The organism is Plantibacter flavus (genome assembly GCF_051487245.1).
In the GTDB taxonomy this organism is placed as follows: domain Bacteria; phylum Actinomycetota; class Actinomycetes; order Actinomycetales; family Microbacteriaceae; genus Plantibacter; species Plantibacter flavus_B.
The window spans coordinates 283,947-340,565 of record NZ_JAHVDH010000005.1; the positions used below are offsets into that span (position 1 = coordinate 283,947).

The window sequence follows — 56,619 nt, forward strand, 5'->3', positions numbered from 1 at the left end:
AATGCGGCCGCGTGAGGACACGGCGTGGCCGTTCTTCGCCGCCCACTCGCGAATGGCCGCGAGGTTCTCGGCACTGTTCCGTGTGCCGGCACTCGACGTACGACGACCGCGCTTGATCGGACGCCCGGCACCGATGTACGGCTTCAGCGACTCACGCAACGTCGCCGCGTTCTCCTGCCCGAGGTCGATCTCGTACTCGGTGCCGTCGATCGCGAAGCGGACCGTCTCGCCGGCACCCGAGGCGAGTTCTGTGCCATCGAGGTCATCGATGTACGTGGTGGTGACTTTCTGAGCCATTGCGTTCCTCCTGGGCGAATTCTGTCGCATATCCGACGACTCCACCGATGATATCCATATCCAATGGAATTGTTGGGATATCGCATCGATCCACAACCTATCCAGCACTGGATGGATAAGCCGGGAAAGGCGACTGGATGCGGATGCATAAAACCATTCGCGCGCAAATTGGCTATTCGCCCAAATTAGTGCATGACTCATTTCATTGCATCTCTCCGGCCAAGCGCGGAGAAGCCCCCGAGCCGCTTCCGGCGCTGCACACCGCGCGCTCCACGCCGGGTCTGCAGCGACGGAGCCGTCGATTCGGAGAGGAACGTGACCGACACGAATCGTCGGACGGCGACGGCGAGCGCACCGCGCGGCGCGTGGTCGCGGAGACAGCTCCCCGCGATCACAGCTGCGTCGACAGCACGTTGGTCCTCGGGGAGCAACGCAGCGGGGTCGATCCCTCCGAACCTGGAGAGCGTCGAGGCGAGCTGCGCGGACGGGACCGTTCCGACAGCCACCGACCGGAGACGGTTCACGATCACGGAGATCCGCTCCGGGTCGACCAGCTCGACGAGGTCGGCATGTCCCCGCAACAGGCGAGTGATCCCCACCGGGTCGGCTGACCCGACCTCGACGATGTGCTCGGCGGCAGCCAGCACGGCGAAGGTCGCTCCGTTGCGCCGGGGTGCGAACAGGTCGCTCGAGATCTCTTCGTCGGCCTCGATGCAGAACCCCGTGTCGACGACCACGTCGTCCGCCCACTGCCGGCAGCGCTCGAGCGTCGCGGTGACCCGTTCGGTGGAGAGCTCCGGCCAACGCGCCGAGCGGGAGATGCCGGTCAGGATCCGGAACGATCCAGAAGGAGACGGGTGCACGATCGAGATGCGTTCGAGCTGCTCATCGTCGAGCGCACCACTCCCGGCGAGCCTGCAGGCGGCTGCGAAGCCGGGCGCCTCGTCGAGTAGGCCGAGCATCGGCGCGATCGACGAACCATAGGTGTCCGCGTCCACGAGCAGCACCCGTCGTCCGACGGCTGCGAGTTCACTCGCGATCGCCGTCGCGATGGTCGTGGCCCCCGGCGCCCCGGCAGCACCCCAGACGGCGATGACCCGACCGTCGGGCGGTGGCCGCCTACCATCGGCTGTTCCCTGGACGACGAGCGGTGCGACGACGCGCTCGAGGTCCTCCGGAGTGGCCGGCAGGACCACGACGTCGAGCAGCCCGAGTGCGACCGCACGCCGGCGGTCGCCCTCCCCGTTCGCGACGGCGACGACACGGGTCCCTGCGACATCCGCCGCATCGATGAGTCGAGCGGACAGCCCCTGGGCGCCCGCCGAGACGAGCAGGACGTCGACCGGCGTACCGGCCGAGACGCGCTCATCCAGCTCGGCGTCGTCGTGACATCGCCAAGCGACCCGATGGCCGAGCTCGAGCATCGTGGCGAGCACCTCGCCCTCGGTCCTGGGGTCGAGGGCGAGCCCGACACGCAGCATCACCGCGCGCCCGGCTCGGTGGGCACGACGGAGAGCAGGTGCCCGGCGGCTTGTGCCGCGAGCACCGTCGCGACCGCCGACCGGGGGACAGCCAGCTCCAGGGCCGCCGATCCACCGCCCGAGAGGAAGCCTTCCTCTTCGCTGCTCCGCACGATCGTGGCTGCAGGCACGATCACCTCCGGCGAACCGTACCCCTCGTCGACGGGCGCCGCCGCCCACAGGTCGACCAGCGTCCCGGGCACCACATCGGTCGCGGGCCGCCTCCCGGGCTCGACCACGAGCGTCGTGATCCCGAGCTCGGCAGCGTCGCCGAGGGCGGAGAGTGGCACCAGCTCGCCGGAGCCGACGGTGCGTGTGACGACCTGATCTCCGAACGACGGCTTCGCAGCGCTCAAGTAGGCGGCGTCCGAGCCACCCAGCCGGATGTCGACCACGCGGAGCATCGACGGCTCGAGCGTCGCACCCGGGGTCAGCGTCCGGGTGGCCGCGTACACGGGAACGGTTCTGCTGGATGCCGTGACCAGCCACCACACACCGACGATCGACGCGACCACGAGCGCCAATCCGACGACGAAGCGCGGGTCGACCCAGAATCGCGAGCCGGCGGAGGTCCAACCCCGTTGACGCCCGCGCATCGCCAGGCGGTCGCCACCCTCGGTGTCGCTCCGCCCGTCGGCACCACCTGCCCGACCGCGGACGGCCCCGCCGGGCCCGGCACTCCGTTCGATTCCCCGCACTGCATCCTCCTCCTCGGGCGACCCACATGTCCCCTCGCCCCAATGGTGCCCGCAGCACGTGCAGGACCGTCGGAGTTATCCACAGGCCCGGACCTGTGGGGCTTGCGAGAGGATAATCGAGGAATGGAACTGCAGCGCGATCAGACCTCACTCGGCCGCTTCCTCACCGTTGCGGACACGGCCGACGTCCTGAACGTGTCGGCGCACGCGGTCGCCGCCCTCATCGCGAGCGGCGAGCTCCCGGCCATCAGGGTCGGACGCAGCGGTCCCTGGCGGATCGAGTTCCCGGTGCTCGAGGCGTTCATCGCGGGCCGATACGAGGAGGCCCGACGCGAGGGGCTCTGGGCGCAGGCGGAACTCACCGAGCTGAGCGAGTTCTCGGGAGCACCGCTGCTGCGCCCCGTGGCGCCTCTCGATTGAGTGGACGCACGAGGCATGCCCGTGGAAGTCGTCAGGGCGCCCGCTCGACCATCACGATCTGACTGAAGACGATGATCCTGATCTGCTCGACCGCGGTCGCCCGTCGAGCAGATCCAGGCTCGTGCACGGCGAGGTCGAGGTGGTCCCGACCGACCCGGTCGATCGTGCCCGCCCAGCGCTCGGTCAGCGTGTGCACGACGACGGACGAACGCCGTCGACACAGGTCACGGAGCACGAACGAGATCGTGAGTCGATCGAGCAGCCGGTCCTCAGACGCCCCCAACTCGTCGAGACTCCAATCCGCCTGCGCCGGAGACAGCGCAAGCGCGGCGACAGCGGACAGCGGCACGATGAGTTCGCGACCGGCGAGGCCGGACGAGGCCTGGAGCCAGTCCTTCCCGAGGCGGTGGAGCCGGAGGCGCCACGTCGTGCCGTCGACCAACTGCACGGTGATCACCGCGGCGGCGGACGACTCGCCCGCGCGCGGCACCGTCTGCAGTGCCTGGAGTCGGTCGCGGACGGTCAGCCGACCACGGCGGAGTCGCTCGGCCTCGACCCGGACGCCGGCATCGTCCGCGTCGAGCTCGTGGTCGAGCTGCCCCGCGAGATCGTCGAACAGACTGTCCCAGCGCATACGCCGACGCTAGTGCGGCTGCGGCCTGGGCGTCGGAAGTTCTCCACAGGTCGCGTTCCGACTGGACAGAAGGCATTCCACATGATTGATTTAACATTCCGCACCTGGTCGACCGACTGATGGTCGCGCCGTTCAACTCCTCGGAGGCCCCATGAGCACTGTCGCCCACCACGAACCTGGCCGATCAGCCGCGGAGAGCGCGGGATCCCCTCAGCTGAGCGCCGTGGCGCCGCTTCCCGTCCGCCGGACACGCGAGCCCCGAGCGATCATCCGGCCAGGGAGCGACGAGTTCTTCGCCCACCAGCCCGTCGGCCGTGCTGAGCTGCCGGATCCTCGGCCCCTGCTCGAAAACCTCACGAGGAGTGTCATCGAGGTCATCGCCGGCGCACGTGATCTGGCGCAGCTGGCTCGATGGATCACGGCGGACGTCCACACGGTGCTGCTCAAACGGGTCATCCTCGCCGAGCGCGCCAGACGGGTCCGTGGCGTGACCGGCACCGTCCCGGTCATCACGATCGGCACGATCACCGTGTCTGAGCCACGCGACGGAGCGGTGGAGGCCGTGGTGATGGTGCACGGACGCGCCAGATCCCGCGCCGTGGCGATCAGACTCGAAGGCCTCGACGGTCGCTGGCGCGCCACCTCCGTCAGCGTCCTGTGACACGTCCCTGCGGCCAGCCCGACACGCGCTGAGCACGACGAAGCCCGCCTGCCCGGCATTCATCCGAGCAGGCGGGCTTCGTCAGGGGTGGGCTACTTCTTCTTGCCCTGCTTGCGGCGGTCCGAACGGTTGCTCGGAGCGGCCTCAGCCGCATCCTCCGACTTCTGTCCGAACGCGCCACGTGCGGCGGGAGCCACGGGAGCTGCTTCAGCGCCAGGCCGGGAGGCCTGCTGCAGACGCTGAGCACGCTCCGTGGCGGCCTTCTCGATCTGTCCACGCTGGTTCCGGACCTCGACGCCACCCTGTTCACTCGGAGCCGAGTAGCTGAGCTTCTCGTTGTCCGGCGTCTCCTGGGTGAGCCCCTTGGCAGTGATCGCCGGTGCCTCAGCACCTGCAGCGACCTCGCCGTTCACCTCGACCTCGAGGTTGAACAGGAAGCCGACGCTCTCCTCGCGAATCTGGCCCATCATCTGCTGGAACATCGCGTACCCCTCGCGCTGGTACTCGACCAGCGGGTCACGCTGAGCCATGGCACGCAGACCGATGCCGTCCTTCAGGTAGTCCATCTCGTAGAGGTGGTCGCGCCAGCGACGATCGATCACCTGGAGCACCACGCGACGCTCGAGCTCACGCATTGCCGCCTCACCGAGCGACTCCTCGCGGTTGCTGTAGGCGAGCTTGGCGTCGGACAGGATCTCACGACGCATGAACTCGCGGTTGATGCGTCCCTTCGCCCCGGCCTCCTGCACGACCTCGTCGATCGTGAGACCGACGGGGTAGAGCGTCTTCAGCTCGGCCCAGAGCGCGTCGAAGTCCCAGTCGTCTCCGTTGCCCTCGCCGGTGTGCTCGTCGAGCACGTCGTCGACGACACTCTCGAGGAACTGCTGCGCGCGATCGTGGAGGTCGTCGCCCTCGAGGATGTGCCGTCGGTCGGAGTAGATGGCCTCGCGCTGGCGGTTCAGGACGTCGTCGTACTTGAGGACGTTCTTACGGATCTCGGCGTTGCGCGCCTCGACCTGCGACTGCGCGCTGCGGATGGCGCGGCTGACGATCTTGGATTCGATCGCGAGGTCGTCCGGGACGTTCTGCCGACCCATGAGACTCTCGGCCGCACCGGCGTTGAACAACCGCATGAGATCGTCCGTGAGCGACAGGTAGAAACGGCTCTCGCCCGGGTCTCCCTGACGACCGGAACGACCACGCAGCTGGTTGTCGATGCGTCGCGACTCGTGGCGTTCGGTACCGAGCACGTAGAGACCGCCGGCCTCGATGACCTTGTCGGCTTCGACCTTCACGCTGGCCTTGACCGCCGTGAAGACCTCGTCCCACGCGGCCTCGTACTCATCAGGCGTCTCGACCGGGCTCAGGCCCTTCGCGTTCATCTCGGCGACGGCGAGGAACTCGGCATTGCCGCCGAGCATGATGTCGGTACCACGACCGGCCATGTTCGTCGCGACGGTCACGGAGCCGAGGCGTCCGGCCTGCGCGATGATCGCGGCCTCACGAGCGTGGTTCTTCGCGTTGAGGACCTCGTGCTTCACGCCCTTCTTGGCGAGCAGACGCGACAGGTACTCGCTCTTCTCGACGCTCGTCGTTCCGACGAGGACGGGCTGGCCCTCCTCGTGGCGGACCACGATGTCCTCGACGACCTGGGCGAACTTCGCCTCCTCGTTCTTGTAGACGAGATCGGACTGGTCGATGCGCTGCATCGGCCGGTTGGTCGGGATGGGGACGACGCCGAGCTTGTAGGTCGACATGAACTCGGCCGCCTCGGTCTCCGCCGTACCCGTCATCCCGGAGAGCTTCTCGTACAGACGGAAGTAGTTCTGCAGTGTGACCGTCGCGAGCGTCTGGTTCTCGGCCTGGACGGCGACGCCCTCCTTGGCTTCGATGGCCTGGTGGATGCCCTCGTTGTACCGACGCCCGACGAGGATTCGGCCGGTGTGCTCGTCGACGATGAGCACCTCGCCGTTCATGACGACGTAGTCCTTGTCCTTCTTGAACAGCGCGCTCGCCTTGATGGCGTTGTTGAGGAAGGAGATGAGCGGAGTGTTGGCCGACTCGTAGAGGTTGTCGATGCCGAGGTAGTCCTCGACCTTCTCGATACCGGGCTCCAGCACGCCGACGGTGCGCTTCTTCTCGTCGACCTCGTAGTCCTCACCTGCCTCGAGTCGGACGGCGAGTCGGGCGAACTCCTGGAACCAGCGGTTCGCCTCGCCGGAGGCCTTGCCCGAGATGATGAGCGGCGTGCGAGCCTCGTCGATGAGGATCGAGTCGACCTCGTCGACCACGGCGAAGAAGTGACCGCGCTGGACCATGTCCTTGGCCTGCCAGGCCATGTTGTCGCGCAGGTAGTCGAAACCGAACTGGTTGTTCGTGCCGTAGGTGATGTCGGCCGCGTACTGCTCCCGACGCTGCTCGGGGGTCTGGCCCTCGACGATGACACCGGTGGTCATCCCGAGCGCGCGGAACACGCGGCCCATGATCTCGGACTGGTACGACGCGAGGTAGTCGTTGACCGTCACGACGTGGACGCCCTTGCCGGCGATCGCGTTGAGGTAGGCGGGGAGGGTCGCCACGAGGGTCTTGCCCTCACCGGTCTTCATCTCGGCGATGTTGCCGAGGTGGAGCGCCGCGCCACCCATGATCTGGACGTCGAAGTGGCGCATCCCGACCGTGCGACGCGCGGCTTCGCGAACTGCCGCGAAGGCCTCTGGCAGGAGGTCGTCGAGGCTTTCGCCACCCTCGTACCGCTCACGCAGTTCGACGGTCTCGTTCTTCAGCTCCTCGTCGCTCAGCTCGGTGAAGTCGTCCTCGAGGGCGTTGACCGCCTTCGTGTAGCTCTGCAGCTTCCGGAGGATGCGTCCTTCGCCGACGCGGAGGATCTTCTCAAGTGGTGAGGCCACGGATTGCTCTCCATTACGTGTTCCTGATCTCCCTCCCGGTCGACTGACCAGAACGGACGGGACGCACCGGAAACGGGGCAGTCCTCCCCTCATGTTAGTGGGGAGCGGCCCGAGTGAACCCTGTGTATCCGTGGCGCAACAGATGTCGCCGGAGCGCCGTCGCCGGCCGCCGGGGTGGCGTGGTTAGGCTGGTCGACAGTACGGAGGAGGCATTTCAGGGAGGTTCGATGTCGGTCAAGCACGGTCTCCTTGCGATCCTCGCTGCCGGCGACGACTACGGGTACCGGCTCCGCGGCGAATACGACCGTCGCACCGGGCAGGCCGGCGCGCTCAACGTGGGGCAGGCGTACGCGACGCTCGACCGCCTGGAGCGGGACGAACTCGTCGAGCGGGGGGCCGTCGACGACCAGGGCCATGTCTTCTACCGCATCACCGACGCCGGACAGGCTGTCCTGGACGGCTGGTGGGCGACCCCCGTGACGACGGGCGCCAGTCGCGACGAACTGCCGGGAAAGGTCTCGCTGGCCGCGTCTCTGGCGGATGTCGACACGCTCGGGGTGATCGCCGTGCAGCGCGCGTGGACGCTCGACGCGCTGCGGCAGCTCGACGCCGAGCTCGCCGCGCTGGCGCCGACACCGCAGGGGGACGTCGCGTGGATCGGTCTGCAGGCCAGGCGAACCCGGAGCATCGCGGAGCTGGAGTGGTTGGACACCACCGCCGCACGACTGGCGGTCCGCGACCCGGCGTTCCCGGCCGGAACGGACATGCCACGACGCGGCCGCCCGGCGAACCGGACGACCGCGTCGGCGACTGCTCCTGGAGCCTAGCTTTCGGCGTCCAGGCTGATGACCCCGTAGTCCCAGCCCTTGCGCCGGTACACGACGCTGGCGCGCTCGGAGGCGGAATCGATGAACAGGAAGAAGTCGTGCCCGACGAGTTCCATGCGGTCGACTGCGTCCTCGAGGCTCATCCACTCCGCCGGGAACTCCTTCGTGCGGATGACGACGGGCGTGTACACCTCGGGCTCGTCGGCCTCGTGGGTGAGCGTCGCGACGCTGCCCGTGGCCACCTGTTCGAGGAGCTCCGGGGCGGCCGGGGTGATGTCGACGCCGCTGAACCCCGCGCTGCTCGCCGCGTGGAGCGACGTACGATGCTTGCCCCGATGGACCTTCTTCCGATCCTTCGAACGTCGGATCCGTTCGAGCAGTCGCGCGATCGCCAGATCGAAGGCGACGTACTTGTCGGAGCCGGTGGACTCCGCTCTCACGAGTGGACCGGGGCCCACGAGGGTGAGTTCCACCCGGTCCTCACCCTTCCGCCCGTTGGCGTCGTGATGGCGGGACACCTTGATGTCGAGCGACTGCGCCTGCTCGACGAGGTGGGAGACCTTCTCCGCCTTCTCGGTCGCGTACTCGCGGAACCGATCGGTGATGCCGAGTCCAAGTCCGACGATGTTGATATCCACGTTCGACCTCCTCATCCGGCTGACCACCCGGTCCCGGGCGGTCCTTTCACGCCGTGTCCTGCCACCGTAGTGCCCGAGCCTGCAGATGTCATCAGAAGAGTTCCAGAACTGTTCACCGAGCCTGTCCTGCCGCGTCTGGCACCGTCATGGCATGACTCGGGCGAGCGCGACGACACCGAGGACGGCGCCCCCGGCAGCGCGGATCGCGCGGACGGACTCCCCCGCGGTCGCGCCGGTCGTCACGACGTCCTCGACGAGCAGGAACCGGCGTCCGTCGAGTGGGCGTGGTGCTCGGAGGGCACCGGCGAGGTTGGCGAACCGTTGTGCCCGACCGAAGTCTCGCTGGTCGGACGGCTCGCGACTCCAGCGGAGCGGACGAACCGGGCGCTGTCCGAGCCGTCGCACGAGCCGCTCGACCGGGTGGAACCCCCTCGTCCGCGCAGCCCGGCGGCTCGCCGGCACCGTCGCGATCTCGGGAGCGCGGCCCGCAGTGCACACGATCGCCTCGCGCAGCGCGACGTCGAGCGCCGGCTCGAGCACCGCGGCGAGCGGGCCCAGCAGTCCAACGCGTGCGTCCTCCTTGCAGGCGAGCAACACGGCCCCGAGGAGCGCGTCGTACGGCCGCGCCGCGGTCCCGGGAGTGCCGTCCGCGAGCGACCAGCGCACGAGCGCGCGAGCCGTGTCACCGTCCCGTCTCGCGAGACGGTCGAGGCACTCGGCGCAGAGCTCCCGGCTGGGCGCTCCGCAACCCGCGCAGGACACCGGGACGACCAGTGCCCAGGCGTCTCGGATGGTCTCGGTCAGGTGGTTCGCGGACGGTGGCGTGCTGTCACGATGCGTCATCGGTCCATGGTCGCCTGGAGTGTCCCTCGATCGCGCGCCTCAGCGAGGAAGGCGACGGTCCTCGAGCCTGCGTCCGCTGTGGAGGAGGGTCAGTCGGGAGAGCCGAGCTGGGTCGCGATGAACGTGACGCGCTCGCCCGCCTCCTGCCAGCTCGCGCCGCGCGGGAGGAAGAGCCGCCCGTCCGTCGTCAACGCTCGGAGCTGCGTCAGCCCGTTCCCGCCGACGAGGTTGACGACGTCCGCCAACGGCGTCACCGGCGCCGATCGCCCGCCGATCTGCTGACTCACGATCATCGCCTGCGCACCGTCGTCCAGCAGCACGCCGACCGTGATGTCGTCGACCCAGGTGACGGTGACCGCCGAGGACTGCATGACGCGCAGTTCGACCGGGTCGCCGAGCTGGAGAGGCGCATTGCGGTCGCCGCGGATGATCGCAGCCGCGACCAGCCTCGACTGTGCACCGTCCTGCAGCAGCGCGACGAGCCGCGTGCCCTCACGCGACACCTGGAGGGCGCTGATCGTCGCCGCTCCGGTCCAACTCGTGGAGACCTGGACCGTCGCTCCTGCCGCGTCGTGTGCGAGCACCGCCGTCGGCGCCGATGCGGGCACCGTCCAGGTGAAGCCGTACGGGTCCATGGTCGGTGGCAGCAGGCCCGGTCGCGTGTCGACGACACGTGAATCACCGTCCGACTGGATGACGCTGACGCCGGCTGCGGACCGGATCGCGACCTGGCTGTGGTCGGCGGCCAGCACCGCGGCATCGGCGCCGGCGGCGACGACCGCGACCGAGATCCCCGGAACCGCCTCGATCTCGTCGCCGGAGGCGAAGCCGAACTCATCTCCTCGTTGGATGAGCGCACGTGAGTCCACCCGCGGTGCAGCGATCGTCAGGGCTGCGACCGGCTGCGTCGAGTTCCCCACGACCGTGATCGCGACGTTCGACACCGCCGCGACACCGCTCACGCTCCCCGACAGCTGGACGAGGCTGCTCGTCAGCTGCAGTTGCATCCGCTGGAGTGTCACCGCGTCCGCCTGCAGGGCTGGTTTCGTGAGGTCGACCCTCGCCGTGCCGGATTCCACTGGTACGGCGTCGCTCGTCAGAGCCGTGCCCTCGGGGAACGCCGTGGCCACAGCACCCTTCAACCATTCGGCCGGGCCGTCGAGCAGGGCACCGACGATCCTCGTGGCCGTCGACGCCCGCGACGGGAACCACCGCTGATCGGGCACGAGCCTGCTGTAGCTCGGATCGAAGAAGCTCAGTGAGTAGGCCGCGAAGACGTCGGAGAACGTCGACGCCTCGAGCACGATCCCGGGCGGTGCCTCCGCGATCCTCCACTCTCCGCGAACCTGCTCGAACGTGTACGTCCAGCTGAGCGGCGAGGAGTTCGCCGTTTCACGGTACTCGCCGCGTTCGTCGACCGCGGCCACGGGACTGACCGTCAGTTGCACGCTCTCCCCCACTGCGGCGAAGGACCGTCCACCCTGGTCGATCGTCACGCCGGCATCGGGATCCCACTGGGCACGGTCATCGGGTGCCAGGAACTCGCGGGCGATCTCGTAGTTGTTCTGCGGGCTCGCCGCAGCGTCGATGAAGCCACGGAGGATCTGCTCCTGGGTCGCACCCTCGGCGGGGCCAGGGGCGATGAAGTTCACGTCGACGTCGCCGTCGCCGCCCTCGACCGTCCCGCCGTCCTGGACGGTGCCGCTGCGCGGGATCCCGACACAGGCGCTCAGCACGACGACGAGCAACACCGGGAGCACGGCGCCGACCACCCGTCGGAATGAGCCGTGCCGCGTCCGGCGCGATCCGCTCCGCTCAGCCACGATCGTCCTCCTGTCGGTCGTCCGCCGACGACCCGGTCTGGTGGGTGGGGACCGTCGGCAGCGAGCGGGTCTGCGGCACCGTCAGCTCATCGACGATCGACTCGATCGCGTCGTCCGGCGGGAGGCTGATGGGCGATCGGACGATCGTCCCTCCCGGCTCGCGCGGGATCGTGAGACGGAAGGACGAGCCACCGGACGGCTCCGACCACACCTCGAGCCAGCCGTCGTGCAGGACCGCGTCCTCGAGGGAGATCGCGAGTCCGAGCCCCGTGCCGCCGATGGTGCGCTTCCGGGAGGGGTCTGCGCGCCAGAAGCGATCGAAGACGCGCTCCGTGGCGGCAGGTGTCATGCCCAGGCCGTAGTCGCGAACTGCGATGGCGACGGAGGACTCGTTGCTGTCCACGGAGACGACGATCGGTTTGCCCTCGCCATGCTCGATGGCGTTTCCGATGAGGTTCCGCACGATGCGGCGGATCCGACGCGGGTCCATCGCAACCGCGGAGTATCCGCCGGGGGCGACGATGCGCAGGTCGGAACCGGTCGGTTCGGCAAGCGGGCGAAGCTCCTCGACGACCTCTTCCGCGAGCCGGACGAGGCTCGTCGGTTCGAGGTCGAGCTCGATGCTCCCGGCGTCGTAGCGACTGATCTCGAGGAGGTCGGCCAACAGGATCTCGAACCGTCCGACCTGATCGTGCAGCAGCTCGGCGGTCCGTTCCGTCGCAGGCGGGAAGGTGTCCCGCTGGTCGTAGAGCACGTCGCCGGCGAGACGGATCGTCGTCAGCGGGGTGCGGAGTTCGTGCGACACGTCGGAGACGAACCGCTGCTGCACGAGCGACAGGTCTGCGAGCTCCTTGATCTGCTTCTGCATGCTCGCGGCCATGCCGTTGAACGAGCGCGCCAGGGTCGCGAGTTCGTCCTCGCCCTTCTCCGGCATCCGGACGTCGAGGTTGCCGTCGGCGATCCGCTGACTGGTCTCGGCCGCCGAGCGGATCGGTGTGGCGACGAATCGGACGACGAGCCAGGCGGCACCGCCGACCAGCAGCATCAGGCCGATGCCCGCGACGAACAGTGTGCGCTGCACGAATCCGAGCGTCTGTTCAGACTCACTCAGGTCGTAGCCGAGGTAGATCTCGTACGAGCCGGCGGTCGGCATCGAGACCTCCGAGCCGACGACGATGCCCGCGGTCGAAGCGCCTTCGCTGTCGAGCAGTGTGACCGACTGCCACTGGAGGGTGTCGGGGTTCGCCCGGACCGCAGCGTGGAGGTCGTCGGAGATGACCCCGTCGGCGAGACCCGGCGATTCGAAGCCCGGTGGGGTCACCTGGCTGAAGTCCTGTCCCGGTGCACGGTAGGCGGCGATGAGGTTGCTGCCCGACGTGGTCTGGAGGTCCGTCCGGACCGCGCCCATGAGCTGCTGCAACGCGACGCGCTCGCTGGCGTCGGAGGCGTCCAGGATGCTCTGCGCCGAGGAGAACGCCCGTCCGGATCCGGCGAGCGCTTGCTGCAGCCTGGATTGGAAGAGGTCGTTCCCGATGCTGAACGACAGGTACGCCCCGGTGATCAGGATGGCGAGGCCGGAGAGCCCGACGGTGATCGCGACGGTGCGGAACTGCAGCGAGCGTCGCCACTGCGAACGCACGTGGCCCGGCAGGCGACGCCACCGGCGCCAGTCGGCCGCCCAGCTGGCGAGTCGGGAGGCCATGGCCGGCTAGCCGGTGACGGCACCGGCGCGGTAGCCGACGCCTCGGACCGTCATGACGATCTTCGGGTTGTCCGGGTCCTCTTCGACCTTGGCCCGCAGACGCTGCACGTGTACGTTGACGAGCCGCGTGTCGGCCTTGTAGTGGTAGCCCCAGACCTGCTCGAGGAGCATCTCGCGCGTGAACACCTGCTGCGGCTTGCTCGCGAGTGCGAGCAGGAGGTCGAACTCGAGCGGCGTGAGTCCGATGACGGCGTCAGCCCGCCGGACCTCGTGGCCGGCGACGTCGACGGTGAGGTCGCCGATGCGCAGTGTCTCGCCGATGTCGGCGGCCGGAGCGCGCAGCCGGGTCCGGATGCGCGCGACGAGCTCCTTCGGGTTGAAGGGCTTCACCATGTAGTCGTCCGCGCCCGATTCCAGACCCTTCACGACGTCCGACGTGTCGGACTTCGCGGTGAGCATGATCACCGGGACACCGGACTCCTGACGGATCAGACGGCAGACTTCGATGCCGTCGATACCGGGCAGCATCAGATCGAGCAGGACGAGGTCGGGTTTGGCGTCGCGGAAGGCCTGGAGAGCACCGCCCCCGTCCGCGCAGAACGACGGTTCGAAGCCTTCGGTGCGCAGCACGATGCCGATCATCTCGGCGAGTGCGGTGTCGTCGTCGACGACGAGGATGCGTGCGTTCATAGCTCCGTCTCGGGTGTGACCGACCGGCGGCGCTGCCTGACCGGTGTCCATGCGTCTTGGCCTCAGCGTAGTCGAAGAGTCCACCGGAACCGCCGAACGGCCGGTGTCGGAGCACCGCGGTGTGACAACATGGAGGAGTTCGAGACGGCGAAGGGGTGCTGCTGATGGACACGGACCAGCGAGCCGGGGGCGAGATGGACGGCACGGACGACGCCGGGTGGGCGGAGCCGCAGCGCACCGCGCAACCCGCCCCTGCGGCATCCCCGCAGCAGCCTGACCAGCCGCAGCAGTATCCGGGGCAACCACCCCAGCCGCAGCAGTACCAGGGCCAGCCGGGGTACGCGCAACAGCCGTATGGCGCCCACCCAGGCGCCGCGCAACCGCCCTACCCGCAACCCCAGGGATACCCACAACAGCAGCCGTACCCGCAGTACCCGCAGCCCCAGGGGTACCCGCACGCCCAGGGGTACCCGCAACCGCAGACGCATCCGCAGTACCCGCAGCCCCAGGGGTCCCCGTCACAGCAGGCGGGTTACGGGCCGCAGCAGCCCGGGTACGCGCCGCAACCGGGATACGGCGCGGCTGCCACCGCCGCGTACGACGCGAACCCGTACGCTGCAGGCGGCGCCTGGGCCCCGGGGCCGCAACAGGGCTGGGCTCCACCGCCGAAGCCCGGACTGATCCCCCTGCGTCCGCTGTCCTTCAGCGACCTCTTCGGAGCCCCCTTCCTCGTCCTTCGGCGGAACCCGAAGGCGACCTTCGGTAGCGCGCTCCTGCTGCAGGGCGTCACGACCGTCCTCTCCCTCGTGATCGTCGGACTCGTCACGTGGCTGTCGCTCAGCCGGCTGTCCCAGGCCGCCCCGGGCGAGGAGGACGCGATCGGCGCAGGTGCCGTCACGGCCATCATCCTGTCGTTCCTCATCCCCGTCGCGGTCTCGATCATCGGCAGCGCGATCCTCCAAGGCATCATCGCGCAGGAGGTCGCTCGTGGGACGATCGGCGAGAAGCTGCCGCTCGGCGCGCTGTGGCGGCGGACGAAGTCGCGCTTCCTGCCGCTCATCGGGTACACCTTCCTCCTCATCGGCGTCGTCACCGTGTTCGTCGCCCTCGCCGTCGGTCTCGGCTTCCTCCTCACCACGCTCGGTGGAGCGGTGGGCGTGGTCCTCACCGTGCTCATGGCGATCTTCGCCATCCTGGTGCTCGTCGCCGCGTCCGCCTGGCTCGGCACGAAGTTCTCGCTCACCCCGAGCATCATCGTGCTCGAGAACGGCCGGGTCTTCGCCTCGCTCGCCCGCTCCTGGCGTCTGACGGACGGGTACTTCTGGCGGACCTTCGGTGTGCAGTTCCTCGTCTCCTCGGTCGTGAGCGTCGCGGCCCAGGTCGTCGCCACACCCATCAGCGTGCTCGCCGGTCTCGTGCCCGCCCTGTTCGTCGGGGTCGACTCGGAGGCGACCATGATCGTCGCCACGATCGCCGCCCAGGGCCTGTCCCTCCTCGTCTCGGTGATCATCGGTGCCATCACGGTCGTCGTGATCAGTGCCACGTCCGCGGTCATCTACGTCGACCTGCGGATGCGGAAAGAGGGTCTCGACCTGGACCTGGCACGATTCGTCGAGGCCCGCGCTTCGGGCCGCGAGACGGTGGACAACCCGTTCGACCTCGCAGCGGCTTGGGGTACCGGCCGCCGATGAACCCGCTGGTGTCCGCGTCGCGCCTCGACGTCCCCCTCGTCCCGGATGCCCCGGGTGCTCGTGACCTCCTCCAACAGGAGCTCTCGAAACCGGAGTACCAGAGCGCGCAACCGACGCTCTGGGACGTCGTGTCGAAGGCGTTCTGGGACTGGGTGAACTCGCTCAGGGTGCCCGGTGACGGCCCGTTCACGGGACTCTTCCCGGTGGTCGCGATGACGGTCGTGATCGTCGGCATCGTGATCGCGTTCATCGTCTGGGGCGTCCCTCGGATCAACCGGCGCAGTGCCAGACGCCTGGAACTGTTCGGCGAACAGGACGACCGGAGCGCGGACGAGCTCCGACGCGACGCGAGGGCCGCCGCATCCACCGGAGACTGGACGCTCGCCCTCCAGGAGCTGTACCGGGCGATCGCCCGCGCCCTCTCGGAGCGCACGGTCGTCATCGTCACCCCTGGCACCACCGCCCACGGCTTCGCGAACCGAGCCGCAGCCGCCTTCCCCAGCGAGCAGGCGGCGCTCCTCGGGGCCGCGGGCGTGTTCGACGCGGTCCGCTACCTCGACGCCGTCGGTACCGAACCGCAGTTCCGTGAACTGGAGGCGCTCGATCGACGCCTGGCCGCCACCACGCCGATCCTCCTCACCGAGACGGCAGCGCCCGGAACGGCAGGTGCGTTGCGGTGACGATCTCGACCGAGCAACCGGCAGCCGTGGCGGAGGAAGCCGTCTTCGACGTCGCAACACCCGGATTCCGCACGCGGTTGCGTCGCGGACGGTTCTGGATCATCGCCGCTGTTTTCGCGATCGCCGTCACCCTGCTGCTCATGTTCGCGACCCGGGGGGCCTCGATCGACGCCATGCTCCTGAGCGCCGGGAACCAGACGCCGAACGGCGGACGCGCGCTCGCCCAGGTGCTCCGGCAGGAAGGGGTGACGGTCACCGAGACCGATACCCTCGCGGCGACCCTCGACGCCGTCGACGACGCCGACAGCACCGTCCTGCTCTTCGATTCCGGCGGTCTCCTCGACGCTGCGCAGCTCCGACGACTGGCGGACGCCGACGCGCGGTTGGTGGTCGTCACCCCACGAGTGACAGCGCTGCGCGCGCTTTTCCCGGATGCGTCCTTCGCCGGCAACGCGCCCACCGACGAGGTCCTCTCGGCGGACTGCGACGACGACACCGCGGCCCGCGCTGCGACCGTCACCGGTGGCTGGACCCTCTACACGAGCTCCGACCCCACGGCCGAGGAGTGCTTCAGCGGTGCCTCCGGCGGCAGCGCGGTGCTCTCCCAGGACGACGGCGACCTCGTCCTGCTGGGCTCGGCCGACGCCCTCACGAACGACGGCATCACCGCAGCGGGGAACGCGGCACTGGCGCTCGGCCTCCTCGGCGCGGACCAGCAGCTCGTCTGGTACCTCCCGACGCTCGCCGACGTCCCGGTCACCGGTCCGCCGAGCCTCGATGAACTCACCCCGAGCTGGGTCGCCGGCGTCACCGGCACCGTCGCGATCACCGCGGTCCTCGCGATGCTCTGGCGTGGCCGACGATTCGGACCCCTCGTCATCGAGAACCTGCCGGTCGCCGTCCGGGCGAGCGAGACGATGGAGGGGCGGGCACGTCTCTACCAGCGCTCGTCGAACCGTGGACGAGCCCTCGACGCGCTGCGAATCGGCACGGTCTCGCGCCTCGCGGTCGCGACCGGTCTCTCCCGCCATGCCTCGGTCCTCGAAGTCGCCGGGACCGCCGCCGGACTGACGGGGCTCGATCCCCGTCACGTCCGGGCGATCCTGCTCGACGCGTACCCGTCGAGCGACGCCGAACTCATCGCCCTCTCCGACCATCTCCTCGATCTCGAAGCCGCCGTCGCCCGCGCCACGGACCTCACCGGAAGGAACCATCCATGACCGACGCCACCGTGCCAGGATCCACGAGCCAGCACCCGGACGAACTCCGCCGAGCACTCGCGCAGGTGCGCGTCGAGGTCGGCAAGGCCGTCGTCGGCCAGGACGCGGCCGTCACCGGTCTCGTCATCGCACTGCTGGCGAAGGGGCACGCGCTGCTGGAGGGCGTCCCCGGTGTCGCGAAGACGCTCCTCGTCCGCTCCCTCAGCCATGCGCTGAGTCTCGACACGAAGCGGGTGCAGTTCACGCCCGACCTCATGCCTGGCGACGTGACCGGTTCGCTCGTCTACGACGCGAAGACCGGCGAGTTCGAGTTCCGCGAGGGTCCCGTGTTCACGAACATCCTCCTCGCCGATGAGATCAACCGCACCCCACCGAAGACCCAGTCCGCACTGCTTGAGGCGATGGAGGAGCGACAGGTGAGCGTCGACGGCCGTTCGCTGCCGCTGCCCGACCCGTTCATCGTCGCCGCCACCCAGAACCCGATCGAGTACGAGGGCACCTACACGCTGCCCGAGGCGCAGCTCGACCGCTTCCTTCTGAAGCTCGTGCTCGACATCCCTGAGCGCGATGCGGAAGTCGAGGTGCTCCGCCGCCACTCCGCCGGCTTCAGCCCGCGCGACCTGACGGCGGCCGGTGTCACGCCGGTGATGGGAGCCGCCGACCTCCGCGCGGCCCAGCTCGAGGTCGGTCGGGTCGGAGCGAGCGCCGACGTGCTCGCGTACATCGTCGACCTCGCGCGAGCCACCCGTCGCAGCCCGTCGGTGCGCCTCGGGGTCAGCCCACGCGGCACCACGGCCCTCCTCGCCTCCGCGAAGGCCTGGGCATGGCTGAGCGGGTACCAGTCCATCACCCCTGACCATGTCCAGACGATGGTCCTTCCCGTGTGGCGTCACCGGATGCAGTTGCGTCCGGAGGCGGAACTCGAGGGGGTGTCGGTCGACGCGATCCTGCGATCGATCATGCAGCAGGTCCAGGTCCCCATCTAGATGGCGGTCACCGGGAGGTTCGTCGCGCTGGTCGCGTTCGGCGTCGTGCCGATCGTGGTGTTCGGCGTGCTCACGGGCGACGCCGCGCCCGCCTTCCTGGGCTGGCTCGTGCTCTGCCTCGTCCTCGGCGTCCTCGACGTCGTGCTCGCCGGTTCCCCGCGGCAGCTGGAACTGCACCGCCAGCTGCCATCACGGGTCCGCCTCGGCGAGTCGGCGACGAGCAGCCTGTTCGTGACGAACCGAGGCCGCCGCCGCGTGCGCGGGCTCGTCCGTGACGCCTGGCAGCCGTCCGCCGGCGCACCGCCCGCGCGTCTGCGGGTCGACGTGCCGCCCGCCGAACGGCGCTCCGTGAGCCTGATCCTCACCCCCTTCCGCCGCGGCGAGCGACGGGTGTCGCAGGTCACCGTGCGATCGTTCGGTCCGATGGGGCTCCTCGCACGCCAGGCCACGCTCAACTGCGCCGGCCGACTGCGTGTGTTGCCGGCCTTCTCGTCGCGCAAGCACCTGCCGAGCCGGATCGCACGGCTGCGCGAACTCGACGGTGCCACGAGTGTGATGGTGCGCGGTCAGGGCACCGAGTTCGACTCGCTCCGCGAGTACGTGCGCGGCGACGACGTCCGATCCATCGACTGGCGTGCGACGGCGCGGCGCGGCGACGTCATGATCCGCACCTGGCGACCGGAGCGCGACCGCCGCGTCGTCGTCGTCACCGACACCGGCCGGACCTCCGCTGCACGGATCGACGACGAACCCCGGATCGACACCGCGTTCGAGTCCGCACTCCTCCTCGCCGCCCTCGCCACGCGGGCGGGTGACCGCGTCGACTACCTCGCCTACGACCGGCGCGTGCGCGGGCGGGTACAGGGCACGACCGGTGCCGAACTGATGTCGCGACTCGTCGATGCGATGGCGCTCGTCGACCCCGAGCTCATCGAGACGGACTGGGACGCGATCCCCGCCCAAGTCCGCCAGATCACGAGTCAGCGCGCCCTGGTCGTCCTGCAGACCTCGATCGACGCCCCGGGCGCCGCTCACGGACTGCTCGCAGTGCTCCCCCAGCTCACCCGCCGGCACGTCGTCGTCGTCACGAGTGTCGTCGATCCCGCGACCATGGCTGCCACCCGAGACCGCGGTTCACGTGAGTCCGTCTACCGGGCTGCCGCCGCAGAACGCTCGATGCTCGACATCGAACGGGTGTCCGCTGCGATCCGCCAACTCGGTGCGGAAGTCGTCACCGGTTCGCCGGCGACGCTCCCGCCGGCCCTCGCCGACGCCTATCTCGCGCTGAAGGCCTCCGGCCGGTTGTGAGCGGTTCGGCCCGTCGCTCGGCACGTGTGCCGACGGGTCGCTCAGCGTCCCTTGCGCTTGTTGCGTCGCTCGCGGGCGAGCGCCTCCTGCTTGGCCTTGCGCGCCGCGAGCTGTGCACCACGGCTCGTTCCGGCCGCGGTCCCCGGGCTCGACGCGCCCTTCGCGGGCTTCCGACGCTTGCCCTGACGCTGTTCGACCGGCGCGGCCGGTGCCTCGGCGGGCGCTGCCCGACGTGAGCTGTTCGCCGTCCGCCCTCGGACGATGCCGATGAACTCCTCGATCGCCTCGTCGTCGCGTCCCTGCCGCCAGACGAGGGATACCGGCACCGACGGCAGATCATCGATCGGGCGGTAGTCGACGTCCTTGCGGTGATGGAGCCGCGCAACCGACTGCGGAACGACGACGATGCCGACCTCCGAAGCGGCGAGTTCGATGGCCGACTCCGGGTCGGTGGCGAGTGGGGCTGCAGCGGGTGGGAAGCCGAGCTCCGAGGCGCGTTCGTCCCAGCCGAGGACGAGCGGCGCCATGATGAGCTGTTCGTCCACGAGGTCGGTCATGACCACCGTGTCCTGGTCGAGCAGCGCCGAACCCTTCGCGGCGACCACGACGGGAAGCTCCGCGAACAGTTCGATGGCGTTGAGCCCCTCACGATCGATCGGGAGCCGGGCGAGCGCGACATCGGCACGTCCACTGAGGATCGTGTCGCGCTGCTCGTCGAGATCGACGCGCACGAGCGCCAGCGGGTCTTCCGGGCGGCGCTCGGACCAGATCCTCGCCCACTTGCCCGGGTTGACGCCCCGCGCGAAGGCGACAGTGAGGGCCGGTGGGGCCGACAGCCCGGCCTCGGTGTCGTCGGCCGAGACCTCCGACGGGTCGATCTGCTCGTCCTGGACGTCCATCCTGCCTCCACTGCTCGCCAGCCACCCTACTGCAGCCACCGGACGCGCGGCCGCAAGCGGTTGGGCGCCTGCCGTCCGGCGGGGTACGCTGAGCGGATGGGCGCGAGCGAACAGATCATGAAACCGGCAACTGCGGCGAAGAAGCTCGGGGTGTACCTGCCGGCCACGCCAGCGTCGTTCCAGGAGGAGCCGATCACGCGTTCGGCGTTCCTCGAACTGCAGTCGAACCCCACCGAGTGGCTCCTCGAACTGCGCAAGTCCGGCCCACACCCGCGCGACGTCGTCGCTCGCAAACTCGGTGTCTCAACCTCGGGGCTCGCCCGCGCCGAGATCACGGAGGCACTCACGACGGAGCAGATCCAGGAGCTCCTGCGCACGCTGCCGGCCTGGCTCGTCCAGGAGCGTGCCGTGCACGCTGAGGTCCAGGCGGAGAACGCCCGCGTCAACGCCCGCAACGCCGAACGTCGCGCCCGAAGCGAAGCCGGCGAGTAGCTTCCGGCTGTTCACCAGCCCGGCTCAGCCTGCGACGATGCGCTTCGCGCCGGCTTCGAACTCCTCGAGGTCTCCGCGTTCGCCCGAGCGGTACGCGACGCCGCCCCACCAGCACATGTAGAGCAGGAATGCGGCGAGGGCTCCCCCGCCGATGAGCATCTTCACCGCCCACGGCCACGGCGCCGGCGTCACGAAGCCCTCGACGAGGCCGGAGACGAACAGGACGATCACGAGGCCGATCGCGATCGTGAACAGTGAGCGGCCTTCTTCGGCGAGCGCCTGTCCGCGTGTGCGTGGACCGGGGGCGACCCACGCCCAGAAGATCCGGAGCCCGGCGGCAGCGGCCACGAAGACCGCGGTGAGTTCGAGCATGCCGTGCGGGAGGATGTACTCGAAGAAGACGTCGCCCTTGCCGTACGCGAACATGAGCCCAGCCGCCTGCCCGACGCCCTGCGCGTTGGAGATGATGATGTAGGGCACCCAGATGCCGCTGATGCCGAAGGCGACGCACTGCGCGGCGATCCAGGCGTTGTTCGTCCACACCTGCCCGGCGAAACTCGCGGCCGGGTTGTTGGAGTAGTACGCCACGAAGTCGTCTTCCACGTACTGCTGCAACTGGGCGTCCGTCCCGAGGTTCGCGAGGACCTGGGGGTTACCGGCGATCCAGACGGCGTAGAGCGTCGCGATGACGATCGTCGCGACCGCGACCGCGAGCGTCACCCAGCGCACCCGGTAGAGCGCAGCCGGAAGCGAGAGCACGAAGAACCGCGGGATGCTCGACAGGACGTTCGACCCGGCGCCGGTGAAGCGGAGACGGGCCCGGGAGAGGGAGACCGACAGACGGTCGCCGACGAGTGTCGAACCCGCCGTCGTCTTGATGGCCGAGAGCTGGGTGGCGCCGGACTGGTAGCGGTCGATGAGTTCGTCCGACTCCTGGCCGGTGAAGAACCGCTGTTTGCCGAGCGCGTCGAGGCGGTCCCATTCCTGGCGGTGGGCTGCGGTGTAGGCGTCGAGGTCCATCGTCTGCCATGGTACGCGGTGAGGCCCGACTGTGCCGGGAAGCGTGCACATCTGCTTGAATGGTCGACATGTCCGCACCGGCTGCGCCTCCGATCCACGAGCCGTCGGTGGACGACGGCACCGAGCTCATCACCGGCGAGGCGGTCGCGCTCGATGTGCGTCCCACCGGCTTCATCCTCCGCGCTGCCGGTGCCATCATCGACTACGTCGTGTCGATCCTGGTGTTCATCGGACTGATGCTCGCGATGTTCTCCTGGGTGCTCTCAGGGGTCCCGATGGACACCGCGATGTTCACGGCGATCGTGCTCGGCCTCACCGTCCTGTGCCTCGTCGTGCTGCCCGCCGCGGTCGAGATCGCCACCCGCGGTCGATCGCTCGGCAAGCTCGTCGTCGGTGCGCGCATCGTCCGCGACGACGGCGGGGCCCCAGGCTTCCGGCACGCCTTCATCCGCGCGCTCACGGGCTACTTCGAGATCTATCTCACCGCCGGCGGGATCGCCGCCCTCACGGGGCTGCTGAGTAGCCGCTCGAAGCGCCTCGGTGACGTGCTCGCGGGCACGTACAGCCAGCGCGAGCGGCTGCCGCGCGTGGTCGAACCCGTCGCGATGATCCCGCCTCCGCTCGCCGGATGGGCGGCAGGGGCAGATGTGGCCAGACTCCCGGACGCCCTCGCCCGCCGAGTCACGCAGTTCCTCAAACAGGCCGGATCGATGACGCCGCCCACCCGCGCGCGACTCTCCGCGGAACTGGCGGCAGAGGTCTCGCAGTTCGTGTCGCCGCTGCCGATCGCCCCGCCCGAGATGTTCCTCGTCGGTGTCTCCGTCGTCCGGCGGGAGCGGGAGTACCAGGCCCAGCTGGCGCAGCGGCAGCGGCTCGAGCTGCTCCAGCCGGTCCTCGGGGGCCAGCCGCACGGCTTCCCCGACCGCTGACCCAGCGCACCTCGACGGACTCGGCGACCGAGGGCCGCTCGGCGACAGAACCCGTCGAGGTGCGAGAGGCGTTAGTAGCGGTAGTGGTCGACCTTGTAGGGGCCGTCGACGGACACGCCGATGTAGTCGGCCTGCTCGCCCGTGAGCGTCGTGAGCTTCACACCGAGCGCGTCGAGGTGCAGACGGGCGACCTTCTCATCGAGGTGCTTCGGCAGCACGTAGACGCCGATGGGGTACTCGTCGGTCTTCGTCCAGAGCTCGAGCTGCGCAAGCACCTGGTTCGTGAACGAGTTGCTCATCACGAACGAGGGGTGGCCGGTCGCGTTGCCGAGGTTCATCAGGCGCCCCTCGCTCAGGACGAGCACGCTGCGACCGTTCGGCAGGCGCCACTCGTGCACCTGCGGCTTGATCTCGACCTTCTCCGCTCCCTCGAGCGCTTCGAGCGACGCCATGTCGATCTCGTTGTCGAAGTGACCGACGTTCGAGACGATGGCGAGGTGCTTGAGGCCGAGGATGTGGTCGAGCGTGACGACGTTGAAGTTGCCCGTGCAGGTGACGATGATGTCGACCTCGCCGATCACGCTTTCGAGCGTCGCGACCTGGTAGCCGTCCATCGAGGCCTGCAGGGCGCAGATGGGGTCGACCTCTGACACGATGACGCGTGCGCCCTGACCGCGCAGCGCTTCCGCAGCACCCTTGCCGACGTCGCCGTACCCGGCCACGAACACGACCTTGCCGCCGATGAGGACGTCGGTGGCGCGGTTGAGGCCATCCGGCAACGAGTGGCGGATGCCGTACTTGTTGTCGAACTTGCTCTTCGTGACGGAGTCGTTGACGTTGATCGCCGGGAACAGCAGCTCTCCCTGCTTGGCGAGCTCGTACAGCCGGTGCACGCCCGTGGTCGTCTCCTCTGTCACGCCGAGGATGTCGGCGGCGACCTTCGTCCACCGGTCGGTGCTGCTGGCGAGCGAACGTCGCAGCACGTCGAGGACGATGCTGTACTCGTGGCTGTCGGCGTCGGTGGTGTCGGGAACGGCACCCGCGAGCTCGAAACGACGGCCCTGGTGGACGAGCATGCTCGCGTCGCCGCCGTCGTCGAGGATGAGGTTCGGGCCCGTCCAGTCAGCGCCGGCCTCAGCGGCCTCGCTCGACCAGTCGAAGATCTGCTCGGTGCACCACCAGTACTCCTCGAGCGTCTCGCCCTTCCAGGCGAAGACGGGGACACCTGCCGGCGCATCGACGGTGCCGTTCGGCCCGACGGCGACGGCTGCAGCGGCCTCGTCCTGGGTGGAGAAGATGTTGCAGCTCGCCCAGCGGACCTGAGCGCCGAGGGCCACCAGGGTTTCGATGAGGACAGCGGTCTGCACGGTCATGTGCAGGGAGCCGGCGATGCGGGCACCGGCGAGGGGCTGACTCGCGCCGAACTCCTCACGGAGGGCCATGAGACCGGGCATCTCGTTCTCGGCGAGGCGCAGCTGGTGGCGGCCTGCTCCTGCGAGCGACAGATCCGCGATCTTGTAGGGCAGGGCGGTGGTGGGGGCGACGGACGGCGCGGAAGAACTCATGCCGCCATTCTCGCAGACCACCACGCGACGCGGAGCTTCATGACGACGCCGTCGGATCCGGCGCGGAGCGACAGCGAGACTCAGGAGGGGTAACCGACGTCGCCGAGCACCGAGTGCTTGACGACCTGCCAGCCCTTCGGCACGCTCAGGCGTTCCGCATGGATCGAGCAGAGGTCGTAGCTGTGTGGACTCTTCTCCAGGCTGAGCGGGCCGAGGACCGCCATCGAGTCGCGGTAGTCGTAGGTCAGCGTCGACACCGGCTCGCGTGAGCAGCCGACCTTCGAACACATCCTGTCTACCATTTGGCTCCAGCGTAGCTCCGGGCCCGCGTCGCGGCCCTCCGGCTCGCCGAGCTGTCGCGGGTCAGAACCGATGCCGACCGCGCTGCCGCGGGCTCGGCGGGGTGAACGTGGCCCCGGTTGGCGCGCTCAGATGATCCTGGCGGGGTCTCCCGCCCACCTAGACTGGTCCCATGGCCCAGGCTGATGAGGAGACGCGCGGCGCACTCTCGCGCCGCCGCTCCCGGCACGGACGCAATGGCCGGTCGAGCGTCGTCGGCCCGGACGTCCCGCCGATCGACACCCGGATCGACCAGTTCGACCTCACGGTCGCGACGACGGCCGACTACCTTCGCGGCGCCTGGCCGGACGAACTCGCCGACGTGCGTTTCGAGGTCGGCGCGATGCCCGCGCAGAACTCCGGCATCGACGGCGTCGATCGCTGGTTCGTCGACCGCGCCCACCGCCGCATCGTCCTGTTCCGGCTCCCCATCCAACGGATGAGCAAGCTGCACCGCAACGACGAACTCCATCAGCGCATGATGGTCGAGAGCTGCGTCTTCCGAGCCGTCGCCGAGCTGCTCGGCAAGGATCCGTGGGATCTCGGGCCGGAGCGCTACCGCTTCCTGTGAGACTCGGCCCCGCAGCGTCTCAGCGCGGGTAGACGCTGATCGCACTCGCGAGCGGGTTCGGCGGCGAGACGGCCAACGAGGCCAGTCTGCCGGGCGAAGCGAGGCTGATCGAGGCGTACAGTCCGTCCGCACCCTCCATCACGTAGCTCCGGCCGGCGGCGACCGCGATCGTCGCCGCGGCTCCGGCAGCGACCTTCGCCGTCGTCTCGGTTCCGTTGGCGTCGGTGAGCGTCAGCACGGCCTCGGCGTCGGTGGGGTTCAGCACATGCAGCTTCTGGCCCGGGCCGGTCGGCACCGTGAACGACGCCGTGTCGTCGAGCGGTGCCGTCGCGCCGAACCAGGCGAAGTCTTCGAGGGCTCCGCCGCGGGCGTTGGAACGCGCGGCTGCGACGACCGGCTGGTCGGAGGTGATCTGGAGCGAGAACTCGCCGGCGGGCAGTTCGGCGAGGGCGATCTCACCCGGCACACCCGGTTGGATGGTCGCATCGATCACGATCGGTTCGTCCTTGCTGTTCTCCCGCGTGGCCGTGATGACGACGTCGGCAGCCTCAGCACCCGGCGCGAAGAGGCGCAGCGCGGTGGCGCGATCGTCCACAGCGGCCGTGTCCGAACTCTGCCCCGCCGCCGCCGGGGCAGTGACGACGAGCCCGGGGATGACGAGGTCGGTGGACGGCGCTGCGGTCGGACCCTGCACCTCCACGCCACCAGGCGCCAGCACTCTCACCGTGCTCTGCTGCAGGGCTGCGACGATCTGCCCACCCGTGCTGGTCACGTGGACGACGGGCGTCGGTTCGTTCGGTGCCAGGCCGGTGAGGGCGACGACCCGCTGCGTGTTCGACGCGACGACGATGCCGGCCGCACCGGGCGCGTCGACCCGTCCGGCGGTGCCGAAGACGTCGAGCGTGACGTTCGCATCGACCGCCGAGGGATTGCTCAACAGCACCAGTGTCGTCCGACCGATGTCGCTCGACCCCCCGACGAGCCAGCTCTCCCCCGAAGCCGGCGTGCAGGCGGCCGCGGCGAGGCCGGCGATGTCGGCCTCGGCCGCGATCTGGGATTGTGCTCCGCTGAGCGGAGTGACGGTCCCGTCGGACGCCCCTGGGACCGTGACGACGGTCGGCGAGCCGTCTCCCGCGCCGCTGGTGTTGTCCGGCGCAGCGAGCTGAGTGGTGGTCGGGGTCACCCCGTCGGCGCCGAAGTCAACGCTGGCCGGCCCGAAGGATCCGGCAGCGGTGGCTGCAGTCGCGTCCTGCGCGAGCGCGAGCAGGGGGCCGGGGCAGACGAGCGACTGGTCGCCGGCCACCGGTGTGACGAGCACGTCCTGCGGCGCGATCTCGACGGTCGGCAGCGACAGCTGGCCGGCGGCGGCGATCGTCACGGCGGCGACACCGACACCGACGAGTCCGGTGACGATGCGTCCTGACGTGAGGGCGACTCCGCGCTTACTGGGCATCGGGCTGCTCCGTTCCCGGGGTGTCCCGGCGGCTGGTGTCGGTGCGGTGCTCGTCGTCCGTCCTCCCGGACGGTTCGGGGGCGTCGGGACCTCGTGGATCCGCGAGGTCGTCCGGCTGGGCCGGCTCGGCTGGTTCGGCGGCCGCCGTGTCGTCGAGCGGTCCCGAGGGCTCGTGGTCGGTCGTCGCGGGCGCGGCGAGGACCTCGGTCGACGGGATCCCGATCGCATCGGCCGGTCCGCTCGGAGCCGCATCGCTCGGAGTGGCGTCATCGGCTTGGCCTTCGCTGCTGCCCTCGCTCTCGGGCTCAGCCGTCGGCTCGGATTCGCCCGCCGACTCGGATTCCTCGGTCGACTCGTTCGCGACGACGACAGCCACAGTGTCCTTGGCCGACGGACGACGCCACCAGCGGCCCTTCTCGGGTTTCGTCACCGGGGCCTGCTCGGCCGCGCCGTCCTCGCCGTCGGCGATGTCCTCGGTCGGGTCCTCGTCGTCGTAGGAGCCGACCACGTCCTCGTCGATGGTGGACACGCTGGCGGCGCTGCCTGCGGCAGCCGCTGCCGCCTGTCGTGCTGCGCGCCCCTTGAGCTTCGGCGGCTTGCGCGACCCGGCACGATAGCCGTCACGGGACGCGCCGTTCGGGATGCTCAGGAGGAGCGTGATCAGGAAGACGACCGCCAGCCCGATGCCGACGAGCGTACCGACGATGCCGGCCTTCGGCACTGCGGGGCCGGAGCCGACGTCCGCGACGGTTCGCCACAGGGTGCCGCTCGTGGTGTCGCCCACGGCGACGAGGGCCGGGTTCGCGTCGAGCGCGCTGGACGCCCGTCCGGCGGTCTGGCCTGCCACCGTCTGCTCGGCACCCTCGGCGGTCGGCGACAGGAGGACGAAGGCGATGCCGTGCTCGACGAGTGTGTCGGTGGGGTCGAGGCCGCTCTGCGAGGCGAGGTTACCCGCCAACTCGGCGATGGTCCGGTCGTTCTCGGAGATGCCGGGAGCCGTCTGCACGATGGTGGACTGGCCCTCGAGCGTCTGCCCCTGACCGCGGATCACGACGGCCGTGATGCTGCCGTTCTCACCCGGAGTGATGACGAGCGTGCCGAGCCGTGGATCGGTCTGTGTGGCGGCGGTCACGTAGGCCGGGAGCAGACGACCGCTGCTCTCGCGGACGACGGACGTGCCGAGCGGCTGTGCGAGCGCGAGCGGCACGATGATGACCGCAGCGGCGAGGACCAGCACGAGGGCTGGGATCGCCGCGAACCGCTTGATGCGGTCGAGGCCGAGCGTCGCCGCACCGATGATGCCCAGCCAGTACAGGCTGATCGCCGTACCCGCCCACACCGGGACGGACTGGCCGGCGGTCGAGGCGAGCAGGAGGTGGCTCGCGAGCACTGCCGAGACCAAACCGAGGAAGGCTGCGACGAGGAGCGGGATCGCTCGACGCGAGCCGGGGAGGAAGAGTGCGAGGAGCGCGACGATCGCGAGCGGTGCGAGGAGTGCTGGCACGACGAACACCGGCGCCATACCGGGCAGACCGAGCGTCGCCGCGATCTGGCTCCATCCGCCGAGACTGCCGCCTGGGAAACCGAGTGAGAGCTGCCAGCCGGAGGCCGCTGTCGCCGGGGTCGCGACCCCTGGGTCGGCGAGCAGGCCGAGCCAGTTGCCGCGGTGGATGCCCTGCTGCCAGATGAGCGGTGCGAAGAGCGCGAGCGCCGGGATCGGGACGAGGACGACGCGCGCCACACCTCGGCCGGCGAACGCGATCGCGATGACCCAGATCACGATGAGCGCGGGCGCGAGCGACGGTGCGCTCGCCACGATCGCCGCGAGCAGCAGCGCACTGGTACCGGCGGCCGCCCACGAACGGGCCGCGACGACACCGGCGTAGAAGAGCCACGGGAGCAGCAGGTGCACGATCACCGCTGCCGGGCGACCGCCCGCGAGCGCCGTCAACAGCGTCGGCGCGAGCGCCCAGAGGATCGCGGCGACAGCGCGGACGCCGGCCCGCTCGGTGAGGCGGGTCGCCGCGAACCAAGCGCCGAGCGCCGCGAGCGGGAGCGCGAGCAGGAAGAGGAGGACGAGGGAGAACGACGGCTCCCAGAACGTGATCGAACCGAGCACCGCGAGCACCGCGCTGAACGGATCCGCCGCCCCGAAGAAGCCGAGGCCGACGTCCCTCCAGCCGAAGCCGATCTGCTGCCACAGCTCGCCGACGCTGCCCGCCAGCGGCAGGAGCGCGCCGCCGGCGATGTACGACGCGCCGAGCAGCGGGGCGAGGATCGCGGCGCCGACGACGGCACTCGCGAGGACGACCCAGGCTCCCCCGCCCGAGAAGAACCGGAGATCGCGTTCCTCCCCGATGAAGCCGATCTGCGTGGCCTCCCGCGCGAGGGCGCGTTGGCGCCTGACCTCGTCGAGTTTCATCCGGAGGCCTGCGATGCTCGACCAGCCGAGCGTGCGGTTCTTCGCGAGCTGACGGCGGGCGTTGCCCACCTTCATTCCCGAGAACGCGACCGCGAACGCTGCCGACAGCTCGCCCAGCACGAGCTCCGGCTGCTTCTTCACGAAGTAGCCGATGACCCGCAGGATCGCGAGCGGGACGAGGCTCAGCCAGTGCACCGGCACCATGATCCCGGGGGCGTAGACGAGACGACGGTGCAGCTGCGCGGCTCGGCCCTGACGGTGGCGACGGCGACGGGCACCGAGCTTGTTCGACCAGGACGGCCCGGCGATACCGGCCCCGGCCGAGGCGACCCTGGCCGTCGGGACGACCGCGACGAGGAAGCCGGCGAGTCGGGTACGGATGCAGAAGTCGAGCGCGTCGTCTGCGACGAGCGCCTGGTCGAAGCCGCCGAGCTGGTCCCACAGCTGGTGCCGGACGAGCATGCCGGCAGGGCCGACGGCCATGACGTCGTTCATCGTGTCGTGCTGCGCCTGGTCGAGTTCGTCCTCGACCACCGGGACGGCGGCCCCGAGCGTCGTGATGGTCTCGCCGTACCTGCGGAGGAACGAGGCGTCGTCCCAGTCGAGGATCTTCGGACCGGCGACACCCACGGATGGAGACACCTCGAGCGCTCCGAGGAGCGCGGCGAGCGCCGTCGGCTCGGGGGCGGTGTCCTCGGCGAGTAGCCACAGCATCTGCTCGGCGTCCTCTGGCTGGTCGGTGACGCGCACACCGGTGGCGATGGCCTGCGCGAACGTCAGGTCTTCGCTGGAGGTCACGAGCTTCACACCGGGCACGCGGGTGAGTTCGGCGATGGTCGCCTCACTGCTGCGGCAGGCCACGGCGATGATCCCGTCCGCTGGACGGGTCTGGGCGCTGAGGGCGTCGAGCGTGCGCGCGAGCGACTCAGAGCCGTCGCGCACCACGAGAATCGCCGTTACTCGGGGAGACATCCGTCTCAGACTAAGCCGGAGCCGACTGAAGACCGGGACCGAACCGGGCGCGCCCTGAATTGGGGACGCGGCAGGGCCTGTGGAGCGGGGTCAGACGGCGCGTTTGCGGAGCTTACGACGCTCGCGCTCGGACAAGCCGCCCCAGATACCGAATCGTTCGTCGTTCTGCAGCGCGTACTCGAGGCACTGGGAGCGGACGTCGCAGCTCGTGCAGATACGCTTCGCGTCGCGGGTCGAGCCACCCTTCTCCGGGAAGAAGGCCTCTGGATCGGTCTGGGCGCACAGGGCGTCGGTCTGCCAGGAGAGCTGGGAGTCGTCCTCGCCCTCCTGGGCGGGCTGACGGACTCCGGGAACACCGAGGTTGACCGGGTCGACGAACCAGTCGTCAGGTACTCCGGCACGGTACTCAGGAATTGCCATACCGTCTCCCCCCTTCTCGCACCCTGCGCCACGCGGCGCGTTACATAATTACACCCTTGTAGTTATGGTCGAGTCAAGTCGCACATCGTAAAGCCTCAACAATGAGCTGAGGGTTCGCGACGCGCCGCGTGGCACCTGAACTGGGTGCAGGGCTATTGGGCCGCGCGGCGAGCCTGCCATGCGCTCTCCACCATCTGATGGAGATCGTGGCGCATCCGCCAGTCGAGATCGCGTGCAGCGAGCGCTCCGGACGCGACGATGCGGGCCGGGTCTCCGGCACGACGCGGCATGATCTCCGGAGTGAAGTCGATGCCGGTGACCGAGGCCATCGCGGCCATGATCTCGCCCACCGAGGAGCCGTCGCCGCTGCCGAGGTTGTAGGCGGCCTCGACACGCTCCCCGGCATCGAGACGCTTCGCTGCAGCGACGTGCGCGGCGGCGAGGTCGGCGACATGGATGTAGTCGCGGACACACGTACCGTCGGGCGTCGGGTAGTCGTCCCCGTTGATTCGCGGAGTCCGGCCGGCGAGCAGGGCGTCGAAGACCAGCGGGAAGAGGTTGTGCGGACTCGTGTCGTAGACCTCGTCGGTCCCTGAGCCGACGACGTTGAAGTAGCGGAGCGACGTGTGGCGAAGGCCGGTGGCGACGCCCTGGTCGCGCAGGAGCCATTCGCCGATGAGCTTCGACTCGCCATACGGGGATTCAGGAGCCTTCGGCGTGTCCTCAGTGACGAGGTCGACGTCGGTGGAGCCGTAGACGGCTGCGCTCGACGAGAAGACGATCCGGGGGACGTCGTGCTCCTCCATGGCAGCGAGGAGCATCGCCGTCGCGGTCACGTTCTGTGCATAGGTGTGCAGGGGACGCTGCACCGAGACGCCGGCGTACTTGTAGCCCGCGACGTGGACCACGCCGCTCAGCTCGAACTCCGAGAAGGTGCGCTCGAGCACCGAGCCGTCGAGGAGGGTGCCGCGCACGAACGGGACGTCCGCCGGCACGAAGCGCTCATGGCCGCTCGACAGGTCGTCGAGCACGACCACGTCGATACCCTCCGCCTGGAAGGCACGAACCACGTGAGCGCCGATGTACCCGGCTCCGCCTGTTACCAACCACGCCACGATGCTTCCTCCAGGGAGTCGACCGCCAGCCGTGCTGCCGACGGAGTGACCAGACTACTGGAGCCCGGTGCGGCGGGCGTCCGGGCAGGTGGGGACCGGCCGGTAGCCGTCCGTGCGAAGGGCGCGGACGGTGGCGACGACACCCGAGAGGGCGGTCGCGGCGATGAGGATTCCGATGACGATGGACATGTCAGAAACTGTAGGTATCGCGAAAAACTGCCACCAGTGGCAGAATGGACGCGTATCGTCACAATCCTGCCAATCCGTTCCGGAGGTCCCATGCTCAGCAAGGTCGCCCTGCTCGCCATCCCCGGCCTCCAGCCGTTCGAGTTCAGTGTCGTCTGCGAGGTGTTCGGCATCGACCGCACCGACCAGGGTGGTCCGGTCTTCGACCTCCGCATCCTGACCAAGACGCCGGGAACCGTCCGGATGAACCTCACCAGCGACGGGTCGCGGGGCTTCGACATGACCGTCGACGACGACCTCTCCTTCGCGGCCGAAGCCGACCTCATCGCAATCACCGGACGGGGTGGTTCACGGGACGCCGTCGTCGACGAGGCCTACCTCGAGGTCCTCCGCGCCGCCGAAGCGCGCGGCGCCTGGGTGCTCAGCGTCTGCAGCGGATCCTTCGTGCTCGGCCACGCGGGACTCCTGGACGGCAGACGGAGCACGACGCACTGGATGTACACCGACGAGCAGCAGCGGCTGTTCCCCGGGACGACCGTCGACCCCGACGTGCTGTACGTCGAGGACCGCAAGGTCATCACCGGGGCAGGCACGGCCGCCGGGATCGATGCCTGCCTGCACCTCGTCCGGCGGGAGCACGGCGCCGCAGCGGCGAACGTCATCGCGCGCCGGATGGTCGTCCCGCCGCAGCGCGACGGCGGACAAGCCCAATTCGTCCTCTCCCCCATCGCCGCCCAACAGTGCGAGTCGTTGGCACCGGTTGTCGACTGGATGCTCGACCACCTGGCGGAGGACCTCCCGATCGGCAGGCTCGCCCGCCAGGCGCACATGTCCGAGCGCACCTTCGCGCGGCGCTTCCGGTCAGAGCTCGGGAGCACGCCGGCTGCGTGGCTGAACCGGCAACGCCTGTTCCGCGCACAGGAGATGCTCGAACGGACGGACCACGGCATCGAGCGGATCGCGGCGGACACCGGCTTCGGCACAGCGGCAGTGCTCCGCCACCACTTCGACCGGGTGCTCGCGACGACCCCTGCGGCCTACCGTCGGAGCTTCGGCATGCGCGAGAGCGCTTGAATCCTGCCTGCCCGGGGGAACCGACGCCCACCGGCACGGCACGACTCAAGCCGGTTGCGTCGTCGCCAGGAACAGCGTCCCGGTGCCGCTGAACGCGAGTTCTCCCTCATCGGGCGTGACGTAGGCGTACTCGCCTCGGACGAGTTCGATCGACGAGCGCGCACCGGTCAACCGAACGGCACCGTCCGTGACGATCGCGATCGCCGGCCCTGGAAGCGGGAACACCGACGGCGCACCGTCGACACCGTCGAGCGTGGCGCGCAGGAGCTCGAAGTCGGGCACGTCCGGTACGAACAGGCTGAGGCGCTCGTCGAGCTCCCGCGGCACGAGCCATGGGACGGGCCGCGGCTCGAACTCCAGCACCTCGAGCAGTTCGGGGACGTCGACGTGTTTGGGCGTGAGCCCGCCCCGCAACACGTTGTCGCTCGCCGCCATCAGTTCGACGCCGATGCCGTCGAGATAGGCGTGGATGTTCCCCGCCGGCAGGTAGAGGGCTTCGCCGGCGCGGAGCGAGACGCGGTTCAGGAGCAGTGCGACGGCGATGCCAGGGTCGCCCGGGTACTCGGCGGCCAACCGCGCGACGACTGCACGCTCGGGACCGAACCGCGTTGCGACAGGTGCGGCAGCGGCAGCGACGAGCGCGTCGAGCAGCCCACCCGGGAGACGCTCCAGCAGCAGCCGAACCGTGTCGCGAAGACCGTCGGGCGCTGCCAGGCGTTGCCGGAACGCGGCGATGAGCGACGCGGCGGCAGGATCAGGCGCCGAGGCGACGAGTTCCGCCAGCAGGTCGTCGGTCGCATCGAGCTCGCGGAAGCCGCACAGCGCTTCGAACCCGTCGCGCAGGGCGACGATCAGCTCGGGCTTGTGCAGGGGGTCCTTGTAGTTGCGGTGCGCGGCGTCGAGCGGGACACCGGCTGCGTTCTCCGCGGCAAAGCCCACGGCAGCGCGTGCGAGGTCGGGATGCGCCTGCAGTGACAGCGGGCGCGCCGCCGCCAGGATCTTCAACAGGAACGGCAGTGAGGAATGCTCTCCGAGTGCCTCCGCGTCGTCGGCGAACCAACGCTGCAGATCGGGTGCACCCCCGACGAGTGCGGGGTCTGCGATCGGGGTCGGCGCGCCGGGATGGGCTCCGAGCCACAGCTCCGCTTCGGGTCCGCCCGATGGAGCGGTCCCGAGCACCTCGGAGATCGCCGTCGACGATCCCCATGCGTAGTCCCGGGGAGTGGCACGGAGCGGCACGAACACGGAGAGGCCCTTTCTGCAGCGGACGGCGGACGGGCCGGAGCGATCGGCGCGACCGCTTGGCGTCGTCCTACAAGCCGTGCGACGCGGTCGCCCGGCACCATGGACCAAACTACCAAGCCGTTGTCGCGACCGATCGCGGTTGCCTAGGCTTGCCGCGACGCCGAACCGGCGCCAGCGGACGCAATGGAGCAACGGACCATGATCTTCGAACCCCTCGCCAGCGACTTCTACGGCTTCGAGAGCCTGCTCACCGAGCCCGAGCAGCAGGCGATCGCACGCCTTCGATCCTGGGCCGAGAGCGAGGCGAAGCCGATCGTGAACGAGTACTGGGAGCGCGCGGAGTTCCCGAAGCAGCTCATCTCTCCGCTCCTCGAACTCGATGTCGCCCGCTGGGCATGGCCCGAGACCACACCGATCGAGAACAGCGCCGTCTTCCGCGGCCTCGCCTCCATGGAGCTGTCGCGGGTGGACGCCTCCATCTCGACGTTCGTCGGCGTCCAGGACGGCCTGACGATGGGCTCCATCAGCGTCTGCGGCTCCCAGGAGCAGAAGGACGAGTGGCTGCCGAAGCTCGCATCCGGCGAGGTGCTCGGCGCTTTCGGGCTCACCGAGCCGCAGTCCGGATCCGACAGCGCGCAGGGCCTGCGCACGACGGCGACCCGCGACGGCGACGACTGGATCCTCACGGGCTCGAAGCGTTGGATCGGCAACGCGACCTTCAGCGACATCACGATCATCTGGGCGAAGGACACTGCAGACAACCAGGTCAAGGGGTTCATCGTCCCGACCTCCTCTGCGGGCTACTCCGCTTCGAAGATCGAGGGCAAGATCAGCCTCCGCATGGTGCAGAACGCCGACATCACCCTCGACCGTGTCCGGGTGCCCGAGCGGCTCCGGCTCCAGCACGCCAACTCCTTCAAGGACACCGCGAAAGTGCTCCGCCTCACTCGGGCGGGGGTCGCCTGGTCGAGCGTCGGCGTCGCCGTCGGCGCCTACGAGGCCGCCGTCGCGTACGCCAAGGAGCGCGTGCAGTTCGGCAAGCCGATCGCGGGGCACCAGCTGATCCAGGACCTGCTGTCGAAGTGCCTCGGCAACATCACCGCCTCGATGGCGATGTGCGTGCGCGTTTCGCAGATGCTCGACGAGGGGACGCAGCGTGACGAACACTCGGCGCTCGCCAAGGCGTTCTGCACCGCTCGCATGCGTGAGACCGTCGCGTGGGCTCGCGAGATCATGGGTGGCAACGGCATCGTCCTCGACTACCACGCCGCTCGGTTCTTCGCCGATGCCGAAGCCCTCTACAGCTACGAGGGGACCCGCGAGATGAACGCCCTCATCGTCGGGCGTGCGATCACAGGCACCGCTGCGTTCGTCTGAGTCCCCCGCTGACCGGCTCGCCGATCGGCGCGCCACAGCCGCTAGCCTGGGGGCACCATGCTGTCATCCGAACCCGCCCCGCCCCGTCCTCCGGTGGAGCTGTCGACGCGCGCACTCGTGATCCGCCACATCGCGGTGTTCGCGACGTTCGCCGTGCTCGCGGGGACGTTCTGGACGAACCTGCTGACGATCTGGGGCTACACGGCTGTGGCGTTCCTCGCGGGTGGTGCATCACTCGCGGCGATGCTGAGCATGCGACCGCACCTGCATCGCACCCGGGTTCCCTGGTCACTCGTCGGGTACGGCGCGCTCGCGGTCGTCTCGCTGGTCTGGTCCGCGTACCCGAGCGGCACTGCGGCGACCCTCGTCGGCGCAGCGCTCTGCACGATCCTCGGCCTCTTCCTCGCCACCTGTTTCACCTGGCCGGAGGTCCTCCGGATCCTCGGTCGCGCAGTCACCTGGGTCCTGTCGCTCTCCCTCCTCTTCGAGTTCGTCGTGGCCGCGATCATCCGCCACCCCGTGCTGCCCAACTTCTACGCCGGCGACAGCGAGGATCCCCCGCTCCTCGCCCTGTGGTCGCGCGACCTCCTGTTCTCGGGAGGTCGCATCCAGGGCATCTCCGGCAACGCGAACCTGCTCGCTGTCGTCGCGCTCCTCGGACTCATCGTGTTCGGCGTCCGGCTCGCCGCGCTGCGCGAACCACGCACCGGCACCGGCCCGCAGCCCCCGGCTGAACGCCGCTGGACCCTCCTCCTGCGACTCGGCCTCGCCGCCGTGATGTTCCTCTTGAGTTTCTCCACGACCATCCTGCTCGCCGCCCTCGTCACGGGCGTCGTCCTCGTCGCAGCGCTCCTCATCCGGCGAGCGCCGAAGCCCTCTGCTCGGACTCCCGTCTACCTCGGTTTCCTCGGCGTCGCGATCATCGGCACGATCGGCGCCGTCACGTTCCGCACGCAGCTGCTCGGTCTCCTCGGCAAGAGCCCGGACCTCACCGGTCGCCTCGACATCTGGGCCACGGTCTGGCAGCTCATCGTCCAGCGGCCCGTGTTCGGTTGGGGCTTCTCCAGCCCGTGGGCACCCTGGGAGCCGCTCTTCTCAGACCTCGTCATCCGCCGCGGCGTGCAGCAGCTCCAGGCCCACAACGCGTGGCTCGACGTCTGGTTCCAACTCGGCGTCGTCGGGCTCGTCCTGTTCGCCGGCATCATCCTGTCGATGCTCACCCGCACGTGGTTCCTCGCCGTCGACCGCCCGCGCGTCGACCTCGACGCCCAGCGGCCGTATTCAGCGCTCTCGCTCGCCCCGCTCCTCATCGCCGTGTCCCTCGTCGTGCAGTCGGTCGCCGAGAGCCGGATCCTCATCGAATCCGGTTGGGTCCTCGTCGTCCTGCTCGTGGTGAAGACGAAGCAGGAGCCGGCGTGGCCGGTCGCCGGTGCGCCGAACACGGTGCGTCGACGAGCACGGCGGACCCTCGCTGCCCGCGAGGAGTGAGCGCCCGGTGAGAGCAGCCGACTTCGACGCGTTCGCGCGCGCCGCGCGCGTGCTGTCCTCCGCCCCGCTCGCGGCGGCGTTCGCGACGATCTCGATCGGCACGGCCTTCGGCGAGCACCTCATCACGAGCCTCATCGGCTCCGCAGGTTTCAGCGCCATGGTGGTCGGGCTCGTGCTCATCGGTACCGGCATCCTGCTCGCGCGGCTCCCGATCATCGAGTGGCGGGGACTGCTACCGATCTCAGTGCTGCTGTTCCTCGGGTGGAGTGCGGCGTCGGTCGTGTGGAGTGTGTCGCCCATGATCACGGTCCCGGCCGTCGCCGCACAGCTGGCGTGGGCGTTCATCGCGATCGTCGTCGCGCTCACCCGCGACACCATCCAGGTGGTCCGGGCGACGGGCGACGCCCTGCGCGCGCTGCTCGGTGCGTCCCTCGCGCTCGAGGTGCTGAGCGGGGTGCTCATCGACATGCCGCTTCCGTTCCTCGGCATCAGCGGCAACCTCGCCTTCGGTGGGCCGCTCGAGGGGGTGTTCGGCTCGCGGAGCGCGCTGGGGATCGCGGCGCTCCTCGGCCTCGTGACGTTCGTGGTGGAATGGCGCACCCGTTCCGTCCGCCATGGCCTCACGATCGGCTCGATCGCCCTCGCGGTCGGTCTCCTGCTCGGCACGCGCTCGCCGAGCGTCGCCCTCCTCGCGGGGGCGCTCGGCGTCGGCACCGCCGTGCTCTACGGGCTCCGGCAACTGCGGCCGGAGGCGAGACGCGTCTGGCAGTTCGTCCTCCTCGCTGTTCTCGTCAGCGGTGCACTGACGAGTTACGTGCTCAGAGCCGAGGTGTTCCGCATGTTCGGTCTCGGCGCCGAGATCGAGCAGCGGTACGCCCTCTGGCAGGAGACGCTGCAGCGACTCGCCAGCAACGAGTTGAACGGGTGGGGCTGGAGTGGCCCATGGGTCGCCGACGCCATACCGTTCCGGCTCATCGACGAAGCGCTCGGCCGAGCGAACCCGTCCGCGCTGAACGCCTACCTTGACGTGTACCTGCAGCTGGGGCTGATCGGACTCGTGCTGTTCCTCGTCCTCGCGGGCCTGGCTCTCGTTCGCACCTGGATGATCGCAGCGAACCGCCGCAGCGTCGTCCATGTCTGGGCAGCGCTGATCGTCGTGACCCTGCTGGCTTCAGGCGCGGCGGAGAGCAGCCTGCTCTCCAGTGGCGGTTGGCTCCTGCTCGTCGTGTGCGCCGTCCTCGGCGCCGGTGGACTCAGCTGGCGTCGGAAACTCCCCGAGCGCTGATCCGACCGGCGCCGGTCGACGGATCATCGGGCGTCGGCGCCTGGCGCGATCACCGCCTTGAACGTCTGGGCGAGGATCTTCAGATCGCCAGCCGCGGACCAGTTCTCGACGTAGTACAGGTCGAGGTCGACCGAGTCGTCCCAGGACAGGCTGGAACGCCCGCTGACCTGCCAGAGACCGCTCATCCCGGGCTTCACGAGCAGGCGACGCTGCGCGAGCATGTCGTACCGTTCGACCTCCCAGTCGCGGTGCGGCCGTGGCCCCACAAGGCTCATCGACCCGCCGAGCACGTTCAGGAGCTGTGGCAGTTCGTCGAGCGAGTACTTCCGGAGGATCCGGCCGACGGGGGTGACGAGCGGATTGTGCTCGTCCTTCGTGAGGAGTTCGCCCGCGTTCTGCTGCGCTGCCAGAGCCGCACCGGAATCGGCGCCCGCCGACATCGATCGGAACTTGAGGATGCTGAACGGTTCGCCGCGCAGTCCGATCCGCTCCTGCCGGTACAGCACGGTTCCGGGGCCGCTGAGCTTGACCGCCAGGGCGACGACCAGCATGATCGGCGAGAGCGCGAGGAGGATGCCGGCGGAAGCGATGATGTCGAACGTGCGCTTCGCGATCGCCTTGACGCCGCTCAGCTCTGGGAAGTCGACGTGCAGCAGCGGGAGACCGGCGACCGGTTGCAGGTGAAGGCGGGTGCCGGCGACGCCCGTCAGGGTCGGAGCGAGGATGAGCTTCACCCCGCGCTCGCTGAGGTCCCAGCCGAGGCGCCGCAGCACGGCGGGTGTGAGCTCGTCCGAGCCGGCCATGATGACGGTGTCGGCCCCGACTTCGACGGCCGCGTCCAGAACTGAAGCACGACCGACGAGCACCGGTGCGCCTGCGAGCTCCTCGTCGTCGACGATGCCGGGCGTCACGACGCCGACGACCTGGTGCCCGGCCCATCCGCCGCGGCGAACGCGCTGCGCGACGTGGACGACGCTGTCGCGATCCCCGACCAGCAGTGTGCGGTAGACGAGACGGCTGTCGCGGCGTCGCTTCCGCAGGCTGCGGCGCGCGACCCATCGGATCGCGATCAGGAGGACGATGCCGAGGGGCAGCGCGGTCAGGAGGAAACTCCGACCGATCTCGAGCTTCAGCAGGTACGAGCACACGGCGAACGTTCCGAAGACGCCGGCGGACGCGCCGATGACGCGACGGTAGGGCGCCCAGCCGTCGGCGAGGACGCGCGGATGCCGTGCGCGGGCAGCGCAGAGCGGCGCCCACCACGCGACGACGAGGAGGAGCGTGACGACGGGGTATCCGACGACGAACGTGCCGAAGACGCCGTCGAAGGTGATCGCGCCACTCCAGTAGGTGTCCCACCAGAGGAGTTGTGTCCCCCCGAGGGCGAGCAGGATCGCGGTGAGGTCGGCGAACAGGATGGCGCGGGCGAACCGGCGCTCCCAGGAACGGCGGGCTTCGATGAACGGCATGACGATCTGACTTCCTGACGCGCGGTCGGGTTCGCGTCGAGCGGAGGGACACCCGCACCGATCAGTGCGTGGTGGGAAATCCGACCTTGATCACCGTGGTGACATCCGATATATTAGCATAATAGATGCAGACATTGTGAAACGCAGATTGTCGCATCGACCACCCGAACCCATCCGAACGGAGCACCATGTCCTACATCGAGACCATGCGCAGTCGCGCTGAAGCGGCCTTCACCCAGCTGCACCGCGGCGTCACCGAGCTGCACTACACGCAGTTCCCCGACCACAAGAACTCAGGCGACTCGGCGATCGCGCTTGGACAGGCCAAGTTCTGGAAGGACAACGGCATCACGGTGCACACGACGTCGAGCGCTGGCAGCATGCCGCGACGACTGACGACATCCACGGTCCCGGTCCTCATCCAGGGCGGTGGCAACCTCGGCGGCCTCTACCCCGTGCTGAGCGAATCCCGCTACGCCCTCGCCGAACAGCTGCACGCTGAGACGCTGCTCATCCAGGCACCACAGTCCGTCGTCTTCCCGAGCGATGCAGATCGGCGCGAACTCGTCCGCCGGTTCGCCTCGCGACCGCTCCTGCGCGTCGCGGTCCGCGACGAAGCCTCCTACAAGCTCCTGCGCGACGACGTCGCCGACCTGAGCCTCTCGCCGGACGCCGTCCACCTCCTCGGCCCGATCGTCGCTCCAGAGCCGACGATGCGTCGCCTCGTGATCGCCAGAACCGACGACGAGACGACGGGCGCGCTCGCCACTGCGCCGAGCGCGGACTGGCCCAACGACCCCATCGACCTCCGGGCCCACGAGTGGCTCGGGTGGCGGGCCAACCGACACCCCGTCATCAAGCCGCTGATGGAGCGTACACACGAGGCGTGGATGCGGCGAGCCGAGCGACGGTTCGCTGCCGCGGTCAACCTCATCGCCCAGAGCGAGACCATCGTGACCGATCGCCTGCACGCGATGCTCATCGGCCTCCAGATGGGTCGGCGTGTGATCGCGATCGACAACAACAACCGCAAGCTCTCGAGCTACGCCGAGACCTGGTTCGGCGACACGCAGCCGCTCCTCACCTTCGAACACGCCGCTCAGGCACTGCGATCATGACCCTGACTGCGCCGACCCGACGGCGTGCAGCGATCGACCGGGCGGTTCGCCCGCCGACCAGCCGCCCCACCCCGCTCGGGTCGCCGGCGACGTGGGCGGAGCGGCGTCTGCGAGACACGCAGATCACGGGCACCACCATCTTCGTCCTCAGCTCCCTCCTCGCCCTGGCGTGGGTCGCCGCCGGGCAGCCCGGACTCCCGCACTACTTCGCCAACGACGAGCAGACCATCATCGCGGTCGCTACCGGCGGGTTCACGGATGCGGACGACTCGTTCCAACGCATCGCCGGGTTCTACCGCGCGCTGGGGCTTGCGGACAACCGACTCCTGGCGCCGCTCCTCGGTTTGGGCAGCTATCTCGCCGTGCTCGCGATGTCGATCAGCGGACGGTTCTCCGCGACGGCTCGATGGGGCGACTGGGCGATCATCGTCAGCTGTGTCGCACTCGGCGCCATCTACCAGGGCGCATACACGAAAGACCTCTTCACGTTGGCGGTCGTCGCCGTGATCCTGCTGCGGCGGTCGCGCGGGTTCGTCTCGGAGGTGTTGCCGGTTGTCGCGATGCTGGTCTACGCAGCGAACTTCCGGTCCTACTGGTTCGTCGTGGCAGTCGCCTACGTCGTGCTCCGGCTCACCCTCAGCCTGCGACGCGGTTGGATCGTCACCCTCGCGATGATCCTGATGATCTACGCGGCGCTCGCGGTCGTCTTCCCGGCAGCACTCGGTGTCGACCTCGACCACTACCGACTCTCGGTCAACGAGTTCCGCAGCACAGAAGGCGTGAACACACTCATCGAACGGTTCCTCGACGGCAGCGGGCCGGTGTTCGGTTTCATCAACAGCCTCCTCATCTTCGCCTCCTTCCTCGTGCCGCTCCCGCTGATGCTGAAAGGTGGCGCCCTCTACCTGATCGTCGCGGTCCTGCTCATCGCGATGTGGGCCTCGGTGGTCGTCACCGTCAGTGTCGTCCGCCGCAGGCAGGCCCCCGGCACGGCAGCACTCACGCCCTTCCAGAACCGACTCCTCGCCGCCGTCATGGCGCTGCTGCTCGTCCAGTCCATCTTCGAACCCGACTACGGGTCCTTCCTCCGGCACCTCACCCCGATGCTGCCCGTCGTGGTGTGCCTCATCCTGTCGCTGCGCCGCACAGCCAGCGAACTCCTGCCGATGCGCCGCAGCGCCGACGAGCTTCCTCCGCGCTGAGCGGCCTTCGCGCCGGTCTCCACCACTCAGCGACGGCATGAGACCGTCACCGTGCGCCCGCAGGTCAGGGCGAAGACCTCCGCTCCCGGGGTGCAGACCAGCACCACGGACGCGGAGGTCTCTCCGGCTCCGCCGACGGATACGCCCTCTGGCGCCCTGTACGGATGGCCGAGGCGCCCCGTCGTCAGGCCGGACCCACCCGCGCCACGTCGTCGGGCCAGACCCACCCGCGCCACGTCGTCGGGCCAGACCCACCCGCGCCACGACGCCAGGCCAGACCCACGCGCACCCAGACGTCAGACGCGCCCCGCTCGTAAGCGGGGCGCGTCTGACGTCGTAGTGCGGATGAGGGTCAACGACGGGTGAGTTCCTCGACGGCCGCAGCAGTGTCCGCTGCGACCCTCGCCCACGACATCACGCCGGTCGAGGCGGCGATCCCGTCCTCTGACAGCCGCCGATAGGCGGCCGGGTCGTCGAGCAGCGCCTCGATGGCGTCTGCGAGCGCTTCCGGACTCAGGTCACGAGCGACGACCGCCGAACCCGACTCCACCGCCTGCTCGGCGAGACCGCCGACCGGTGTCACGATCGAGGGCACGCCGAGCGCCATCGCGTACGCGAGGACGCCGGACTGACTCGCCTCGGTGTACGGCAGGAGTGCGAGGTCGAAACCGCCGACGACACCTGCGATCTCGTCCTGGTCGACCCAGCGGTTCTGCACGTCGTCGTCGACATGGTCGAGGTGGTCGACGACCGCACTCGAGCCGGAACCGACGACACGGAAACGCACGCGTCTCCCGCGGTTTCGGAGCTCGGCGATGGCACGGGCCCCGAGATCGAGTCCCTTGTAAGCGGAGAGTCTGCCGAAGAAGCCGATGACAGGCGGCTCAGCATCGAGCGCCCGTGCACGCAGGTCGTCCGCGTCGACGCGATACGCGGCGTGGACGCTCTGCCAGATCCGGTCGGAGGTGAACGCGCCGCCGGCGGGGAGCGACGACGCGACGTGCGAGGAGAACACGAGGGCGCCGTCGGCGGATCGCCGCTCGGATCGCCGCAAGAGGTGCTCGAGCCGTGAGAAGTCGCCGGGGTGCATGGTCGCGTCGTGCACGCACAGGAGCGTTCGGCGGCCCCCGAACCGGAAGATCGGTGCCGCGACGCCCTGCCAGAGGTGCTCCATCGCGACGATCACGACGTCGACGTCGTGATCTCGCAGGAAGCGGTCGAGACGCAGGGACTGACTGAGCAGACGGGGCAGCCCGAGGAGCGCACCGCGCTTGTCGGTGTACGTGCGCAGCCCGAAGCTCGGGGCATCGAGATGCTGGAAGCGGTCGGCGATCTCGGCGTCGAGGGAGTAGGAGACGACGACGTGCTCGCCCGCAGCGTGGAGTGCCTCGGCGAGTTCGAGCGCGAACAGCGGACCGGCGCCGGTGCGGCCCCACTGGATGACGGCGACGCGCATCAGACCGTCACCGGCACTCGGTACGCGTCGGCCAGCGCCTCGGTCTGCTGTTCGGGGGTGTGGTTCCGGAGCTGACGAGCCCACAGTGAGAGATTCGCCTCCGACCAGGCGGCGAAGACCTCAGCGCCTGCCAGCCGACTGAAGATCATCGCTTCGAGCCCAGCCTCGATCGTGAGGGCGTCGGGCAGCTCGCCGAACGCGTCGATGCGCCGGACCAGGGTCGGGACACCCGACTGCACAGCTTCGAGCACGGCGAGCGGGAACCCCTCCCAGGCTGCCGTGTGCAGGTAGACATCACTCTCGGAGAGGCGCTCAGCCACCTCGGGATGGGGAATCCAGCCCGTGACCTCCACCCCGTGCCCCTCGAGCAGGGTCACGTCGGCTGCGCGGCCGTCGCCCATCCAGACGGGGGCGACATCGACTCCCCGTTCGCGGATCGCGGAAGCGGCGGCGGCGAAGCGCGCCGGGTCCTTCTGCGGCGCGAGCCGCCCGAGGCTCGTGATCCGAAGCGGCGCATCGTCGGCGGCGGAACGACGGCGCGCACGGTCAGGAGCGTGGGACAGGACATTCGGGACGTAGACGACACGCGGGCTGAGTGGGCCGCGGCGCCGGGCTGCCGCCGCCTCTCCTTCGGAGCAGGCGGCGATCGTTCCAACGTTGAAGGAGAGCAACCACTCGATCGCGCGGAAGACGCCGCGTCCGATGGCGGGGACGTCCGTGCGCTCGAACGCGTAGCAGTGCGGGGTGTAGACGATGCGCGTCCGCGGTGAGTTGCGCAGGGCGACCCGCGCGTACGCGCCGGCGAAGCTCGAGTGCGCGTGGACCACATCGGCGCCGATACGCCGGCGCGTCCGTCGGATGGCGGCGACGACACCTGCCGAGCCGGAGCCCATCTGGGTCACCGAACGATAGGGACGGAACACCTCGTCGTCGATCGTCACACCATCGGGCAGTTCCACGAGGAGGTGGTGTTCGACCTCGGGCGGCGAGTTCCGGACATAGGCCTCGATGGCCACGGGGATTCCCCCGGCGTAGCACTCGGTCACGTGCAGCACGGTCGTCGTCATGGCTTGCCTTTCGGGTCAGCAGGGATTGTTCGGGTCGGTTCTCGAGTCGGAACCGCACAACTGAAGTGTAAAACATTACATGTGCTTGATTCAAGCCCTAAAAAATATTAGAATTTCACTTGTGCCCTCGTGGCCCCGTACCCGACGCCGATCATTTCCTCCGCAGACCACCTCACGAAAGCGAACGACCATGCCACAACCCATCAGGCGCAAGCTGCTCCTCCTCCACAAGCTCCTCGCGAACGCCATCGGTCTCGCAACGGCGGCCTGCCGTCTCTGGTGGTTCGCCGGCACGAGCGCCAGCCTCGCGATCTTCGAAGGCCGCTCGCCACGACTCGACATCGCAGGGACGCTCGTGGTCGGCACACGGTTCAAGTCGCGTGCTCGAACCGCACGCTCATTCCTCTCCACCGGGCCTGAGGGCACCCTGCGCCTCGGCGACCGGGTCTTCATCAATCAGGGCGTCTGCATCCACGCCGAGCGCTCGGTCACCATCGGCGACCGCGTCTCAATCGGCGACAACACCCGGATCTACGACACGGGCTTCCACGGTGTCCGCCCCGGCCAGGCAGTGAAGATCGCACCCGTGATCATCGAGGACGACGTCTGGCTGGCCGCGGGCGTGACCGTCCTCGCCGGAGTCACGATCGGCCGCGGCTCGGTCGTCGGCACGGGGGCCGTCGTGACGCGCTCGGTGCCCGCCGGCTCCCTCGTCGCCGGATCTGCGGCGACGACCATCTCGCAGTTCGACGTCCCCGCCGACTTCCGTCGCGCCTGACCCCCGTCCCACCCGAGCGAAGGATCCTCATGTATTCGATCGTCATCCCCTGCCGCAACGGCGAGCAGACCCTCTCAGCACAGCTCGACGCGCTCCTGGCGCAGGCCTGCGCAGCACCCTTCGAGATCGTCGTGGCCGACAACGGTTCCACCGACGGCACGCGAGCCCTCGTCGAGCGCTACCACGCTGAACATCCCGCCGTCCGACGAGTGGACGCCTCCGGGCGCGCCGGCATCAACCACGCACGCAACTGCGGGGTCCGTGCCGCCACGGGCTCGCGGATCCTCCTCTGCGACGCAGACGACGTCGTCCAACCCGGCTGGCTGGCAGCCCACCATGCGGCGTTCGAATCCGGCGCAGCCTGCGTCGGAGGGAGCGTCGACCGCGTCCTCCCCGACGGCACGCTCGTCTCGAGCCAGCGTGAGCTGTACTTCGTCGGCCACGACATCCCGTCACCGATCGGCGCGAACTGCGGTTTCACGCGCGAGGTGTTCGTTCGCGTCGACGGCTTCGACGAGGGCTTCGTCGGCGGCGGAGACGAGACCGACTTCTTCTGGCGAGCCCACCGCGCGGGATATCCGACCGTGCTCGTCGCGGATGCCCTCATCGTGTACGCGCTCCGGCCGGAGATCCGCCAGGCCGCACGGCAGTTCGTGGCGTACGGCCGCGGACTCGTGCGCCTCTACCGCGCCCACGGCGAACACGGGATGCCCCGTTCCTCGACCCTCCGAGCGGTCCTCGCCCTCTTCGCCTGCCTGGGCATCATCGCGACGAGCACGCCGCGCAGCCTGCGTCGCCGGTACGCCGTCGAGCGTCTGGCCGGGCGGTACGGACGGCTTCGCGAGAGCATCCGCACCCGAACCCTCTACCTGTGAGCACCCCATGACGCACCTCGCCCTCTCCTTCGCCGAACGGCTCCTGCCACGGCTCGCGTCCGCGGGAATCATGTTCGCGCTCGCCGCCATGCTCGATCCGGCCATCGTCGGGCTCTACGCCTGGATGATCCTCTCCCTCGCGCTCGTGCAGACGGTCAGCGACGTCGCTGCCCGCCAGGTCGCCCTCCTGCACCTCGGGTCGCCCTCGGGCGACCGGTTCATCGCACGGTTCCGTCGCTGGTCGAGCTTGCTCGGCGGTGGTGCCCTCGCAGGCGTGATCGTCGTGCTGGCGGCTGTGCAGCCCGCCACGCTCCTCATGCAGGTCATGGCCCTCATCCCCTTCGTGCTCGTTCCCGCCGCCGCGTCGCTGGGGCTTCCTGCGCTGCTCCGCCTGCAGGCCGCCGGTTCCTGGTCGAGCATCGCACGCGCCCAGGCGGTCGCATCGGGCGGATCGCTGCTCCTCAGCCTGCCGACACTCGTCCTCACGCAGTCCCTGCTCGCGAGTGCACTGCAAGCTGCGGTGGCGGAGATCGGTTTCGCGCTCCTGTGTCGGCGTGCGGCCCGTAACGTCGCCGCGCCGGCCCCGAAGCCCGACCCGGAGCGCGGGCGGGTCCGCCGGGACTACCTCCACACGGTCGTGTTCGCCGCGTTGGGCTGGGGCCAGGGTCAGGGGGACCGCGTCGGCATCGGCTCGTTCGCCGGGACGGCAGCCCTCGGGCAGTACTCGTTCGCACTGACGCTCTCGCGCAGCCTCGGCGACGCCGCCGCCATCGCCGCCGTCAACGTCATCCGACCCGCCCTCGTGGCCGCGCGCGCGGCCGACGATCGGGTGCCGCTCGCCCCGTTGGCCGATCGGGCTCTGCGCCGTGCCATCCTCCTCACCGTCGTGGCGGCAGCAGGCACGATCACGGCGACGTTCCTCGTCGCGCAACCGATCCTGCCTGCGGTCTGGGACCCCGCCATCTCGCTCGTGCCGATCCTCACACTCGGCGCGCTCCCCTCCGTCATCGCTTGGACGATGACCGCGATCCTGCAGCTCGACGCGCGGATGCACCTCGCCGGCCCCATCAAAGCCGTCGGAGTCGTGCTCTGCATCCCGATCGCGCTCGCAGCGCTCACCGACCTCCACCTTGCGGCGTGGCTGGTGCTCGGCCGAGAGGTGGTGGTCATGCTCCTCCTCCTGCTCGCAGCGCGACGCTCGGCACCGTGGCGCAGCGCGCTCATCGTCCTGGCCGTCACCGGCGCGTCAGCCCTGATCGTCGCGGGGCTCGGCGCGAGCTGAGCGAGCTGCTCCCGGCGGGACGCGATCAGGCGGGTTGCAGCAGATCGCGTGCGATGTCGAGGACGCCCTGGCTCGCATACCTCCGGTATTCGCCGCGCGGCGCACGCAGGAGGACGGGCAGGATCCGCCTCCAGCGGGCCGCGGGGAGCGCGGCACGGAAGCGTTCGAAGTCGAGCTTCGCACGCACGGCGTCGGGCGTGGCGAACGGGGCGCCGTCGCCGAGCACGTCGAGACGCTCGTTCAACCCGGCGATCCGATCGGCGATGTCGCGGTTGCGCTGGCGACCTCGCTCAGTGAGACGACGGAGCTTGTAGCCGAGGGTCGGTTCGGCGACGCCGATCTGGTTCGCACCGTGTTGCCGATAGTCGACGAGCTGATCGTCGAGGAGGGCGATCGGCCCTCGGGCAGCGGCGATGATCGCGAGCCACTCGTCGTGCACCCATGGCGCAGGGAACGGGACAGCCGTCTCGAACACCTCACGTCGGAGCATCACCGTCGCGCCGGTCACGAGGTTCCGCCGGAGCAGGATCGGGAACGCGCGCCCTGCGGCGATCTCCGACCGCTCCAGGTCTCCGATGGACAGCGACCCGAACAGCGTCGTACCGAGCGGCGCCCCCGCGCCGTCGACGAGTCGGGCGTCGGAGCAGACGAGCTGCAGTTCCGGTCGTGCGGCGAACTCGGTGAGCGCACGAGCGAGCCGCTCCGGGTGCCAGGCGTCATCCTGATCGGACAGGACGATGAACGAGCCGCGGGTCGCACGCATGGCGCTCTCGAAGTTCCGCGTGACGCCGAGCGCGCGCGCGTTGCGTCTGACCAGCACCGGCACCGGGGAGGACGAGACGATGCGTTCAACGAGTTCGACCGTGCCGTCGGTCGACCCGTCGTCACTCACGACGATCTCGCCCGGGAGCACTGTCTGCGCGAGGATGCTCTGCAGCTGCTCCTCCACGTACGCCGCGCCGTTGTAGGTGCAGAGCGCGACGGACACTCGCTCGTCGACAGGGGCCGGTCCATCGCTCGGGGTCTGGGGCATGGTCGCTCCTCACCGCTCGTCGGACCACCCACCAGCCTAGCCGGAGGTGCCCGCTGGTAGTCTCGATGACTATGCCCCGCGTAGCCGTCGACCTGCTCTCGTACACCGGCACCAAGGGGGGAATGGAGACCTACGCCCGCGAGCTGTATCGCGAGATCGGCCGCCAGGGCAGCGAGTTCGAGTTCATCGGGCTCGCCAGCCGCGAGGGGTATCAACTCGACCGCTCGTGGTTCCCCGGGGAGGTCGTCGACACCGGGATCAGCGGCGAGAACCGCTTCGTCTGGGCGTTCGGTGAGCTGTTCCAGGTTGCCAGGCACGCCAAACGTCACGGTGCAGACCTCATCCACTCCCCCGCGACGCTCGGGCCGGCTCGGTCTTCCATGCCGACCGTCGTCACGATGCACGACATGCTCTACTGGTCGAACCCCGAACTCATGACGACGCCGCTCTACACGGAACCGGTCAAGTTCATGGAGCGCCTCGCCTCACGCAATGCGGCACGCGTGCTCACGATCAGCGAGGTCTCCCGGACCGAGATCGAGAAGTATCTGCACGTTCCACGGGAGCGCATCGACCTCGTCCCACTCGCCGGCACTCGACCCCAGATCGGCGAACGCCGCCCCGACACCTCGGCACCGTTCTTGCTCGCCACCGGGAACCGACGCCCGCACAAGAACTGGGCGAGCCTCATCCGAGCGCTGCCGCTGCTCGGCGAGGACGTCCGCCCGCGGCTCGTCATCACCGGCAGCCACGGCGAGGACCCGCTCACGGCGGTCGTCGCCGAGACCGGCATGCAGGACTGGGTGGACCTCAAGGGCTGGCTGTCGAACGAGGAACTCGGTTCGCTCTACGAGCGGGCGACCATCATGGCCATGCCGTCGTTCGTCGACGGGTTCAGCCTGCCGGCTCTCGAGGCGATGATGGTCGGCCTGCCGGTCATGATGAGCGACATCCCCGTGTACCACGAGGTCTGCGGCGACGCCGCGCTCTACCTCGACCCGAACTCCCTCGAGAGCATCGCGGGCGTCATGCGGACCGCCATGACCGAGCCCGAACGAATGGCCGCCCTCGCCTCGGCAGGCGTCGAGCGCGCGAAGCAGTTCTCCTGGGAGCGGGCAGCCACCGGGACCCTCGAGAGCTTCCGGGCGGCGTTGCGCGCGCCCGCTCGCTGACCCCCTTCGACGAGTTCACGGAACCCGGGCGGCTCAGGGACCGAGGACCGGTCCCTGAGCCTGTCGCCGGGCGGAGCCGCTACTCCGACTGCGGCTGGATCACCGGGATCGACTCCGTGTCGGCCGGTCCCAGCGCGATCGTCGGCATCGACACCGTGATGAGCGATCCGTCGGCACGACGACTGCCCTCGATGTCGCTCGCGCTCGGCTCACCGACGAGGTGCGGCCCCTGGTTGTCGAGCGGCACGGTCACCGTGGTGCCCGTGTCGACGACGACCGTGCCACCGCCGACGAGGAACTCCGCGTGGTCGCCCTCCTCGATCGTGAAACGCATCTCGGTGCGGCGCACGGAGATCCGCACGCGGGTGCCCTTGAGCGTGAGCCGGAACGTGATGCCCTTCCAATCGGCGGGCAGGCGCGGCGAGAACGACACGATGCCGCCGTGGTCGCGCATGCCGGCGAAGCCGAGGACGAGTGAACTCCACACACCGCCGGTCGACGCCACGTGCACGCCGTCCGCGGTGTTCCGGTGGAGGTCGGCGAGGTCGACGAACAGCGCCGACCAGAAGTACTTGAGCGCGAGGCGCTGGTATCCGACCTCGGCGGCGATGATCGACTGCACGACCGCCGACAGGGTCGAGTCGCCCGTCGTCAGCGGGTCGTAGTAGTCGAAGTCCGCGAGCTTCTCCTCGTCGGTGAAGTGGTCACCCTGCAGCAGGAGCGCCAGGACGACGTCGGCCTGCTTCAGCACCTGGAAGCGGTAGATGACGAGCGGGTGGAAGTGCAGCAGGAGCGGTCGGTGCTCCGGCGGCGTGTGGTCGAGGTCCCACAGCTCCTTCTCGAGGAACTGCGCGTCCTGCGGATGGATGCCGAGCCGCTTGTCGAACGGGATGTGCATGTGCTCCGCGGCACGCTGCCATTCGGTGATCTCGTCAACGCCGAGCGACAGCCGCGACACCATGCGTTCGTAGGACGCCGGGTCGTCCTCACGGAGACGCTCGACGGCCTCGACAGCCGACAGCAGGTTGGACCGCGCCATGACGTTCGTGTAGAGGTTGTCGTTGACGACCGTGGTGTACTCGTCAGGCCCCGTCACCCCGTAGATGTGGAACGAGTCGCTACCGTTCTGACGCCAGAAACCGAGGTCGGCCCACATGCGGGCCGTCTCGACGAAGATGTCGACGGCGCCACGGGCGAGGAAGTCCTCGTCGCCCGTCGCCGCGACGTACTGGCGCAGTGCATAGGAGATGTCGGCGTCGATGTGGTACTGCGCGGTCCCGGCGGCGTAGTACGCCGAGGACTCGAGGCCGTTGATGGTGCGCCACGGGAACAACGCGCCCTGCTGGTTGAGCTCGGTCGCACGCGCCCGAGCCGCCTCGAGCATGTTCTGCCGGAAGCGGAGGGCGTTGCGCGCGACGAGCGGCGCCGTGTAGCTGAGGAACGGGAGGACGTAGACCTCGGTGTCCCAGAAGTAGTGGCCGCCGTAGCCGGAGCCGGTGACGCCCTTCGCGGCGACGCCACCACCGTCGGTGCGGGCCGTCGACTGCGCCAGCTGGAACAGGTTCCAGCGGGTCGCCTGCTGGATGACCGGCTGGTCGTGGACCTCGACGTCCGAGCGGAGCCAGTAGTCCTCGAGCCAGAGCTCCTGGTTGCGGAGCGCGGACTCGACGCCGTTCTCGCCGGAGCGGTCGAGGGTTCGCGCGCACCGGTCGGCGAGCTCCTTCGGGGGCACGGCGTTCGAGGTGTGGTAGCTGATGATCTTCGTGATCTTCGTCGGCACGCCGGCCCGGCCACGCACCGTGTACACGTGCTTCGCGAGGTCGGATTCGATGTGGGTCGAGACCGCGTACTCGTTCTCGGTCTCGATCGTGTGGTCGGCACCCGCGACGATGGTCATGCCGGAGTTCGTCGTCTGGTAGCCGAGCATCGCCCGCCCGCCGTCGATGAGCTTGTACCGAGGCTGCAGCACGCGCTCGGTGAGCGACTCAGCCTTCCGGGGGTCGCCCATGCCGGCCTCAGGAGCGTTCGCGAGGTAGTCGTCCTGGCGGTCCTGGCGGTTGATGATCTGACTGGACAGCACGATGGAGGCGTCGGCGTCGAGCAGCGTGACCTCGTAGTCGATCACCGCGAGGTGACGGTCGGTGAACGAGACCATGCGGCGCGAACGGATGTGGACACGCTTGCCGGAGGGGGTGCGCCACTCCAGCTCACGGCTGAGCACACCCGTCTTGAAGTCGAGGCGGCGTTCGAAGCTCAGCAGGTCCGCCTCGTTGAGGATGAGCGGCTCATCGTCGACGTACAACCGGATGACCTTCGCGTCCGGGACGTTCACGATGGTCTGGCCGACCCGGGCGAAGCCGAAGGCCTCCTCGGCGTGGCGGATCGGCCAGGTCTCGTGGAAGCCGTTGATGAAGGTGCCGTGGACGTGGCCGTCGCGACCTTCGTCGACGTTGCCGCGGAGCCCGAGATATCCGTTGCCGAGCGCGAACAGCGTTTCGGTCGTGCCCTCGTCAGCCGGTTCGACCCGGGTTTCGACGAGCGCCCACTCGTCGAGCGGGAATCGGTGGCGGTCGAGGGGATCGCTGGTGATGTGGTTCATGCGTGGTCCTCGGAAAGGTCGTGGTGGGGGTCTGTGGGGGTCTGTGGGTCTGCCGGATCCGGCCTCGGTGTTCGGGCCGCTTCCGCAAGCGGTGCGATGAACTCGTCGAGGTCGTCGACGACGATGTCCGCACCGGCGTCGAGGAGCACCTGTGCGCCGATACCGCGGTCGACGCCGAGCACGAGCCCGAAGTCGCCGCGTCGGCCGGCCTCGACGCCCGAGTGGGCATCCTCCACGACGACGCACTGCCGAGGGGTCAGACCGAGCAGCCGGGCGGCCTCGACGTAGGTGTCGGGTGCAGGCTTGCCTGCGATGCCCTCGCGAGCCGCGACCACGCCGTCCATGACCACGTCGAAGCGGTCTCGGAGACCGGCGGCGGTGAGCACGACCTCGGCGTTCTTCGAGCTCGACACGACTGCGACGTCGAGTCCTGCAGCCACCACCGCGTCGAGGAAGGCGAGCGACCCGGGGTAGGCGGCGATGCCGTCCTCCTCGAGCACCGCGGTGAAGACGGTGTTCTTGCGGTTGCCGAGGCCGCACACGGTGTCGAGCTCTGGCGCGTCCGACGGTGAACCCTCCGGGAGGACGATGCCACGCGACGCGAGCATCGCCCGGACGCCGTCGTAGCGCGGACGTCCGTCGATGTGCGCGAAATAGTCGTCGTCCGTGTACGGCGAGGTGTCGCCTCGTGATGCGAGGTAGGCGCTGAAGAGCTTCGCCCACGCGTGCATGTGGATCTCCGCCGTCGGGGTGATGACGCCGTCGAGGTCGAACAGCACCGCCCGCAGACCGAGCAGGCGCTCGGCCGCGGCAGGCAGGTCGAGGCTACCGGTGGAAGGGGTGGGGGTCGGCTGGGTCACGGTGCACAGTCCTCATCGGTTGGGGGGAAGAGGTGGACGGTGGAACGGAATCTGCCGGCCGGAGCCTTCCGGCCGAACGCACCCAGCCTAGGAGAGTTTTGCCACCACGTCGTACACGCGGTCGATTCCCGCGTGGACGGGGAAGTGGTGGTTCCCGACGAACAGGCCGTCCTCGTGGATCTTGTCGGCGGCCGGCAGTTCGGCCGGCACCCTGGCGTCGAGGTACTTCATGACGGGGTTCTTCGTGAAGTTGCCCGCGACGATGGGGCGAGACTCGACACCGGCCTCGGCGAACGCCCGCACGAGCTCCTTGCGCCGACCAGCGAGCGAACCCTCGAGAACGAGCGAGAAGCCGAACCAGCTGCTCTCCCCCTGCTCTCGCTGGATGCGCACCGTGTCGAGATCCGCGAACTTCTCGGTCCAGTACGCGGCGTTCTCACGGCGACCGGCGATGAGGGCCGGTACCTTCTTGATCTGCTCGATCCCGATGGCACCGGACATCTCGATGGGACGCACGTTGTAACCGGGCAGGACGAAGCGGAAGAGGTCGTCCCAGTCGTCGCCCGACTTGTCGTGCACGGCGTTCTTGGCAGGCAGGCCACGAGTCCAGCCGTGGGCGCGCAGCGAGATGAGCATCTGCGCCGTCGCCTCGTCATCCGTCAGGATCATCCCGCCCTCCATCGTGGAGATGTGGTGGGAGAAGAAGGCGCTGAACGTGCCCATCGAACCGACCGTGCCCGCGAATCGGCCGTCGTCCTTGGCACCGAGCGACTCGCAGTTGTCCTCGATGAGCAGCAGCCCGTGGCGTTCGGCGAGCGCCGTGAGCGCGGCGAAATCGTTCGGGTTGCCGAGGAGGTTGACGGCGAAGATCGCCTTCGTGCGCGGCGTGATGGCCGCCTCGGCAAGCGCCAGGTCCATGTTGAGGGTGTCGACGTCGATGTCGACGAAGCTCGGGACGAGTCCGTACTGCTGGAGCGGGTAGTAGGTGGTCGCCCACGACACGGCGGGGACGAGGACCTCGTCACCGGCGGCCAGGTCGACGCGGTCGTCCAGCACGGCGGCCGCGATCGCGATGAGGTTCGCACTCGACCCGGAGTTGACCATGACGCCGAACCCGGCCCCGAAGGCCTCCGCGAAGTCCCGTTCGAACTGTGCGACGAGGGGTCCCATGGTGAAACGCCCACTGTCGACGACGCGCTGGATGGCGGCGTACTCCGCCTCGTCCCAGGAGGACGTGGCGAGCGGGAACCCGGAGTCGAAGATGTCGGTCATGGTGTGTTGGTCTCCTGAGCTGCGAGGTAGGCGCGGTAGCTGGCGGTGACGCCGTCCGCGAGCGGGGTCGTGGGGTTCCAGCCGAGGGCGCGGGCCGCGGCGGAGTCGAGCAGGCGCTGGTGGACGCCGGAGGGTTTCGAGGCGTCGTAGCGGAAGCGTCCGGTGAAACCGGTGGCGGTGGCGGCGGCCTCGTAGTACTCGGTGATGCTGTGGTCGACGCCCGGACCGAGGTTCAGGGTGACGGGCCACGCGGCGAGTGAGCCCAGCTGGGAGACCAACCAGGACGCGAGGTCGGGCGTGAAGGTGAACTCGCGTCGGGCGGTACCGTCTCCCCAGACCTCGACCTCGTCGCTCCCGCCGACCACTGCCGCGTGCACCTTGCCGAGTGCTGCGGCGATGAGGTGCGCCTGGCCGTGGGTGTAGTCGTCGCCCGGGCCGTAGAGGTTCGACGGCACGGCCGCGCGATAGGCGTAGCCGTGCTGGCGGCTCGCGTACTCGCAGAGCTTCGTACCCGCGATCTTGGCGAGCGCGTACCCCTCGTTGGCGCCTTCGAGCGTCCCGGTGAGGAGCGCGGACTCCCCGATCGGCTGTGCCAGCCCCTCCGGGTAGATCGCGGCGCTCGAGATGTACAGCAGCTCCGGGACCCCGGCGTCGATTGCCCCGCTGATCACCGAGGTGTCGATGAGGAGGTTGTCGAGCAGGAAGTCCGTCGGGCGCTGGAGCTTCGCCTGGATGCCGGCGACCTTCGCGGCCGTGTGCACGATCGCGTCCGGTGCCGTGCGTTCGATGAGCGCGGCCACGGCCGCACGGTCGGTGAGGTCGGCGTCGGCACGCGTCGCGACGATCAGCTCATCGGCAGCGCGCAGCGTCGGCCAGGCCTCGGCGATGCTCGAACCGAGCATGCCGGCGCCACCGGTGAGGAGGACGCGCACCCGCCTCAGACCTCGGGCGTGTCGATGTACGAGGAACCGGAGGCGGCGAGCTCAGCGACGTCGGAGTCGACCATGATCTGCGCGAGACGAGGCGGCAGCACCTTCGGCGTCCAGCCGAGGACCGATTCGGCCTTGCCGTAGTCGCCGATGAGCGCGTCGACCTCGGTGGGCCGCAGGTAGCGCTCGTCGAACTTGACGTACTTCTCCCAGTCGAGGTCGAGCCGCTCGAAGGAGAACTGCAGGAAGTCCTTGACGGTGTACGCCGTGTTCGTTGCGAGCACGAAGTCGGTCGGCTCGTCCGCTTGCAGCATGCGCCACATGCCCTCGACGTAGTCGGGGGCGTAGCCCCAGTCGCGCACGGCGTCGAGGTTGCCCATGTACAGGAAGTCCTGCTGGCCGGCGGCGATCCGGGCCGCAGCGCGGGTGATCTTGCGGGTCACGAACGTGCCGCCACGGCGCGGGGACTCGTGGTTGAACAGGATGCCGTTGACGGCGAACATGCCGTAGGCCTCGCGGTAGTTGCGCGTGATCCAGTACGAGTACACCTTCGCGACACCGTACGGCGAGCGCGGGTAGAACGGCGTCTCCTCGTTCTGCGGCGGCGGGGTCGCACCGAACATCTCGGAGCTCGACGCCTGGTAGAAGCGGCAGTGGAGGCCGACCTGGCGGATCGCGTCGAGCAGGCGGACCGTGCCGAGGCCAGTCGTGTCGCCGGTGTACTCGGGCTCGTCGAAGCTCACCCGCACGTGCGACTGCGCCGCGAGGTTGTAGACCTCGTCGGGCTGGATCTCGTTGAGGAGCGTGGCGAGGCGCGAGCCGTCGGCGAGGTCGGCGAAGTGCAGCTGCAGGCGAGGCGAGCCGCCGTGGGTGGCCTCGGGGTCGTAGATGTGGTCGATGCGTCCGGTGTTGAACGTGGAGGCTCGACGCACGAAGCCGTGCACCTCGTAGCCCTTCGCGAGGAGGAGCTCGGCGAGATAGCTGCCGTCCTGGCCGGTGATGCCGGTGATGACGGCCTTCTTCACGGGGGTGTCAGTCATGAGGTTCCGCTCTGGATCGGTTCGTGTGGTCGGGCCGGGAGATCGTCGAAGAATTCCGCACTGCCCGAGAA

50 protein-coding genes (1 of these 50 cut by a window edge) are annotated in these 56,619 nt (G+C 69.2%); 21 read left to right on the plus strand and 29 right to left on the minus strand.

Translation table 11 applies throughout. The features are described from left to right. The 3 genes from KXS11_RS14315 to KXS11_RS14325 form a co-directional block, all read right to left on the minus strand. Window positions 1–297 carry the 5' portion of a histone-like nucleoid-structuring protein Lsr2 gene (locus KXS11_RS14315; protein WP_437386277.1) on the minus strand. Its footprint begins 39 nt before the window's first position, so only the first 297 of its 336 coding nucleotides appear in the window; its start codon is at window positions 295–297; its stop codon lies off the left edge, out of view. Between the two features lie 197 nt (window positions 298–494). Continuing rightward, window positions 495–1,778 carry an AAA family ATPase gene (locus KXS11_RS14320; protein ID WP_437386512.1) on the minus strand — a complete coding sequence of 428 codons (1,284 nt, stop codon included), beginning with the start codon at window positions 1,776–1,778 and terminating at the stop codon, window positions 495–497. After that, a complete protein-coding gene (locus KXS11_RS14325; protein ID WP_437386278.1) occupies window positions 1,778–2,515 on the minus strand; it encodes a hypothetical protein in 738 nt (245 codons plus the stop codon). Before KXS11_RS14325 ends, KXS11_RS14320 begins: the two co-directional genes overlap by 1 nt. A gap of 123 nt (window positions 2,516–2,638) precedes the next feature. On the opposite strand from KXS11_RS14325, the gene KXS11_RS14330 reads away from it, so the two are divergent. Continuing rightward, a complete protein-coding gene (locus KXS11_RS14330) occupies window positions 2,639–2,935 on the plus strand; it encodes a helix-turn-helix domain-containing protein (RefSeq protein WP_437386279.1) in 297 nt (98 codons plus the stop codon). A 31-nt stretch (window positions 2,936–2,966) separates the two neighbouring features. Here KXS11_RS14330 and KXS11_RS14335 read toward each other — a convergent pair whose 3' ends face one another. Then, on the minus strand, window positions 2,967–3,569 hold the full coding sequence (locus KXS11_RS14335; protein ID WP_437386280.1) for a hypothetical protein: 603 nt from the start codon (window positions 3,567–3,569) through the stop codon (window positions 2,967–2,969). A 151-nt stretch (window positions 3,570–3,720) separates the two neighbouring features. On the opposite strand from KXS11_RS14335, the gene KXS11_RS14340 reads away from it, so the two are divergent. Beyond that, the gene (locus KXS11_RS14340) at window positions 3,721–4,230 is read left to right on the plus strand and encodes an Rv3235 family protein (RefSeq protein ID WP_437386281.1); all 510 of its coding nucleotides are present in this window, start codon (window positions 3,721–3,723) and stop codon (window positions 4,228–4,230) included. 92 nt (window positions 4,231–4,322) lie between these two features. Here the strand turns inward: KXS11_RS14340 and secA are convergent, their stop codons facing one another. Beyond that, window positions 4,323–7,136, minus strand: a complete 2,814-nt coding sequence (secA, locus tag KXS11_RS14345; RefSeq protein ID WP_437386282.1) for a preprotein translocase subunit SecA — start codon at window positions 7,134–7,136, stop codon at window positions 4,323–4,325. 227 nt (window positions 7,137–7,363) lie between these two features. Here secA and KXS11_RS14350 point away from each other — a divergent pair, with 227 nt between their 5' ends. After that, complete coding sequence (locus KXS11_RS14350; RefSeq protein WP_437386283.1) at window positions 7,364–7,963, plus strand: PadR family transcriptional regulator; 600 nt, start codon at window positions 7,364–7,366, stop codon at window positions 7,961–7,963. On the opposite strand, the gene hpf is transcribed toward KXS11_RS14350, so the two are convergent. The 5 genes from hpf to mtrA all read right to left on the minus strand — a co-directional run bounded on the left by hpf (window position 7,960) and on the right by mtrA (window position 13,659). After that, window positions 7,960–8,601: a ribosome hibernation-promoting factor, HPF/YfiA family gene (hpf, locus tag KXS11_RS14355; RefSeq protein ID WP_437386284.1), complete on the minus strand. Its 642-nt coding sequence runs from the start codon at window positions 8,599–8,601 to the stop codon at window positions 7,960–7,962. The two genes, KXS11_RS14350 and hpf, sit on opposite strands and share 4 nt — an antisense overlap. A gap of 144 nt (window positions 8,602–8,745) precedes the next feature. After that, window positions 8,746–9,444, minus strand: coding sequence for a ComF family protein (locus tag KXS11_RS14360; RefSeq protein ID WP_437386285.1), 699 nt, complete (start codon window positions 9,442–9,444; stop codon window positions 8,746–8,748). A gap of 89 nt (window positions 9,445–9,533) precedes the next feature. Next, window positions 9,534–11,267, minus strand: a complete 1,734-nt coding sequence (locus tag KXS11_RS14365; protein ID WP_437386286.1) for an LpqB family beta-propeller domain-containing protein — start codon at window positions 11,265–11,267, stop codon at window positions 9,534–9,536. Continuing rightward, window positions 11,260–12,969: an MtrAB system histidine kinase MtrB gene (gene mtrB, locus KXS11_RS14370; RefSeq protein WP_437386287.1), complete on the minus strand. Its 1,710-nt coding sequence runs from the start codon at window positions 12,967–12,969 to the stop codon at window positions 11,260–11,262. Before mtrB ends, KXS11_RS14365 begins: the two co-directional genes overlap by 8 nt. A gap of 6 nt (window positions 12,970–12,975) precedes the next feature. Continuing rightward, a complete protein-coding gene (gene mtrA / locus KXS11_RS14375; protein ID WP_437386288.1) occupies window positions 12,976–13,659 on the minus strand; it encodes an MtrAB system response regulator MtrA in 684 nt (227 codons plus the stop codon). A gap of 164 nt (window positions 13,660–13,823) precedes the next feature. Here mtrA and KXS11_RS14380 point away from each other — a divergent pair, with 164 nt between their 5' ends. The 5 genes from KXS11_RS14380 to KXS11_RS14400 are packed head-to-tail and all read left to right on the plus strand — an operon-like array spanning window position 13,824 to window position 19,544. Continuing rightward, the gene (locus KXS11_RS14380) at window positions 13,824–15,350 is read left to right on the plus strand and encodes a hypothetical protein (protein ID WP_437386289.1); all 1,527 of its coding nucleotides are present in this window, start codon (window positions 13,824–13,826) and stop codon (window positions 15,348–15,350) included. Continuing rightward, on the plus strand, window positions 15,347–16,030 hold the full coding sequence (locus KXS11_RS14385) for a DUF4129 domain-containing protein (protein ID WP_437386290.1): 684 nt from the start codon (window positions 15,347–15,349) through the stop codon (window positions 16,028–16,030). The genes KXS11_RS14380 and KXS11_RS14385 overlap by 4 nt, the downstream gene beginning before the upstream one ends. After that, window positions 16,027–17,250, plus strand: coding sequence for a DUF4350 domain-containing protein (locus KXS11_RS14390; protein WP_437386291.1), 1,224 nt, complete (start codon window positions 16,027–16,029; stop codon window positions 17,248–17,250). Before KXS11_RS14385 ends, KXS11_RS14390 begins: the two co-directional genes overlap by 4 nt. After that, window positions 17,247–18,236: an AAA family ATPase gene (locus KXS11_RS14395; RefSeq protein WP_437386292.1), complete on the plus strand. Its 990-nt coding sequence runs from the start codon at window positions 17,247–17,249 to the stop codon at window positions 18,234–18,236. The genes KXS11_RS14390 and KXS11_RS14395 overlap by 4 nt, the downstream gene beginning before the upstream one ends. Then, window positions 18,237–19,544 (plus strand): DUF58 domain-containing protein, encoded by a 1,308-nt coding sequence (locus KXS11_RS14400; RefSeq protein WP_437386293.1) that lies wholly within the window; start codon window positions 18,237–18,239, stop codon window positions 19,542–19,544. 41 nt (window positions 19,545–19,585) lie between these two features. On the opposite strand, the gene KXS11_RS14405 is transcribed toward KXS11_RS14400, so the two are convergent. Beyond that, a complete protein-coding gene (locus tag KXS11_RS14405) occupies window positions 19,586–20,443 on the minus strand; it encodes a LysR family substrate-binding domain-containing protein (RefSeq protein WP_437386294.1) in 858 nt (285 codons plus the stop codon). A 96-nt stretch (window positions 20,444–20,539) separates the two neighbouring features. Between KXS11_RS14405 and KXS11_RS14410 the strand changes: the two genes are divergently transcribed. After that, the gene (locus KXS11_RS14410) at window positions 20,540–20,935 is read left to right on the plus strand and encodes a DUF5997 family protein (protein ID WP_437386295.1); all 396 of its coding nucleotides are present in this window, start codon (window positions 20,540–20,542) and stop codon (window positions 20,933–20,935) included. A gap of 24 nt (window positions 20,936–20,959) precedes the next feature. Here the strand turns inward: KXS11_RS14410 and KXS11_RS14415 are convergent, their stop codons facing one another. Continuing rightward, window positions 20,960–21,955, minus strand: a complete 996-nt coding sequence (locus KXS11_RS14415; protein ID WP_437386296.1) for a stage II sporulation protein M — start codon at window positions 21,953–21,955, stop codon at window positions 20,960–20,962. Between the two features lie 68 nt (window positions 21,956–22,023). On the opposite strand from KXS11_RS14415, the gene KXS11_RS14420 reads away from it, so the two are divergent. Further along, window positions 22,024–22,884, plus strand: coding sequence for an RDD family protein (locus KXS11_RS14420; protein WP_437386297.1), 861 nt, complete (start codon window positions 22,024–22,026; stop codon window positions 22,882–22,884). Between the two features lie 71 nt (window positions 22,885–22,955). Here the strand turns inward: KXS11_RS14420 and ahcY are convergent, their stop codons facing one another. Together ahcY and KXS11_RS14430 are read right to left on the minus strand one after the other, a co-directional pair. Beyond that, entirely contained in the window at window positions 22,956–24,449 is a 1,494-nt protein-coding gene (gene ahcY, locus KXS11_RS14425) for an adenosylhomocysteinase (protein ID WP_437386298.1), read from the minus strand. Window positions 24,450–24,529: 80 nt separating this feature from the next. Then, the gene (locus KXS11_RS14430; protein WP_437386299.1) at window positions 24,530–24,751 is read right to left on the minus strand and encodes a DUF3499 family protein; all 222 of its coding nucleotides are present in this window, start codon (window positions 24,749–24,751) and stop codon (window positions 24,530–24,532) included. A gap of 170 nt (window positions 24,752–24,921) precedes the next feature. Here KXS11_RS14430 and KXS11_RS14435 point away from each other — a divergent pair, with 170 nt between their 5' ends. Then, the gene (locus KXS11_RS14435) at window positions 24,922–25,359 is read left to right on the plus strand and encodes a metallopeptidase family protein (protein ID WP_437386300.1); all 438 of its coding nucleotides are present in this window, start codon (window positions 24,922–24,924) and stop codon (window positions 25,357–25,359) included. Window positions 25,360–25,378: 19 nt separating this feature from the next. Here KXS11_RS14435 and KXS11_RS14440 read toward each other — a convergent pair whose 3' ends face one another. The 5 genes from KXS11_RS14440 to KXS11_RS14460 form a co-directional block, all read right to left on the minus strand. Continuing rightward, a complete protein-coding gene (locus tag KXS11_RS14440) occupies window positions 25,379–26,812 on the minus strand; it encodes a DUF5719 family protein (RefSeq protein ID WP_437386301.1) in 1,434 nt (477 codons plus the stop codon). After that, a complete protein-coding gene (locus KXS11_RS14445) occupies window positions 26,802–30,206 on the minus strand; it encodes a glycosyltransferase (protein ID WP_437386302.1) in 3,405 nt (1,134 codons plus the stop codon). The genes KXS11_RS14440 and KXS11_RS14445 overlap by 11 nt, the downstream gene beginning before the upstream one ends. A gap of 90 nt (window positions 30,207–30,296) precedes the next feature. Next, window positions 30,297–30,626 carry a WhiB family transcriptional regulator gene (locus tag KXS11_RS14450; RefSeq protein WP_437386303.1) on the minus strand — a complete coding sequence of 110 codons (330 nt, stop codon included), beginning with the start codon at window positions 30,624–30,626 and terminating at the stop codon, window positions 30,297–30,299. 152 nt (window positions 30,627–30,778) lie between these two features. Then, window positions 30,779–31,741, minus strand: coding sequence for a UDP-glucose 4-epimerase GalE (gene galE, locus KXS11_RS14455; protein ID WP_437386304.1), 963 nt, complete (start codon window positions 31,739–31,741; stop codon window positions 30,779–30,781). A gap of 54 nt (window positions 31,742–31,795) precedes the next feature. Continuing rightward, complete coding sequence (locus tag KXS11_RS14460; protein ID WP_437386305.1) at window positions 31,796–31,930, minus strand: hypothetical protein; 135 nt, start codon at window positions 31,928–31,930, stop codon at window positions 31,796–31,798. Window positions 31,931–32,020: 90 nt separating this feature from the next. On the opposite strand from KXS11_RS14460, the gene KXS11_RS14465 reads away from it, so the two are divergent. Continuing rightward, on the plus strand, window positions 32,021–33,001 hold the full coding sequence (locus KXS11_RS14465) for a helix-turn-helix domain-containing protein (protein ID WP_437386306.1): 981 nt from the start codon (window positions 32,021–32,023) through the stop codon (window positions 32,999–33,001). 45 nt (window positions 33,002–33,046) lie between these two features. Here the strand turns inward: KXS11_RS14465 and manA are convergent, their stop codons facing one another. Further along, on the minus strand, window positions 33,047–34,246 hold the full coding sequence (gene manA / locus KXS11_RS14470; RefSeq protein ID WP_437386307.1) for a mannose-6-phosphate isomerase, class I: 1,200 nt from the start codon (window positions 34,244–34,246) through the stop codon (window positions 33,047–33,049). A gap of 198 nt (window positions 34,247–34,444) precedes the next feature. On the opposite strand from manA, the gene KXS11_RS14475 reads away from it, so the two are divergent. From KXS11_RS14475 to KXS11_RS14485, 3 genes are read left to right on the plus strand one after another with little or no spacing between them, the layout of a single operon-like run. After that, a complete protein-coding gene (locus tag KXS11_RS14475) occupies window positions 34,445–35,623 on the plus strand; it encodes an acyl-CoA dehydrogenase family protein (RefSeq protein ID WP_437386308.1) in 1,179 nt (392 codons plus the stop codon). Window positions 35,624–35,680: 57 nt separating this feature from the next. Beyond that, on the plus strand, window positions 35,681–37,111 hold the full coding sequence (locus tag KXS11_RS14480) for an O-antigen ligase family protein (RefSeq protein WP_437386309.1): 1,431 nt from the start codon (window positions 35,681–35,683) through the stop codon (window positions 37,109–37,111). Window positions 37,112–37,118: 7 nt separating this feature from the next. Further along, complete coding sequence (locus KXS11_RS14485; RefSeq protein WP_437386310.1) at window positions 37,119–38,396, plus strand: O-antigen ligase family protein; 1,278 nt, start codon at window positions 37,119–37,121, stop codon at window positions 38,394–38,396. A 23-nt stretch (window positions 38,397–38,419) separates the two neighbouring features. Here the strand turns inward: KXS11_RS14485 and KXS11_RS14490 are convergent, their stop codons facing one another. After that, window positions 38,420–39,865: a sugar transferase gene (locus KXS11_RS14490; RefSeq protein WP_437386311.1), complete on the minus strand. Its 1,446-nt coding sequence runs from the start codon at window positions 39,863–39,865 to the stop codon at window positions 38,420–38,422. 188 nt (window positions 39,866–40,053) lie between these two features. On the opposite strand from KXS11_RS14490, the gene KXS11_RS14495 reads away from it, so the two are divergent. Both KXS11_RS14495 and KXS11_RS14500 read left to right on the plus strand, forming a co-directional pair. Continuing rightward, window positions 40,054–40,983 carry a polysaccharide pyruvyl transferase family protein gene (locus KXS11_RS14495; RefSeq protein ID WP_437386312.1) on the plus strand — a complete coding sequence of 310 codons (930 nt, stop codon included), beginning with the start codon at window positions 40,054–40,056 and terminating at the stop codon, window positions 40,981–40,983. Continuing rightward, window positions 40,980–42,185 (plus strand): hypothetical protein, encoded by a 1,206-nt coding sequence (locus KXS11_RS14500; protein ID WP_437386313.1) that lies wholly within the window; start codon window positions 40,980–40,982, stop codon window positions 42,183–42,185. Before KXS11_RS14495 ends, KXS11_RS14500 begins: the two co-directional genes overlap by 4 nt. Before the next feature lie 352 nt (window positions 42,186–42,537). On the opposite strand, the gene KXS11_RS14505 is transcribed toward KXS11_RS14500, so the two are convergent. Further along, window positions 42,538–43,641: a glycosyltransferase family 4 protein gene (locus tag KXS11_RS14505; protein WP_437386314.1), complete on the minus strand. Its 1,104-nt coding sequence runs from the start codon at window positions 43,639–43,641 to the stop codon at window positions 42,538–42,540. Further along, entirely contained in the window at window positions 43,641–44,708 is a 1,068-nt protein-coding gene (locus KXS11_RS14510; protein ID WP_437386315.1) for a glycosyltransferase family 4 protein, read from the minus strand. Before KXS11_RS14510 ends, KXS11_RS14505 begins: the two co-directional genes overlap by 1 nt. A gap of 190 nt (window positions 44,709–44,898) precedes the next feature. Here KXS11_RS14510 and KXS11_RS14515 point away from each other — a divergent pair, with 190 nt between their 5' ends. The 3 genes from KXS11_RS14515 to KXS11_RS14525 are packed head-to-tail and all read left to right on the plus strand — an operon-like array spanning window position 44,899 to window position 47,643. Then, the gene (locus tag KXS11_RS14515; protein ID WP_437386316.1) at window positions 44,899–45,486 is read left to right on the plus strand and encodes an acyltransferase; all 588 of its coding nucleotides are present in this window, start codon (window positions 44,899–44,901) and stop codon (window positions 45,484–45,486) included. A 29-nt stretch (window positions 45,487–45,515) separates the two neighbouring features. Then, window positions 45,516–46,361, plus strand: a complete 846-nt coding sequence (locus KXS11_RS14520; protein ID WP_437386317.1) for a glycosyltransferase family 2 protein — start codon at window positions 45,516–45,518, stop codon at window positions 46,359–46,361. A gap of 7 nt (window positions 46,362–46,368) precedes the next feature. Then, a complete protein-coding gene (locus KXS11_RS14525; RefSeq protein WP_437386318.1) occupies window positions 46,369–47,643 on the plus strand; it encodes a hypothetical protein in 1,275 nt (424 codons plus the stop codon). A gap of 25 nt (window positions 47,644–47,668) precedes the next feature. Here the strand turns inward: KXS11_RS14525 and KXS11_RS14530 are convergent, their stop codons facing one another. After that, window positions 47,669–48,676 carry a glycosyltransferase family 2 protein gene (locus KXS11_RS14530; protein WP_437386319.1) on the minus strand — a complete coding sequence of 336 codons (1,008 nt, stop codon included), beginning with the start codon at window positions 48,674–48,676 and terminating at the stop codon, window positions 47,669–47,671. 71 nt (window positions 48,677–48,747) lie between these two features. Between KXS11_RS14530 and KXS11_RS14535 the strand changes: the two genes are divergently transcribed. Further along, window positions 48,748–49,848: a glycosyltransferase family 4 protein gene (locus tag KXS11_RS14535; RefSeq protein WP_437386320.1), complete on the plus strand. Its 1,101-nt coding sequence runs from the start codon at window positions 48,748–48,750 to the stop codon at window positions 49,846–49,848. A gap of 79 nt (window positions 49,849–49,927) precedes the next feature. Here KXS11_RS14535 and KXS11_RS14540 read toward each other — a convergent pair whose 3' ends face one another. From KXS11_RS14540 to gmd, 5 genes are all read right to left on the minus strand, one after another. Then, the gene (locus KXS11_RS14540; protein ID WP_437386321.1) at window positions 49,928–52,447 is read right to left on the minus strand and encodes a glycoside hydrolase family 65 protein; all 2,520 of its coding nucleotides are present in this window, start codon (window positions 52,445–52,447) and stop codon (window positions 49,928–49,930) included. Further along, window positions 52,444–53,244: an HAD family hydrolase gene (locus tag KXS11_RS14545; RefSeq protein WP_437386513.1), complete on the minus strand. Its 801-nt coding sequence runs from the start codon at window positions 53,242–53,244 to the stop codon at window positions 52,444–52,446. Before KXS11_RS14545 ends, KXS11_RS14540 begins: the two co-directional genes overlap by 4 nt. Window positions 53,245–53,394: 150 nt before the next feature. Further along, window positions 53,395–54,579: a DegT/DnrJ/EryC1/StrS family aminotransferase gene (locus KXS11_RS14550; RefSeq protein ID WP_437386322.1), complete on the minus strand. Its 1,185-nt coding sequence runs from the start codon at window positions 54,577–54,579 to the stop codon at window positions 53,395–53,397. Next, entirely contained in the window at window positions 54,576–55,511 is a 936-nt protein-coding gene (locus KXS11_RS14555) for an NAD-dependent epimerase/dehydratase family protein (RefSeq protein ID WP_437386323.1), read from the minus strand. The genes KXS11_RS14550 and KXS11_RS14555 overlap by 4 nt, the downstream gene beginning before the upstream one ends. A gap of 5 nt (window positions 55,512–55,516) precedes the next feature. Next, a complete protein-coding gene (gmd, locus tag KXS11_RS14560) occupies window positions 55,517–56,548 on the minus strand; it encodes a GDP-mannose 4,6-dehydratase (protein WP_437386324.1) in 1,032 nt (343 codons plus the stop codon). Window positions 56,549–56,619: the final 71 nt, after the last annotated feature.

Excerpts from the sequence above, each read along its gene's own strand:
- KXS11_RS14515 (WP_437386316.1), top strand. The coding sequence starts at position 44,899 with ATGCCACAACCCATCAGGCGCAAGCTGCTCCTCCTCCACAAGCTCCTC.
- KXS11_RS14360 (WP_437386285.1), bottom strand. The coding sequence starts at position 9,444 with ATGACGCATCGTGACAGCACGCCACCGTCCGCGAACCACCTGACCGAG.
- KXS11_RS14445 (WP_437386302.1), bottom strand. The coding sequence starts at position 30,206 with ATGTCTCCCCGAGTAACGGCGATTCTCGTGGTGCGCGACGGCTCTGAG.
- KXS11_RS14430 (WP_437386299.1), bottom strand. The coding sequence starts at position 24,751 with ATGGTAGACAGGATGTGTTCGAAGGTCGGCTGCTCACGCGAGCCGGTG.
- KXS11_RS14475 (WP_437386308.1), top strand. The coding sequence starts at position 34,445 with ATGATCTTCGAACCCCTCGCCAGCGACTTCTACGGCTTCGAGAGCCTG.
- KXS11_RS14420 (WP_437386297.1), top strand. The coding sequence starts at position 22,024 with ATGTCCGCACCGGCTGCGCCTCCGATCCACGAGCCGTCGGTGGACGAC.
- KXS11_RS14520 (WP_437386317.1), top strand. The coding sequence starts at position 45,516 with ATGTATTCGATCGTCATCCCCTGCCGCAACGGCGAGCAGACCCTCTCA.
- KXS11_RS14385 (WP_437386290.1), top strand. The coding sequence starts at position 15,347 with ATGAACCCGCTGGTGTCCGCGTCGCGCCTCGACGTCCCCCTCGTCCCG.
- KXS11_RS14450 (WP_437386303.1), bottom strand. The coding sequence starts at position 30,626 with ATGGCAATTCCTGAGTACCGTGCCGGAGTACCTGACGACTGGTTCGTC.
- ahcY (WP_437386298.1), bottom strand. The coding sequence starts at position 24,449 with ATGAGTTCTTCCGCGCCGTCCGTCGCCCCCACCACCGCCCTGCCCTAC.
- KXS11_RS14415 (WP_437386296.1), bottom strand. The coding sequence starts at position 21,955 with ATGGACCTCGACGCCTACACCGCAGCCCACCGCCAGGAATGGGACCGC.
- KXS11_RS14330 (WP_437386279.1), top strand. The coding sequence starts at position 2,639 with ATGGAACTGCAGCGCGATCAGACCTCACTCGGCCGCTTCCTCACCGTT.
- KXS11_RS14440 (WP_437386301.1), bottom strand. The coding sequence starts at position 26,812 with ATGCCCAGTAAGCGCGGAGTCGCCCTCACGTCAGGACGCATCGTCACC.
- KXS11_RS14320 (WP_437386512.1), bottom strand. The coding sequence starts at position 1,778 with ATGCTGCGTGTCGGGCTCGCCCTCGACCCCAGGACCGAGGGCGAGGTG.
- KXS11_RS14405 (WP_437386294.1), bottom strand. The coding sequence starts at position 20,443 with ATGGACGTCCAGGACGAGCAGATCGACCCGTCGGAGGTCTCGGCCGAC.
- KXS11_RS14460 (WP_437386305.1), bottom strand. The coding sequence starts at position 31,930 with ATGTCCATCGTCATCGGAATCCTCATCGCCGCGACCGCCCTCTCGGGT.
- KXS11_RS14435 (WP_437386300.1), top strand. The coding sequence starts at position 24,922 with ATGGCCCAGGCTGATGAGGAGACGCGCGGCGCACTCTCGCGCCGCCGC.
- gmd (WP_437386324.1), bottom strand. The coding sequence starts at position 56,548 with ATGACTGACACCCCCGTGAAGAAGGCCGTCATCACCGGCATCACCGGC.
- KXS11_RS14500 (WP_437386313.1), top strand. The coding sequence starts at position 40,980 with ATGACCCTGACTGCGCCGACCCGACGGCGTGCAGCGATCGACCGGGCG.
- KXS11_RS14465 (WP_437386306.1), top strand. The coding sequence starts at position 32,021 with ATGCTCAGCAAGGTCGCCCTGCTCGCCATCCCCGGCCTCCAGCCGTTC.
- KXS11_RS14505 (WP_437386314.1), bottom strand. The coding sequence starts at position 43,641 with ATGCGCGTCGCCGTCATCCAGTGGGGCCGCACCGGCGCCGGTCCGCTG.
- KXS11_RS14410 (WP_437386295.1), top strand. The coding sequence starts at position 20,540 with ATGGGCGCGAGCGAACAGATCATGAAACCGGCAACTGCGGCGAAGAAG.
- KXS11_RS14350 (WP_437386283.1), top strand. The coding sequence starts at position 7,364 with ATGTCGGTCAAGCACGGTCTCCTTGCGATCCTCGCTGCCGGCGACGAC.
- KXS11_RS14495 (WP_437386312.1), top strand. The coding sequence starts at position 40,054 with ATGTCCTACATCGAGACCATGCGCAGTCGCGCTGAAGCGGCCTTCACC.
- KXS11_RS14400 (WP_437386293.1), top strand. The coding sequence starts at position 18,237 with ATGGCGGTCACCGGGAGGTTCGTCGCGCTGGTCGCGTTCGGCGTCGTG.
- KXS11_RS14335 (WP_437386280.1), bottom strand. The coding sequence starts at position 3,569 with ATGCGCTGGGACAGTCTGTTCGACGATCTCGCGGGGCAGCTCGACCAC.
- KXS11_RS14490 (WP_437386311.1), bottom strand. The coding sequence starts at position 39,865 with ATGCCGTTCATCGAAGCCCGCCGTTCCTGGGAGCGCCGGTTCGCCCGC.
- mtrA (WP_437386288.1), bottom strand. The coding sequence starts at position 13,659 with ATGAACGCACGCATCCTCGTCGTCGACGACGACACCGCACTCGCCGAG.
- KXS11_RS14530 (WP_437386319.1), bottom strand. The coding sequence starts at position 48,676 with ATGCCCCAGACCCCGAGCGATGGACCGGCCCCTGTCGACGAGCGAGTG.
- KXS11_RS14550 (WP_437386322.1), bottom strand. The coding sequence starts at position 54,579 with ATGACCGACATCTTCGACTCCGGGTTCCCGCTCGCCACGTCCTCCTGG.
- KXS11_RS14540 (WP_437386321.1), bottom strand. The coding sequence starts at position 52,447 with ATGAACCACATCACCAGCGATCCCCTCGACCGCCACCGATTCCCGCTC.
- mtrB (WP_437386287.1), bottom strand. The coding sequence starts at position 12,969 with ATGGCCTCCCGACTCGCCAGCTGGGCGGCCGACTGGCGCCGGTGGCGT.
- KXS11_RS14340 (WP_437386281.1), top strand. The coding sequence starts at position 3,721 with ATGAGCACTGTCGCCCACCACGAACCTGGCCGATCAGCCGCGGAGAGC.
- KXS11_RS14510 (WP_437386315.1), bottom strand. The coding sequence starts at position 44,708 with ATGACGACGACCGTGCTGCACGTGACCGAGTGCTACGCCGGGGGAATC.
- KXS11_RS14525 (WP_437386318.1), top strand. The coding sequence starts at position 46,369 with ATGACGCACCTCGCCCTCTCCTTCGCCGAACGGCTCCTGCCACGGCTC.
- KXS11_RS14535 (WP_437386320.1), top strand. The coding sequence starts at position 48,748 with ATGCCCCGCGTAGCCGTCGACCTGCTCTCGTACACCGGCACCAAGGGG.
- KXS11_RS14380 (WP_437386289.1), top strand. The coding sequence starts at position 13,824 with ATGGACACGGACCAGCGAGCCGGGGGCGAGATGGACGGCACGGACGAC.
- KXS11_RS14395 (WP_437386292.1), top strand. The coding sequence starts at position 17,247 with ATGACCGACGCCACCGTGCCAGGATCCACGAGCCAGCACCCGGACGAA.
- KXS11_RS14480 (WP_437386309.1), top strand. The coding sequence starts at position 35,681 with ATGCTGTCATCCGAACCCGCCCCGCCCCGTCCTCCGGTGGAGCTGTCG.